Annotated in this window: 60 protein-coding genes, 3 tRNA genes and 1 other RNA gene (1 of these 64 running past the window's edge); 18 read left to right on the top strand and 46 right to left on the bottom strand. The window is 28.1% G+C overall.

The features are described 5' to 3' along the window. The 10 genes from I2E83_RS15690 to dnaX all read right to left on the bottom strand — a co-directional run. On the bottom strand, positions 1-171 hold the beginning of the coding sequence (locus I2E83_RS15690; protein WP_195266715.1) for a D-2-hydroxyacid dehydrogenase. 735 nt of this gene lie to the left of the window's left edge; the window shows 171 of its 906 coding nt (coding positions 1-171); the start codon lies at positions 169-171; its stop codon lies off the left edge, out of view. Between the two features lie 188 nt (positions 172-359). Then, positions 360-1,436, bottom strand: a complete 1,077-nt coding sequence (locus I2E83_RS15685; RefSeq protein ID WP_195266713.1) for an alanine--glyoxylate aminotransferase family protein — start codon at positions 1,434-1,436, stop codon at positions 360-362. A gap of 288 nt (positions 1,437-1,724) precedes the next feature. Next, positions 1,725-2,171, bottom strand: a complete 447-nt coding sequence (mscL, locus tag I2E83_RS15680; RefSeq protein WP_195430791.1) for a large-conductance mechanosensitive channel protein MscL — start codon at positions 2,169-2,171, stop codon at positions 1,725-1,727. Beyond that, complete coding sequence (locus I2E83_RS15675; RefSeq protein ID WP_195266709.1) at positions 2,172-2,357, bottom strand: hypothetical protein; 186 nt, start codon at positions 2,355-2,357, stop codon at positions 2,172-2,174. A gap of 296 nt (positions 2,358-2,653) precedes the next feature. Continuing rightward, positions 2,654-2,902 carry a pro-sigmaK processing inhibitor BofA family protein gene (locus tag I2E83_RS15670; RefSeq protein WP_195266708.1) on the bottom strand — a complete coding sequence of 83 codons (249 nt, stop codon included), beginning with the start codon at positions 2,900-2,902 and terminating at the stop codon, positions 2,654-2,656. A gap of 67 nt (positions 2,903-2,969) precedes the next feature. Further along, positions 2,970-3,227, bottom strand: a complete 258-nt coding sequence (locus I2E83_RS15665; protein ID WP_195266706.1) for a DUF2508 family protein — start codon at positions 3,225-3,227, stop codon at positions 2,970-2,972. 79 nt (positions 3,228-3,306) lie between these two features. Continuing rightward, complete coding sequence (cls, locus tag I2E83_RS15660) at positions 3,307-4,842, bottom strand: cardiolipin synthase (protein ID WP_195266704.1); 1,536 nt, start codon at positions 4,840-4,842, stop codon at positions 3,307-3,309. Positions 4,843-4,863: 21 nt separating this feature from the next. Then, positions 4,864-5,460, bottom strand: coding sequence for a recombination mediator RecR (gene recR, locus I2E83_RS15655; protein WP_195266702.1), 597 nt, complete (start codon positions 5,458-5,460; stop codon positions 4,864-4,866). A gap of 165 nt (positions 5,461-5,625) precedes the next feature. Further along, a complete protein-coding gene (locus tag I2E83_RS15650; protein ID WP_195266700.1) occupies positions 5,626-5,970 on the bottom strand; it encodes a YbaB/EbfC family nucleoid-associated protein in 345 nt (114 codons plus the stop codon). Between the two features lie 148 nt (positions 5,971-6,118). After that, positions 6,119-7,738 (bottom strand): DNA polymerase III subunit gamma/tau, encoded by a 1,620-nt coding sequence (gene dnaX / locus I2E83_RS15645; RefSeq protein WP_195266698.1) that lies wholly within the window; start codon positions 7,736-7,738, stop codon positions 6,119-6,121. A gap of 938 nt (positions 7,739-8,676) precedes the next feature. On the opposite strand from dnaX, the gene I2E83_RS15635 reads away from it, so the two are divergent. The 5 genes from I2E83_RS15635 to I2E83_RS15615 all read left to right on the top strand — a co-directional run bounded on the left by I2E83_RS15635 (position 8,677) and on the right by I2E83_RS15615 (position 11,391). Further along, a complete protein-coding gene (locus I2E83_RS15635; RefSeq protein ID WP_243242189.1) occupies positions 8,677-9,222 on the top strand; it encodes a thymidylate synthase in 546 nt (181 codons plus the stop codon). A gap of 115 nt (positions 9,223-9,337) precedes the next feature. Beyond that, positions 9,338-9,481, top strand: a complete 144-nt coding sequence (locus I2E83_RS15630) for a GIY-YIG nuclease family protein (RefSeq protein WP_195266089.1) — start codon at positions 9,338-9,340, stop codon at positions 9,479-9,481. Continuing rightward, positions 9,462-10,352, top strand: a complete 891-nt coding sequence (locus I2E83_RS15625; protein WP_195266087.1) for an NUMOD3 domain-containing DNA-binding protein — start codon at positions 9,462-9,464, stop codon at positions 10,350-10,352. The genes I2E83_RS15630 and I2E83_RS15625 overlap by 20 nt, the downstream gene beginning before the upstream one ends. A gap of 239 nt (positions 10,353-10,591) precedes the next feature. Then, positions 10,592-10,906, top strand: coding sequence for a thymidylate synthase (locus tag I2E83_RS15620; RefSeq protein ID WP_243242188.1), 315 nt, complete (start codon positions 10,592-10,594; stop codon positions 10,904-10,906). 2 nt (positions 10,907-10,908) lie between these two features. Next, positions 10,909-11,391 carry a dihydrofolate reductase gene (locus I2E83_RS15615; protein ID WP_195266085.1) on the top strand — a complete coding sequence of 161 codons (483 nt, stop codon included), beginning with the start codon at positions 10,909-10,911 and terminating at the stop codon, positions 11,389-11,391. Positions 11,392-11,652: 261 nt separating this feature from the next. On the opposite strand, the gene ffs is transcribed toward I2E83_RS15615, so the two are convergent. The 7 genes from ffs to I2E83_RS15580 form a co-directional block, all read right to left on the bottom strand. Further along, positions 11,653-11,914, bottom strand: an RNA gene (gene ffs / locus I2E83_RS15610) — signal recognition particle sRNA large type. Positions 11,915-11,917: 3 nt separating this feature from the next. Next, positions 11,918-12,007: transfer RNA gene (locus tag I2E83_RS15605), tRNA-Ser, on the bottom strand. Between the two features lie 98 nt (positions 12,008-12,105). Continuing rightward, positions 12,106-12,873: a prolipoprotein diacylglyceryl transferase gene (lgt, locus tag I2E83_RS15600; protein ID WP_195266083.1), complete on the bottom strand. Its 768-nt coding sequence runs from the start codon at positions 12,871-12,873 to the stop codon at positions 12,106-12,108. Positions 12,874-12,970: 97 nt separating this feature from the next. Next, the gene (locus I2E83_RS15595; protein ID WP_195266081.1) at positions 12,971-13,414 is read right to left on the bottom strand and encodes a nucleoside deaminase; all 444 of its coding nucleotides are present in this window, start codon (positions 13,412-13,414) and stop codon (positions 12,971-12,973) included. 85 nt (positions 13,415-13,499) lie between these two features. Continuing rightward, positions 13,500-14,744, bottom strand: a complete 1,245-nt coding sequence (locus tag I2E83_RS15590; protein ID WP_195430788.1) for a hemolysin family protein — start codon at positions 14,742-14,744, stop codon at positions 13,500-13,502. A gap of 457 nt (positions 14,745-15,201) precedes the next feature. Continuing rightward, positions 15,202-15,276: transfer RNA gene (locus tag I2E83_RS15585), tRNA-Arg, on the bottom strand. 82 nt (positions 15,277-15,358) lie between these two features. After that, the gene (locus tag I2E83_RS15580; protein ID WP_347707769.1) at positions 15,359-16,183 is read right to left on the bottom strand and encodes a staygreen family protein; all 825 of its coding nucleotides are present in this window, start codon (positions 16,181-16,183) and stop codon (positions 15,359-15,361) included. Between the two features lie 280 nt (positions 16,184-16,463). Between I2E83_RS15580 and I2E83_RS15575 the strand changes: the two genes are divergently transcribed. Continuing rightward, on the top strand, positions 16,464-17,189 hold the full coding sequence (locus I2E83_RS15575) for a lysophospholipid acyltransferase family protein (protein WP_195266075.1): 726 nt from the start codon (positions 16,464-16,466) through the stop codon (positions 17,187-17,189). 307 nt (positions 17,190-17,496) lie between these two features. On the opposite strand, the gene I2E83_RS15570 is transcribed toward I2E83_RS15575, so the two are convergent. The 3 genes from I2E83_RS15570 to I2E83_RS15560 all read right to left on the bottom strand — a co-directional run bounded on the left by I2E83_RS15570 (position 17,497) and on the right by I2E83_RS15560 (position 20,843). Continuing rightward, complete coding sequence (locus I2E83_RS15570; protein ID WP_195430785.1) at positions 17,497-18,867, bottom strand: MATE family efflux transporter; 1,371 nt, start codon at positions 18,865-18,867, stop codon at positions 17,497-17,499. 133 nt (positions 18,868-19,000) lie between these two features. Further along, on the bottom strand, positions 19,001-20,107 hold the full coding sequence (locus I2E83_RS15565; protein WP_195430781.1) for a Fic family protein: 1,107 nt from the start codon (positions 20,105-20,107) through the stop codon (positions 19,001-19,003). A gap of 229 nt (positions 20,108-20,336) precedes the next feature. Next, positions 20,337-20,843, bottom strand: a complete 507-nt coding sequence (locus I2E83_RS15560) for a methylated-DNA--[protein]-cysteine S-methyltransferase (protein WP_195430778.1) — start codon at positions 20,841-20,843, stop codon at positions 20,337-20,339. Positions 20,844-21,128: 285 nt separating this feature from the next. Here I2E83_RS15560 and I2E83_RS15555 point away from each other — a divergent pair, with 285 nt between their 5' ends. Continuing rightward, the gene (locus I2E83_RS15555) at positions 21,129-22,709 is read left to right on the top strand and encodes a DEAD/DEAH box helicase (protein ID WP_195430776.1); all 1,581 of its coding nucleotides are present in this window, start codon (positions 21,129-21,131) and stop codon (positions 22,707-22,709) included. A gap of 56 nt (positions 22,710-22,765) precedes the next feature. On the opposite strand, the gene I2E83_RS15550 is transcribed toward I2E83_RS15555, so the two are convergent. Beyond that, positions 22,766-23,068, bottom strand: a complete 303-nt coding sequence (locus tag I2E83_RS15550) for a hypothetical protein (protein WP_195266065.1) — start codon at positions 23,066-23,068, stop codon at positions 22,766-22,768. Between the two features lie 129 nt (positions 23,069-23,197). Between I2E83_RS15550 and rd the strand changes: the two genes are divergently transcribed. After that, positions 23,198-23,362 carry a rubredoxin gene (rd, locus tag I2E83_RS15545; protein WP_195266063.1) on the top strand — a complete coding sequence of 55 codons (165 nt, stop codon included), beginning with the start codon at positions 23,198-23,200 and terminating at the stop codon, positions 23,360-23,362. A gap of 33 nt (positions 23,363-23,395) precedes the next feature. On the opposite strand, the gene I2E83_RS15540 is transcribed toward rd, so the two are convergent. The 5 genes from I2E83_RS15540 to I2E83_RS15520 form a co-directional block, all read right to left on the bottom strand. After that, positions 23,396-24,874, bottom strand: coding sequence for an N-6 DNA methylase (locus I2E83_RS15540; protein ID WP_195430774.1), 1,479 nt, complete (start codon positions 24,872-24,874; stop codon positions 23,396-23,398). A gap of 127 nt (positions 24,875-25,001) precedes the next feature. Next, positions 25,002-26,420 carry a potassium/proton antiporter gene (locus I2E83_RS15535; RefSeq protein WP_195430773.1) on the bottom strand — a complete coding sequence of 473 codons (1,419 nt, stop codon included), beginning with the start codon at positions 26,418-26,420 and terminating at the stop codon, positions 25,002-25,004. 231 nt (positions 26,421-26,651) lie between these two features. Beyond that, on the bottom strand, positions 26,652-27,776 hold the full coding sequence (locus I2E83_RS15530) for a LysM peptidoglycan-binding domain-containing protein (RefSeq protein WP_195430771.1): 1,125 nt from the start codon (positions 27,774-27,776) through the stop codon (positions 26,652-26,654). A 174-nt stretch (positions 27,777-27,950) separates the two neighbouring features. Further along, entirely contained in the window at positions 27,951-29,507 is a 1,557-nt protein-coding gene (locus I2E83_RS15525) for a peptidoglycan-binding protein (RefSeq protein ID WP_195430769.1), read from the bottom strand. 96 nt (positions 29,508-29,603) lie between these two features. Continuing rightward, on the bottom strand, positions 29,604-30,290 hold the full coding sequence (locus I2E83_RS15520) for a PHP domain-containing protein (protein WP_195430767.1): 687 nt from the start codon (positions 30,288-30,290) through the stop codon (positions 29,604-29,606). Positions 30,291-30,440: 150 nt separating this feature from the next. Between I2E83_RS15520 and I2E83_RS15515 the strand changes: the two genes are divergently transcribed. Continuing rightward, on the top strand, positions 30,441-31,199 hold the full coding sequence (locus I2E83_RS15515) for a 3'-5' exonuclease (RefSeq protein ID WP_195430765.1): 759 nt from the start codon (positions 30,441-30,443) through the stop codon (positions 31,197-31,199). Between the two features lie 56 nt (positions 31,200-31,255). Here the strand turns inward: I2E83_RS15515 and I2E83_RS18255 are convergent, their stop codons facing one another. From I2E83_RS18255 to chbG, 4 genes are all read right to left on the bottom strand, one after another. Continuing rightward, positions 31,256-32,056, bottom strand: coding sequence for a MurR/RpiR family transcriptional regulator (locus tag I2E83_RS18255; RefSeq protein WP_195266040.1), 801 nt, complete (start codon positions 32,054-32,056; stop codon positions 31,256-31,258). A 113-nt stretch (positions 32,057-32,169) separates the two neighbouring features. Next, entirely contained in the window at positions 32,170-32,823 is a 654-nt protein-coding gene (locus I2E83_RS15505; protein ID WP_283158576.1) for an N-acetylmannosamine-6-phosphate 2-epimerase, read from the bottom strand. A gap of 5 nt (positions 32,824-32,828) precedes the next feature. Further along, complete coding sequence (locus I2E83_RS15500; protein ID WP_195266038.1) at positions 32,829-34,319, bottom strand: PTS transporter subunit EIIC; 1,491 nt, start codon at positions 34,317-34,319, stop codon at positions 32,829-32,831. A gap of 238 nt (positions 34,320-34,557) precedes the next feature. After that, complete coding sequence (gene chbG / locus I2E83_RS15495; protein ID WP_195266036.1) at positions 34,558-35,295, bottom strand: chitin disaccharide deacetylase; 738 nt, start codon at positions 35,293-35,295, stop codon at positions 34,558-34,560. Positions 35,296-35,515: 220 nt separating this feature from the next. On the opposite strand from chbG, the gene I2E83_RS15490 reads away from it, so the two are divergent. Then, positions 35,516-37,906: a GxGYxYP domain-containing protein gene (locus I2E83_RS15490; protein WP_195266034.1), complete on the top strand. Its 2,391-nt coding sequence runs from the start codon at positions 35,516-35,518 to the stop codon at positions 37,904-37,906. Positions 37,907-38,158: 252 nt separating this feature from the next. On the opposite strand, the gene I2E83_RS15485 is transcribed toward I2E83_RS15490, so the two are convergent. Beyond that, positions 38,159-38,917 carry a MerR family transcriptional regulator gene (locus I2E83_RS15485; RefSeq protein WP_195266032.1) on the bottom strand — a complete coding sequence of 253 codons (759 nt, stop codon included), beginning with the start codon at positions 38,915-38,917 and terminating at the stop codon, positions 38,159-38,161. A gap of 256 nt (positions 38,918-39,173) precedes the next feature. Between I2E83_RS15485 and I2E83_RS15480 the strand changes: the two genes are divergently transcribed. Beyond that, the gene (locus tag I2E83_RS15480; RefSeq protein WP_195266030.1) at positions 39,174-39,611 is read left to right on the top strand and encodes a globin domain-containing protein; all 438 of its coding nucleotides are present in this window, start codon (positions 39,174-39,176) and stop codon (positions 39,609-39,611) included. A 108-nt stretch (positions 39,612-39,719) separates the two neighbouring features. Here I2E83_RS15480 and I2E83_RS15475 read toward each other — a convergent pair whose 3' ends face one another. After that, positions 39,720-40,424 (bottom strand): YjgB family protein, encoded by a 705-nt coding sequence (locus I2E83_RS15475; protein WP_195266028.1) that lies wholly within the window; start codon positions 40,422-40,424, stop codon positions 39,720-39,722. A gap of 433 nt (positions 40,425-40,857) precedes the next feature. Here I2E83_RS15475 and cdd point away from each other — a divergent pair, with 433 nt between their 5' ends. Next, a complete protein-coding gene (cdd, locus tag I2E83_RS15470; RefSeq protein ID WP_195266026.1) occupies positions 40,858-41,277 on the top strand; it encodes a cytidine deaminase in 420 nt (139 codons plus the stop codon). A gap of 267 nt (positions 41,278-41,544) precedes the next feature. Here cdd and I2E83_RS15465 read toward each other — a convergent pair whose 3' ends face one another. The 12 genes from I2E83_RS15465 to I2E83_RS15410 all read right to left on the bottom strand — a co-directional run bounded on the left by I2E83_RS15465 (position 41,545) and on the right by I2E83_RS15410 (position 50,894). Further along, positions 41,545-41,817, bottom strand: coding sequence for a CD3324 family protein (locus tag I2E83_RS15465; protein WP_195266025.1), 273 nt, complete (start codon positions 41,815-41,817; stop codon positions 41,545-41,547). Positions 41,818-41,972: 155 nt separating this feature from the next. Further along, on the bottom strand, positions 41,973-42,719 hold the full coding sequence (locus I2E83_RS15460; protein WP_195266023.1) for a hypothetical protein: 747 nt from the start codon (positions 42,717-42,719) through the stop codon (positions 41,973-41,975). Positions 42,720-43,062: 343 nt separating this feature from the next. Then, complete coding sequence (locus I2E83_RS15455; RefSeq protein ID WP_195266021.1) at positions 43,063-43,614, bottom strand: PepSY domain-containing protein; 552 nt, start codon at positions 43,612-43,614, stop codon at positions 43,063-43,065. A 502-nt stretch (positions 43,615-44,116) separates the two neighbouring features. After that, entirely contained in the window at positions 44,117-45,112 is a 996-nt protein-coding gene (locus I2E83_RS15450) for an inorganic phosphate transporter (protein ID WP_195266019.1), read from the bottom strand. 11 nt (positions 45,113-45,123) lie between these two features. Next, positions 45,124-45,741, bottom strand: coding sequence for a DUF47 family protein (locus tag I2E83_RS15445; protein ID WP_195266017.1), 618 nt, complete (start codon positions 45,739-45,741; stop codon positions 45,124-45,126). 213 nt (positions 45,742-45,954) lie between these two features. Beyond that, positions 45,955-46,434 (bottom strand): 23S rRNA (pseudouridine(1915)-N(3))-methyltransferase RlmH, encoded by a 480-nt coding sequence (gene rlmH / locus I2E83_RS15440; protein WP_195266015.1) that lies wholly within the window; start codon positions 46,432-46,434, stop codon positions 45,955-45,957. 30 nt (positions 46,435-46,464) lie between these two features. Continuing rightward, positions 46,465-47,124: an Hsp20 family protein gene (locus I2E83_RS15435; RefSeq protein WP_195266013.1), complete on the bottom strand. Its 660-nt coding sequence runs from the start codon at positions 47,122-47,124 to the stop codon at positions 46,465-46,467. 175 nt (positions 47,125-47,299) lie between these two features. Beyond that, positions 47,300-47,941 carry a lactate utilization protein gene (locus I2E83_RS15430; RefSeq protein ID WP_195430764.1) on the bottom strand — a complete coding sequence of 214 codons (642 nt, stop codon included), beginning with the start codon at positions 47,939-47,941 and terminating at the stop codon, positions 47,300-47,302. A gap of 151 nt (positions 47,942-48,092) precedes the next feature. Continuing rightward, positions 48,093-48,590, bottom strand: a complete 498-nt coding sequence (locus I2E83_RS15425) for an SEC-C metal-binding domain-containing protein (protein ID WP_195266009.1) — start codon at positions 48,588-48,590, stop codon at positions 48,093-48,095. A 44-nt stretch (positions 48,591-48,634) separates the two neighbouring features. After that, positions 48,635-48,796 carry a CxxH/CxxC protein gene (locus I2E83_RS15420; protein WP_195266007.1) on the bottom strand — a complete coding sequence of 54 codons (162 nt, stop codon included), beginning with the start codon at positions 48,794-48,796 and terminating at the stop codon, positions 48,635-48,637. Positions 48,797-48,820: 24 nt separating this feature from the next. Continuing rightward, on the bottom strand, positions 48,821-49,612 hold the full coding sequence (locus I2E83_RS15415) for an MBL fold metallo-hydrolase (protein WP_195266005.1): 792 nt from the start codon (positions 49,610-49,612) through the stop codon (positions 48,821-48,823). A gap of 22 nt (positions 49,613-49,634) precedes the next feature. Then, positions 49,635-50,894 (bottom strand): UDP-N-acetylglucosamine 1-carboxyvinyltransferase, encoded by a 1,260-nt coding sequence (locus tag I2E83_RS15410; RefSeq protein ID WP_195266003.1) that lies wholly within the window; start codon positions 50,892-50,894, stop codon positions 49,635-49,637. A gap of 318 nt (positions 50,895-51,212) precedes the next feature. On the opposite strand from I2E83_RS15410, the gene I2E83_RS15405 reads away from it, so the two are divergent. From I2E83_RS15405 to I2E83_RS15390, 4 genes are all read left to right on the top strand, one after another. After that, positions 51,213-51,755, top strand: a complete 543-nt coding sequence (locus tag I2E83_RS15405; RefSeq protein WP_195265994.1) for a hypothetical protein — start codon at positions 51,213-51,215, stop codon at positions 51,753-51,755. 159 nt (positions 51,756-51,914) lie between these two features. Then, the gene (locus I2E83_RS15400; protein WP_195265992.1) at positions 51,915-52,364 is read left to right on the top strand and encodes a dUTP diphosphatase; all 450 of its coding nucleotides are present in this window, start codon (positions 51,915-51,917) and stop codon (positions 52,362-52,364) included. An 89-nt stretch (positions 52,365-52,453) separates the two neighbouring features. Beyond that, positions 52,454-52,885 (top strand): DMT family transporter, encoded by a 432-nt coding sequence (locus I2E83_RS15395; protein WP_195265990.1) that lies wholly within the window; start codon positions 52,454-52,456, stop codon positions 52,883-52,885. 92 nt (positions 52,886-52,977) lie between these two features. After that, on the top strand, positions 52,978-54,171 hold the full coding sequence (locus I2E83_RS15390) for a S8 family serine peptidase (RefSeq protein WP_195265988.1): 1,194 nt from the start codon (positions 52,978-52,980) through the stop codon (positions 54,169-54,171). A gap of 54 nt (positions 54,172-54,225) precedes the next feature. On the opposite strand, the gene I2E83_RS15385 is transcribed toward I2E83_RS15390, so the two are convergent. Beyond that, on the bottom strand, positions 54,226-55,329 hold the full coding sequence (locus I2E83_RS15385; protein WP_195265986.1) for a peptidoglycan DD-metalloendopeptidase family protein: 1,104 nt from the start codon (positions 55,327-55,329) through the stop codon (positions 54,226-54,228). A gap of 164 nt (positions 55,330-55,493) precedes the next feature. On the opposite strand from I2E83_RS15385, the gene I2E83_RS15380 reads away from it, so the two are divergent. Beyond that, positions 55,494-56,498 (top strand): DnaD domain protein, encoded by a 1,005-nt coding sequence (locus I2E83_RS15380; RefSeq protein ID WP_195265984.1) that lies wholly within the window; start codon positions 55,494-55,496, stop codon positions 56,496-56,498. Continuing rightward, positions 56,491-57,465 (top strand): ATP-binding protein, encoded by a 975-nt coding sequence (locus tag I2E83_RS15375; RefSeq protein WP_195266093.1) that lies wholly within the window; start codon positions 56,491-56,493, stop codon positions 57,463-57,465. Before I2E83_RS15380 ends, I2E83_RS15375 begins: the two co-directional genes overlap by 8 nt. Positions 57,466-57,595: 130 nt before the next feature. Here I2E83_RS15375 and I2E83_RS15370 read toward each other — a convergent pair. Next, positions 57,596-57,670 (bottom strand) — tRNA-Thr (locus I2E83_RS15370). Position 57,671 lies beyond the last annotated feature (1 nt).

Below are 57,671 nucleotides of genomic sequence, written 5' to 3'. Positions count from 1 at the left end.
TACATCCTTAGTTACTTTTGTTGCAGATCTTACTACTAAAGCATCAAACTCTTTAAGTTTCTCTCCTAAAAATTCTTTATCATAATGTTCATCCACAACCTGAAATCCTAATTCTAATAATTTATTAATTGCATTTTCTTGCAAACCATCACTTACTAATATTTTATACATTTCTACGCCCCCTATTTAATAGTGAAAAAGTGAAAAAATGAAAGAATGAACAAGTTAAGATAAAATCCTTTAAGGATTTTTGAATATAAAGTGATTCGCCCCTATATCCCTTAAGCTTTGCATAGCAAAGCAACCCCAATTCTTTCACTTTTCAATTTTTCATTAGTAAATTGCTCTGCAATTTATTATTACTCTAAACCTAAAATATCATTTATATTACTTAAAAGCTCATTTACATCTTCCATTTGGCAATCCGCCATGTGAGCTATTCTAAATGTCTTATCTTTTAGGCTTCCATATCCATTTGATATTTGGAATCCTCTCTTTCCTAGTTCCTTATTTAATGCAGACACATCTATTCCCCTATTATTTTTAACTGTTGTTAAAGTATTAGACAAATAGTTTTCATCTGGGAAAATCTCAAAATATTTTCTTGCCCATGCTCTAACAACTTTAGCCATTTCTATATGTCTTGCAAATCTATTTTCTAGACCTTCTTTGTTTAGTATATAGTCTAGTTGATAATCTAGCGCATACATATGAGATATTGATGGTGTTGAAGGATATTGATAATCCTTCTTTTGAATATATTTATATAAAGATAATAAATCTAGATAAAATCCCCTATTAGGTACCTTTTCTGCTCTTTCCTTTGCTTTATTTGAAAAAGTACATATTGCCATGCCTGGTGGCAATCCTATTGCTTTTTGTGTTGAAGTTAAACAAATGTCTATTCCCCATTTATCAACCTCTATCTTTGTTCCTGCAGCAGAACTTACTGTATCTACTATAAAAACAACATCTGGATATCTTTTTATAACTTCTCCAATCTTTTCAATTGGATTCATTACTCCAGTAGATGTCTCATTATGAGTAACTGCTACTAAATCATACTTACCTGTTGCCAATGCTTCATCAACCATTTCAGGCTTAATAGCATTTCCCATTTCTACTTCAAATAAGTCAGCAGGAACGTTATTTGAAATTGCCATCTCATACCATCTCTTTCCGAATGCCCCAACGGAAAATACAGCAGCTCTTTTTGCTGTACAGGATCTTATAGCACCTTCCATAAGTCCACTACCTGATGTAGTTGAAAGTAATATTTCACTTTCTGTAAAAAATAACTTTCTTAAGTTGTTGCTAATCCTTCTTTGAAGTTCTGAAGCCTCTTTGCTTCTATGCCCAATCATAGGATTTGCCATCTGTTCTAAAACATCTGGTCTTACCTCAACTGGTCCAGGAATAAATAGTTTTTTATGCATCGTACCTCTCCCCCATATAATCTTCATTTTTATTGCTTATTTAATTATTGTTAATTTTACTACTTTTTTACACATTTAACAACCTTTTTTCGATTCTTTCAATATAATATTATTAAAAGTATCGTTTTATTACTAAAATAATAATTTCTATTATCATCTTATGCTCTTGTACTATGTTTGAATACTAATTTAAATATAAAATAAAGCTACAGCTCCTTTTATATTATAAAAAAGCTGTAGCCTTTAATCCTAAATATATTTATATCTATTATTTATACTATGTACTAACTATTCTTCAGAAGCCTCTAGCTGATTCTTTAATAAATTTCTTATTTCTGTTAACAGTTCTTGTTCTACTGTTAACTTTTTCTTTTCTTCTTCCTTTTTGGCTTCCTCTTCTTTTTTACCATTTAATTTATTAACTATTTTTATAAATATAAATATAGACAGTGCTATGATTAAAAAATCAACTATGTTTTGAATAAATAACCCATAATTTAATGTGACTGCATCACTTACACCTTCTACTGCTGGTTTTAATACATATGAAAGATCCGAGAAATTAACTCCACCTGTTAAAACTCCTATTGGTGGCATTATAATGTCCTTAACTAAGGATGAAACTATTTTATTAAAAGCTCCCCCTATAATTACCCCAATTGCTAGATCTAACACATTTCCTTTCATTGCAAAGTCTTTAAATTCACTTATAAACTTCTTTCCTTTTTCCTTCATCTAATCAATCCTTTCATAATGTTCATCAAACGTTAGAATAGACTCTGTTTCTCTGCAATACTTTACACACATACATTGTCCCAAATGCCTAGGACACTTATAACATAGACACCCTTTATCATCACCATTACAACTTTTTTTATACTCTGGACAATAGTTGCAATTTATTCCATTACCTGCTGGCATAATAATGTTCCCCCTTAAATTTAATTTATATTTATTTTATCACATGAGTCAATATATAAACTTAGTAATGTTTTGTAAATTAAAATAATGAAAAATGATACTCTTTCATTTATAAATTATAGTAACCATTTTTTACAATCTACATATACTGATCTCATAAGAGGCTTTTCACTCATAATAGACTGAAAAAACTTCTAACTCCCATCTATATAAACTTTTGGGAACTATAAGTTCCCTCTCTCATTAAAATAAAAGAGATTCAATTAAAACTGAATCTCTTTCATTTTTATAAAGATTTATAAAAACAGTTGAAATATTACTAAAAATATAACACCAGGAACTCCTAAGAATCCTGCTATTAATGCTGTTATTGCATTTATTCCTATTGAAAACCCGAAGTAAGAACCTAAAATATTTGTTAGGTATAATAAAACTATTCCTATAATACCATTTATTAAAATTTTTAATGGCCATTTTAAAAATTTTATTAATAAATACAATAGAACTAGTCCTATTAATCCATATAAAATCATATTTAAATCCATATAAATCCCCTCCGATTAATATTATGTATTATTTAACAATAATATTAATATATTGCATACCTATATATTAGTTTATTTTTCTTAATTCTCTTCTTTTAGCCATAGATATTAAATAATCATATCTAGTTTTAGCTACATCTTCTGCATGAATTGCTAGTTCAATTAATTGAGGATCGCTTACTGAATTAAATAATGATCTTGCTACTTCCATTTCTGTTATAGCATCTTTTATTGCACTCAATAACTCTAAGTCATCCTCACTGTATTGTATCTTATTTTTCTCCGCATTTTGCATCAATAAATCTAGAATGGTTTTCTTATCCATTTTCTATCCTCCCAAATAATTTATATATTAAAATATTATCCAATTTTTAACAAAATTATTCGAGATTTATTAACTTTTCTTACATTAACGGTGCAAAAACTCTTAATATTGCTGTTATAAATTTATTTGACCATTTGATTCTATGGCAATCCTCTATTGTTATCAACTGGCAAACCTTCAAAGTTTCTAGGAAGTCATTCTTAATTTCCATTAATGATTTTGTCTTATAAAGTAAAACTCCACATTCAAAATGTAAATAAAGGCTTCTGTAATCCATATTTATAGTTCCTATAACACCTATTTCATCATCAGATACAAATGTCTTAGAATGTATAAATCCAGGAGTATACTCATATATCTTTACTCCTGCTTCTATAAGCTGAGCATAATATGCTCTTGTTACCATATGAACATACCACTTATCTTCTATATGTGGAGTAACTATTATAACTTCTACACCACTTTTGGCTGCCAAAGTTAAAGCAGTTACTAATTCATTATCTACTATTAAATATGGCGTATTTATATAAACATATTCTTTTGCTTTATTTATAATATTTAAGTATACATTTTCCCCTACAGTTTCATCATCAAGAGGACTATCACCATAAGGTTGAACATATCCATCCCCTTCGAACTCTTTATCATAATTCACATATGGCTTATATTTTTCATAGTCTTCTTTTTGACCACAATTAAATTGCCATGATTGAAGGAACATCATAGTTAAATTCCAGACAGCTTCTCCTCTTATCATAATTGAAGAATCCTTCCAATGGCCAAATCTAACTATTTCGTTTATATATTCATCAGCTAAGTTAATGCCTCCTGTAAATGCAGTATGACCATCAATTATTGTAATTTTTCTGTGATCTCTGTTATTCATTATAACTGATAGAAATGGCACAAATGGATTAAATACTAAACACTTTATTCCCTTTTGCCTTAACCTCTCGTCATACTTATAAGGAAGTGTTCTTAGGCATCCCATATCATCATATATTAACCTTACATCTACGCCTTCTTTTACCTTATCTTCTAGTATTTCCAAAATACTATCCCACATCACACCTTCTTGGATTATAAAATATTCCATAAAGATATAATGCTTTGCTTTTTTTAATTCTTCTTTTAGCTTTTCAAAAAACTCTTCTCCAGGTGATAAATATTTTGTAGTAGTATTTTTATAAATAGGACTTGCTGCATACTTATTTAAATATTTTACTTGGTTTGCAATTCCCTTATCTTCTTTTTCAATTTCACTGAGTATATCCTTATCTTGAATCAATAATTTAGCTGTTTCGTTGTGTATATTAGTTATTCTGGCTCTAAATTTCTTAGTAGTTTTTCTTAATCCAAAAAGCAAATAAAATAGCCCACCAAAAACAGGAACTAAAAGTACAGGTATAGTCCACGCTAGTTTGTAAGAGGGATTATCCTTAGTACTAACAATATAAATAACTGCAAATATACTTATTAGAAATAATAATACATATAGATATACGAAGGATTCAGAAAGCTTCCATATAGCAAAAATAAGAATTGATAATTGCACAATAATAAGTAGCCCAACAATTGCCATTCTACTAAATAAAAATTTTAATATCTTACTCATACATCCACCTTTCAATTATATTTATATCTCTTTTCTACCTTCTAATGCCTTTGAAAGAGTTACTTCATCAGCATATTCCAAGTCTCCTCCTACAGGTATTCCTGAAGCAATTCTAGTTACTTTTATATCTAATGGTTTTAAAATTCTAGATATATACATTGCTGTTGCTTCACCTTCAATATTAGGGTTAGTTGCTATTATGACCTCTTTAACATCAGCGCTCATTCTTGCAACTAATTCTCTTATCCTTATATCTTGTGGTCCTCTTCCTTGCATAGGTGATAAATTTCCATGTAATACATGATATGATCCATTATATTCCTTAACCTTTTCCATAGTCATTATATCTTTAGGTTGCTCTACAACACAAATTACATCTTTATCTCTATTTGGATTAGAACATATTGCACAAGGGTCCTTGTCTGTAAAGTTACCGCATATTGAACAATACTTTATTGTTCCCCTTGCTTTAACCAAGGCATCTGCAAACTCTTTAACTTCATCTTCTGGAAGATTCAATACATGTAACGCTAATCTTTGAGCTGTCTTTTGGCCAACACTTGGTAGCTTGGCAAATTCTTCAATAAGTTTTTCTATAGCAACTGGATAAAAATCCATAAAATCATCCTTTCCGTAATTTAAATACATAAAAAGGCGAAATAAATTCGCCTTTTTATGTTTTAATTTTATTTATAAATCATTCATAAATAATTAAACATTATTTATGAATTTCTAATTATTAATTGCAAACTACGAACAATGCAAATTATTAATTATTAATTATTAAAAAAGTCCTGGTATATTCATTCCACCAGTTAATTTACCCATTTTATTTGCGCTTTCTTCATCAGCTTTTCTTAATGCTTCATTTACTGCACTAAGAACTAAATCTTCTAGCATTTCAACATCATCTGCATCAACTACTTCTGGTTTTATGTTAATTGAAACTACTTCCTTTTTACCATTTGCTTTTACAACTACAGCACCACCGCCAACTGAAGCTTCAAACTCTTTAGTTTCAAGATCCTTTTGCATTTGCTCCATATCCTTTTGAAGTTTTTGCGCTTGCTTCATTAGGTTATTCATGTTTCCTCCACCAAATCCGCCTGGAAATCCTCCTCTTGCCATAAAAACATCCTCCTTATTATAAAAATCTATTCTTTATTATATAGTATTTTTCTTTATTTTACTACATTTAAGATACTATTTGCATTAATTTTCATTCTTATTATTCTTATTTTTCATTTTGTTTATGTGCATATATTATAACTTAATTTTATTCATCTAATATATCTACCATATCAGATCCTAAGGTTTCTAAAAGCATATCTGCAGTTGACTTTTCACTACTTGATGTTTCTTCAACCTCAAAAACAATTTTTATATCTTCTCTAAAAATTTCTGCTAATACTTCTTGTATTATTGCCTTATACTCTGGCTTTTCTAATCTATCCTTATTAAACTTAAATTGATCCTCATATTCAATAGTTAAAACACCATTTTTACATTCCACTGGCTTTCCAGTAAGCATTGATGCATATACTATCATAGCTCTTCTTGCCTTAAATCTCTCTAGAATATCCTTCCATGATCTTTGAATATCATTTATAGTTACCTTAGAGTTTTCATTTGCTACAATATCATTATTTCTAGGCTTTGGCTGTTCTCTATTAGGCTTATTAGTAACAGCTTCTTTTTTGGCATCACTTTTATTAGGAGATGCTGCACTGACCACTTTAAGGCTACCATTTTTTAATCCTTCTTCAAGCTTATTAATTCTAGTTAAAATAACTTCATTAGATGTGTCATATTCTATTTTACACATTTTAATAACAGCTAATTCTAAATATAACCTAGCTTGCTTGCTTATCTTTGCATTAGATTCGGTTTCTTGAAGAATTCTTATATATCTCATTACTTCTTCTGCTCTAATTTTACTTGCTTGATCTTTTATTAATGCTATATTTTCTTCTGACATATCTAATACTTCTTCGGGATTATTAGTAACCTTAGCCATTAATATATTTCTATAGTGAGCTATCAAATCCTTAATAAATAGATAAATATCTTTTCCAGCATAAACAACTTCATCTATTATATTGATAGATTTTTCTACATTTCTTTGTATTACAGAATTAGTAAGATTGAACAAATGATCATTAGTAACAAGTCCAAGCATGTTTATAAGAACATCATACTCTACTGCTCCATTTCCCATTGATATAGCTTGATCTAATATACTTAAAGCATCTCTCATTGCTCCATCTGATACTCTTGCAATTAAATTTAGGCTTTTATCATCTGCGAGGGCATTTTGCTCATTGACTATTTTTCTAAGACGTTCTGTGATTTCATTATTATTTATTCTCTTGAAATCAAACCTTTGACATCTTGAAAGAATAGTAATTGGAAGCTTTTGCGGATCTGTTGTTGCTAAAATAAATATAACGTTCTTTGGAGGTTCTTCTAAAGTTTTTAAAAATGCATTAACAGCACCAGTAGATAACATATGAACCTCATCCATTATGTAAACTTTAAATCTAGCCTCTTGAGGAGGATACTTTACGTCATCTATAATATCTCTAATTTTATCAACACCATTATTAGAAGCTGCATCTAATTCAGTAACATCAATTGCTAAACCTTCATTTATTTTTCTACACATTTCACATTCATTACATGGCTCTCCATCTTTTAAATCTAAGCAATTTAAAGCTTTAGCAAATACTTTAGCTGTTGTTGTTTTTCCTGTTCCTCTTGTTCCACAAAAAAGATATGCATGAGCAATTCTGTCATTTAATATTTGGTTTTTAACTGTTGTTGTTATATGTTCTTGACCAACAATATCATAAAAATTTTGTGGTCTCCATTCTCTATATAAAGCTGTATATCCCATAAAATCATTCCTTAAATTTAATTATTTACTTATATTATAAACTAAAGCTGAGAATTAATGAAGGATTGAAAGTTTTAATTTTGAATCCTTCATATTTATTTTTTCAACATGCAAGTCACGCAACAAAAACTTGCATCTTATTTTGTTAATATTACCTTCACATTTTAATTTACAAATGCTGTAATTATTTTTCGTTAAATTTTAGACAATCATTCGTCTTTTGTTATTATATTCAAATTATACATAATATTTACTTATAAAAACCAATAAGTATTTATAATATATTTTTACCTTTAACCTTTAATTATATATACAATCTTATTTTATAATTATTATAATATTAATTCCTTTATTAGTAAAATTTAAAATTTATTTACTTTATAGTGTATTTATCTCTATATCTTTAAATTGCAAAAAGAACCCAAGATAAACTTGAGTTCCTAAATAATTTCTATATTATTTTTTATATAAATTTATTTTCATTACACAGAATCTATTTCTCACATAAATTATCACTATATTCTTTTGATTCCTTAAGTCCTAATCCAGTATGTTCTCTATATCTTTTAATAGCTTTTATTTTTCCTCTTCTTTCTAAAATAATATCCTTAGTTCATCATCAATATTAGAATAATTTTCTATTCCTTAATGCTTAATTACTTTATCTAACTTTTTATTTATTTGTATTACTTCTTCTCTCAATTGTGAAACATAAGTCATTAACGATGCAATAATTACTAATAAAATACAAGTCATAATATCCCCCATATTTATCACCTCTCTTTAAATTTTCACATTTAAAATACCCATATATAATTATACGCCTATTTCCATATTGTGTAATTTAAATGCTGTAATTTATTTTTTATATAACTTTCCTTATGATATAATATACCTGTTCATCCCATGGGGTGAAATTAAGATATAGAGGTGAACCTATGACAACAAATTTTATATCAAAGGCAGATAAGTTATTTAAAGAGACATTAAATGATATTCTTACAAATGGAGTAAGCACAGAAGGTCATAAAGTAAGGCCTAAATATAAAGATGGCACTCCAGCACACACAATATATATAAATCAAGTTGTAGAAAAGTACGATATATCTAAAGGTGAATTCCCTGTTACTACACTAAGACCAGTTGCATGGAAATCAGCAATAAAGGAAATTCTATGGATATATCAAAAAGCTTCAAATGAACTATCAGTGCTAGAAGAAATGGGCATCACTTGGTGGGGCGATTGGGAAGTTAATGGTACAGGAACAATTGGTCAAAGATATGGTGCTACTGTAAAAAAATATGATTTGATGAACAAATTGTTAAATGGCTTAAAAAATGAGCCATATACTAGAAGACATATTATAGATTTATATCAATATGCAGACTTCGAAGAAACACCAGGTTTAAATCCTTGCGCCTTTCTTACTGTTTGGTCTGTTAGAGATGAATATCTAGATATGACCCTTACTCAGCGTTATTAGAGCGCCTGTATATAGTAATACATACAGCAAACCTATCTAAACAGGGAAACTCTTAATATTAAGACAATCCTGTGCTAAAATGCCTATTCTTCTTTAAAAAGGAGATTAATAAAAAATGAATTACATTTATGAAATCAGAAATATAATAACTAATAAAAGATATATAGGAAGAACTAATAATCCTAGGAAAAGAAAGACATTTTCAAGATTTAAGAAAAGGCATTCATCATTGTTATTATTTGCAAAGAAGTTATCATAAGTATAATGAAGAAAATTTTATATTTACAATATTACATGAGATAAAAGATTTCAAGGAAGTATGTGAATTAGAGCTATCTTATCTAAATTCAGATGAAGCGCTATATAACATAAGCAAAGAATCGTCAGGTGGAGATCTTATTTCTTATCATCCGAATAGAGATAAAATAGTAGAGAAAATGAGGAATTCAAGCAAAAATATTTGGGCGAACCTATCAGAAAAAGAAAGATTAGAGCGTATAGAAAAAGTAAAGGGAGAGAATAATCCCAACTTTAAAAATAGGGGCAAAAATAGTCCTCTATATGGAATTCCTCTTTCCGAAGAACATAGCAAAAAAATAAGTGAAGCTAATAAAGGTAAGAAATTATCAGAGGAAACAAGAAATAAGATTAGTGAGATAAATAGAGGTAGGACTCCATGGAATAAGGGAATTCAACTTGGCCCATTATCTCCAGAAACAAAAGCTAGACTTAGTAAGGTATTAACAGGAAGAGAATGTTTAGAAGAACAGAAGCCTATAGTATGTGAAGGATATTATTTTAGAAGTATAAGACTAGCTGCAAAAACTTATAACGTAACATCTACTGCAATAATAACAAGAATTAAATCCAAAACTAATAAATTCAGTGAATTTTATTATTTCGATAAGACTCATGATAATATTAATAATTATACTATATATGAAAATGAATGTAACTTTAATTCAAATCTTATAGGCATTACAAAAGAAAAAAAAGTATATTGTGAAGGGGTAATACTTACTGTGCAAGAAGCTTTAAGTAAATATAATATGAAAAGTTCAAATGCACTAAAATATAGATGTGATTCAAAAAAAGAAAAATGGAAAGATTTTTATTATATAAATCAATAAGAATATGCATAAATGCCAAACGACTATCGAAAACATTTGAATTAAGAAATATAATTCAAAGAAGTGAGTAGAGTAGAGCCTAATGTTATGAGGTAAGGCAATGAGTGAATAAGACCTTTTAAATCGAAACGATAGGGTTCTTAAAAACGGTAAAAGTTTTTAAGAATATGATATAGTCTAAACTATATAGCGATATATAGAAGTTCATAAGAGAACTGTATAAGTAGAAGCGAGCTTATATGAATATTTTGTCAAGCGATTATTGCGTTGCAGGCCATGTTAATAAAATTCAATATGTTTCATTAATGATGATGGTAGCAAGGCATGTTGGTTTAAAACCTGGAGTGTTTATGCACGTTGTTGATAATCTACATATTTATGATAGGCATGTAGAACAAGCAAAAGAATTAATAGCAAGAACTCCTAGTAATAAACAACCTAAATTAATTCTTAAAGACGGTAAAACAAATTTCTATGATTTTACTATTGATGACTTTGAAATGGTAGATTATGAACCTGTTAAACCACAATTAAAATTCGAATTGGGGATATAATTATGATTAGTTTAATAGTAGCTATGGATAAAAATAGAGGAATAGGTAATGGAAATAAACTCCTTGCTCATATTTCTGAAGACTTAAGATATTTTAAAAAAGTAACTGATGGTCATACAATTGTAATGGGCTATAACACATATATGTCATTACCTAAAAGACCATTACCTAATAGAAGAAATATTGTTCTTACTACAAAAGACATAAAATTAGAAGATGCTATAGTAGTTAATTCTATTGAAGAATTATTAAAATTATTAAATTCTAAAGAAGAAACTTTTATATGTGGTGGTGCTAGCATATATAATCAACTGCTTCCATATGCAGATAAACTTTATATTACTCATATTTTTGATGAATTTGAAGCTGATACATATTTCCCGGAAATTACAGATGAATGGGAAATATCAGAAAGTATTTGCCACAAAGAAAATATAAACCATAAGCATCCTCATATATTTACGATTTATACAAAAAAAGATTAATAAAGTAAATCATGGTTTATTAAGTCAGTAATTTGTAATATATATTTGTTTAGTTAGCACATAGATAACATCTTTAAATAATAAAGAAAACGAGGGTATTCCATAAGGAATGCCCTCGCTTTCTTTGTCCTATTGTATGTTAATCCTATTGAAGAGTAACCTTTAATTAAATAAATATTCTATGTAATAATTAAACATTTATTTTCTGCGCTTTACATTAAAAAAACCCTTCTTTTGGTTAGAAAGGCCTAAAAATTAAAACCGTGCACCTAGCTTCGACAGTAATCTATAGGCGTTACTATGTAGTTAGCTCTGACAAGATTGATCCATATCACACGCAGTAATCGCTTATCGCTGCTTCCTTCCGGACCTGACGAGGTTCACGCACTTACGTCGTATGGGACCTTGCCATCAACACCACTTGCATAGGCAGACCCTACAGATTAAAGCCTAGGCTAGGAATTCAACCCCGCTATAGCGGATTGCGGGTTACAGGGCACCGCTGACTCCCCATCTAGCACGGCTATGGCGGAGAGAAGGGGATTTGAACCCCTGATAGAGTTTCCCCTATACACGCTTTCCAGGCGTGCTCCTTCGACCACTCGGACATCTCTCCATAAAATAATATATAGCTATTTAATTTTAACTACTGCTATATATTATCACATACTAATTCATATTGCAACATTTAAAACTTCTATGTAACTATAATACCTAAACAGCCTTATTTTTCTTATTTATCCAAACAATTAAAACTATACCTAGTAGTACTCCAAGTAAGCTTATCATTTGAGCTGTTCTTAGTCCCATAAACATTAAACTATCAGTTCTTAATCCTTCTATAAAGAATCTTCCTATTGAATATAAAATCATATATCCACCAAGAACTATACCGTCTTTTGCTTCCTTTTTCTTATAAACAATATAAACTAAAATTGCACAAACTAAAAGGTTCCATATTGATTCATATAAAAATGTTGGATGATAATAAACTCCATTAATATACATACCCTTTTGAATAAATTCCGGGAACTTACTTATAAATTCTTTAGATACTGGACCTCCATGCGCTTCTTGATTCATGAAGTTACCCCATCTCCCAATTGCTTGAGCTAGTATAACTCCTGGCATTATAACATCTACATATCTTAAGAAGTTTATTTTTCTATATCTTGCAAATATGAAACCTGCTAATAACGCAGCTATAACTCCTCCATGTATTGCCATTCCACCATTTCTTATGTTAATTACATCCATAAATGAATGGTAATTTTTATATTCAAAAGCTACATAATATAATCTTGCTCCAATAATTGATATTGGAAAAGTTATTAAAAATGCATCTATTATTGTATCATAATCTAATTTTTTCTTCTTAGCCAACATATATATTAATAACATAGCAGCTAATACTCCAAGTGATATTATTATTCCATACCACCTTATTTCTAAACCAAATAATTCAAAAGCTACTGGATTCATTTTATTTCCTCCTCTTATAGTTATTACTTTAATTATATAACTTTATAGATAATTATACCAAATAAATATGTACTATTTATAAAGGAATACATAATTCCTAATTTTTATTCCTTTGTTTTAAGAAAAATGAAGTTAATAAATAACTACATTCCTGATTGTAGCACCACCTAACATCTACATGCCAATTAAATATATTATAGTCTATTAAATTTATAGTAGAGCCACAGGCACCCATATCTTTATTAAAAGTGCCTATAAATAACTTTGAAATTCTGCTTTGTGCTATTGCTGCTGCACACATCGGACAAGGCTCCAAAGTTACATACATCTCGCAACCTGATAACCTCCAATTATTTAACTTTTTGCAAGCATCTTCTATTGCTAATATTTCTGCATGTGCTGTTGGTAACTTTAAACTTTCCTTCAAGTTATGTTGACTTGCTATAACTTCTCCATCTTTAACTATAACTACACCTACTGGAACTTCTCCTTTGTTATATGCACTTTTAGCTTCTTCTATTGCTAAATTCATATAATCCATAAAATACAACCTCTTATTAAGAATCTATCATTTTAAATAAAAATGGAGAACTTAATTTTATATAGTTCTCCATTTTATTTTTAAATTAAGTGTATATTCTAACTTTCTTAATTCTATTTTTATCTACTTCTTCAACTACAAACCTAATATTATTAAGCTTAACTTCCTCTGATTTCTCAGGAAATCTTCCTAATTCACCAATTACTAGTCCTCCTACAGAATCAAACTCCTCTGATTCCATTGTAACCCCTATTAAATCACCTATATGATCTAATCTTGCACTTCCATCAACTATATATTCATCTTCTTTAACAACTACTATATCGTTATCTTCTTCGTCATCATACTCGTCTTCAATTTCTCCAACCACTTCTTCAATTAAGTCTTCTATAGTAACTATACCAACATTTCCGCCATATTCATCTAATACAACAGCCATGTGGTTTCTAGTTTTTTTCATTTCATTAAACAGCTCTGTAATTTTCTTAAATTCAAAAGTATAGTAAGCATCTCTCATATAATCAGAGATTTTAAAATTCTCCTTACTTTGAGAAGCTATTATTAAGTCTTTTACATTTAATATTCCTATAACATCATCTATATTCTGATTATAAACTGGTATTCTTGAGAATTGTTCAGTTTTAATAATATTTATAACTTCATCATAGGTAGCATTTATATCTACTGCTACTACATCAACTCTTTGAACCATAACATCCTTAACTTGAGAATCTGCAAATTCGAAAACATTAAATATCATTTCTTTTTCTACATCCTCAAGTACTCCTTCTTCTTCACTAACACCTACCATAGTCTTTAGTTCTTCTTCTGTTATAAATGGTTCTGTTGCCTTTGGATCACCACCTAAAAGTCTTATAAATAAGCTAGATATAGCTGTAAATATAGCTATAAATGGCCTAAATATTTTAACTGCAATATTTATAGGCTTACTAACCTTTAAAGCAACACTTTCTGATTTTTGTTTTGCTATAGATTTTGGAGTTATTTCACCAAATATAAGAACTAATATAGTCATCACTATAGTTACAACTCCTACTGCCCCTTCTCCAAAAGCTTTAACAGCAACAGATGTTGCAAGTGCAGATGCTCCTATATTAACTATATTATTACCTATTAGTATTGCTCCTAATAGCCTACTTGGATCTTCAGCAAGCTTCTCAACTAGCTTTGCTCCCTTAACTCCCTCTTCTACCATATGTCTTATTCTAATTTTACTTAGTGCCATTAAGGCTGTTTCTGACATAGAGAAAAATCCTGACATCAACAATAATATTATTAATAATACTATCTGCCACGTATAACTCTCCAAATTTATTCACACTCCTAAATTAAATATTTTTTATTTTATATTATATCATATCTTAAAATTAATATATTAATTTTAAGATAAAATTTAAGTAATAATTCTATAATATATAATATTTACCACAACACATTTATATAATTAAATTTTATAAATTATCTAGTTATCATTTTTCATATATAGGTAAAACATTATCGCTAAGTTATTTTCAAATTTACTTAGTTATGTATCTCTATTGTAGTTACCTTATCTTTTTCTTGGTAACTACATCTTTTGTGGTTACTTTATTATATTTCTTAGTAACTACATAACTTGTAGTTACTCTAATTCATTTATCGGTAACTACACTATATCAATAAACTCTATAAAATATATAATTCCTTAATCTTTTTAATTATATTTTAGTACTTAAAAAAACATAAAACCCTCAAGCCTAATAAAATTAAAGCTTGAGGGTTTTATGTGGTATCCCCAACAGGGATCGAACCTGTATCTGTCCCTTAGGAGGGGACTGTTCTATCCATTGAACTATGGAGACATAAACATCAAGTAAATTGTATAATAATATTAAACACATGTCAATATTATCCTACTTCTATAATATCATCCATAGCAATTATTTATTCTTCCATTCTTTTAATTATTACATTGTTTGGCTTTATGATAAAATCCATAGAAACCTCTCTAAGCTTAGATTTTATCTTCATTTTAACTGATAAAGACACTTCATATATTTTCCCACATCCATCTAATGATTTTATTTCATCAATATCAATTATCTCACATTTATCAATACAGTACCTTATATTATTCCCATATGCAACGCACAATTGATTTTCTATATATGGATTTAAAAGATTAAGTATAATACCTTCTTCCATTCTAATTTTAAAATTTTTTTTCCTAAGTAATTGAGACCTTGTTTTTCCCATTAGCCTACTTTCTTCTGGAGATTTAAGGTCACATTCATCGTAATCATCTTCTATATACTTATAATTTTTTAATTTTCCCCAATGCTCAACTTTATAAAATTCATCAAATCTTGAATTAAACTTTATAAATATATCTGATTCATCTAATTTATTATGTTTTTTTATTAATCCTAAATCTCCCTGTCTTATAGCAGTAATTACTAATGGTAGAACATCTCTAAATATTCTATTTCTTTGTAATACCTTATTTTTATCTCTTTCATTCCCATCTACACTTAACTCGATACACAAAATATACTTATTACCATTTTCGCACCACTTACCATATATTTCATCTCTTTTATCAGTTACACAACTTTTATCATACGTTTTAGCAACTATTACCAATATATTGCCTGCCTCATCTGAATGAGTAACTGTATAATTACGTGGAATTATTGGGCCCTCCTTAGATATCCCATCTTTAAAATCAAATATAAGTTTACTCGGTTCTAGTTTATCCAAACCTCTCACCTCTAAAATACTTTTTATTACTTACTATATGTTTGATATAATTATATAGTTACTTAGATTATAAATTATACTTTTTATACACATATTTAGTGATATATTTTTCAAAAATTTCATCACAACTAGTATTAATACCTATTAAGGTCCTACCGTTTCGTTAGACCCTTAAATATCAAGAAATACCACTTTAAAAGTTATCTATTTATTTACTTTTATATGTAGTAACTTTGTTATATACTTTATTTATGGAATTTTTAATAAATTATTGAAAGGATTTGATTGCATGCTTAGATCTATTGCTTGGTATATAGTTTTCTTCATAGGTTTACTGCTTAGTATACCTAGTATGATAAGAACTAAAAGGCTTGATAAAAAAGGTCTTGAAGATAAAAAGGACCAACTTGTTTATAAGGCGACTACAGCTTGGGCTAATAGTCTTTTAAAAGTTGCTGGAGTTAAAGTTACAGTTCATGGACTAGAAAATCTTCCTGAAGATCAAAATGTATTATTTATAGGAAATCACCAAGGAAATTTTGATATACCAATATATATTACTAAAATTCCTGGAGTAAAAGGATTTGTATCCAAAATAGAAGTAAAGAAAATCCCCGGAGTAAGTACATGGATGGAGTACATGCATTGTATCTTTATGGATAGAAGTAACCTAAGAAAAGCTGGAGAAGCTATAATTCAAGGTGTTAAGGTATTAAAAAACGGTCATTCCCTAGTTATATTTCCAGAAGGAACAAGAAGTAAAGGTGATAAGATGGGTGAATTTAAAGCAGGTAGTTTTAAGTTAGCTACAAAATCTAAAGTACCTATAATACCTGTTACAATGAGCGGATCTTATAAAATAATGGAATCTAGCAAGAAAAAATGGATTGTACAACCTGCTCACGTAGATTTATATATCCACCCAGCTATAGAAACAGCTAATTTAACTAAAGAAGAACAGGATGCTTTGCCTAAAAAAGTTTATGAAATAATACAAAGTAAATTACCTCATTAAAAATGAAGGAATTAAAAAATAGAAAAATATAAAGATAATTCAACTTTTCTGAATTATGAATATATAAAAATTAATAAAAAAGATAGCAGATAGATTATGGAAAACAAATCTATCTGCTATCTTTCTTGCTAAAGGTACAAAACACTTTTTATTTAAAAATCATCTGCAAATTTTTTTCTTAACTGCCTCACTTTTCCCTTTTTACTATTAATTTAAGCGATAAATATAAGTTGTCAAAGATAAATAGAATATTTGGAATGAGCATATAGTTAGCCACGGAATATATCTATTTCTCTTTTCGATTATATTACACTACTAATTCATTTTCTGCTATTACATTTTTAATCCATTTTCCAGATCTCAACCTACTTCTTTCAAAGCAAACTTTAATAAATTCCTCTATACATATTAAGAAATATACAAAAGTTATTGGCAATTTAAAAATTATAGTTGCTAAAAATGCCATTGGAACGGCATAAAACCAAACTGTTCCTAATTGAACTAATGTAGAATAAAGTGTATCTCCACCACCTCTAAATATTCCTACAATCATAACTACATTATAAGATCTTATAGGACATATTAAAGCCATTATTCTTAAAACTTCTACTGTATCCTTAAATGTCCCTGCTTCTACATTAAAAGGCCTAACTATTTGAGGAGCTAAATTCCATACTAAAACACCTATTATTAATCCAAGCATTGGTGCGACTTTTCCTATTTTATGTGAGTAATCGACTGCTATATCTTCTTCGTTTGCACCTATCTTGTTACCAACCATAATTGCAGCAGCAGAGGCTAATCCTATACACAATACCATAAACATATTATTTAATGTAGTTGCAATTTGCATTGTAGCTACAGCACTTGTACCTATTTGTGCATAAGCAATTGAATATGCAGTCATCCCTAATGACCACAACAATTCATTTGCTATAACAGCTGTTGATGTATTAAAATACACTTTTACAAAATCTATATCAAAAGCAAATAACTCTTTAATATTTGCTGATATAATATTCTTTTTGCCATATATCATAATAATTATATAAATCATTTCTATAGTACGCGCTATGGTTGTAGCTAACGCAGCTCCTGCTACTCCCATAGGTTTTACCCCTAAGTTTCCAAAAATAAATACCCAGTTTAAAAATGCATTGCTTAACACTCCAATTAAGCTTGCATACATTGGTACCTTTGGTTGCTCTGAACTCCTAAGAGCTGAAGAAAGTGCTTGTGTAAAATTAGTAAATATAAAGCTTATTGCAATAATTCTTAAATATTGAACTCCCAATTCTATAACTTGAAAATCTCTTGATAAAACCTTCATTATTGGCTCTGCCATAATAAATGCAGCTCCTCCAAATATTAATGAAGCTAAAAATCCAATAGTAATATCTAATCCTAGTACCTTTCTAATATTAACTACATCTTTTCTTCCCCAATATTGAGACATAAATACACTTGCTCCTGCATTTATACCTGAAATACATAACATAAAAATAAAGAAGTATTGATTTGCAAGCCCTACAGCGGCAATAGCTTCTTCTCCTAGTCTACCGACCATCAAATTATCCACAAGATTTAATGATGAAGTAACAAAATTTTGCAGTGTTATCGGTAATGCTAGTGTAAGCATTGTACTTATAAACATCTTATCTTTTAGTATCTTTTTCATCTAACTCCTCCCACTTTAGTTAATTTAATTATTTGCATAAAAAAAAGCACATGGGTAGTCTGCCGCCCATCTGCTCTTTTAACACTTAAATTTTCTCTAGTTATTTTCTAATAATTATTAAAATTTGTCAACATTATTCTTCAAAGTTATCCACAATTGTAGATATATCATTCTTATAATATTCATATCTCTTTCCTGACTTTGCTATCTTGAAAAAACCTAATGTTACTAAATAATTCAAATCACTTCTAGCAGTTTCATATGAAATATCCAGTTTATTTTTATAGTTTTCTATTGTTACAGTATTAATTTTAGATGATAAAATACTGTTAATAAATTTAATTTGTCTTTCTTCTAATTTTATATTATTTCTTTCAATTAACTCTTTCAATATTTTCTTACCAAATTTATAATTTAACTCACTATTTAAAGCTTCAATTGCATCTCTTAATATACCTATGTAAAATCTTATAAAGTAAGTTATATCACCATTTGAAGCTATACTATTTTCAATTGCCGCATTATATTTTTTTAATTTTGAATTTATTAACGTTGATACTGAACAATATTTTATAACTTCATATCCATTAACTAATAGATATTTATATGATAAAAGTTCTGAAAATATAGAATTATATCTTTTAAATGGCTTATTAACTATTATGTATAAATATATTGTTGCAGCTACTATTAATACACTTTTCTCACCATTTTCATTTATTAAGGAAATTAATGTTTTTATGTTATCTGCATTTAATTCATCTCTACTAATGCCTTGTATATTATTCTTATTATCCTTTTTGCCTTTTCCATCAATAATACTATACAAATTCAATATAAACTCTTCGTCAATTTTACAGTCATTATTAATAGCTAATTTCAAATTCTTTAATATTTCATCCGAAATAACTATACTATCTAAATTATCTAACCCTAGTAATTCCAACTCTTCCGCTGAATTATTTAACTTCTCCCTTATCTTTTGAGATATATAATTAAATACCCCCAAATTATTTGCTTCATCTATAAACTCAGTATTACAAATAATATCTTCCGTATTGTTAAACCAGTAATTTACAAGCGGTTCAAAATTAGAACGACTCTCCATAGACATTTTTATTCTATCTTCTTCGACCATTTTCCATATTTCTTCCAGTTCTTCTTTGTCGAATATTCTTCTTGAAATTTGCTTTTTGCTAAAATATAAATTTTTAAAATCTTGAATAAGTTGCGTATCCATATTTATCTCCTTACATATTTACTAAATATATACTATTTAATTCCTAAATTAATTTATATTTATAAACAATTTATATACTATGTTTTACACTATTATTTTACTTCGCAATTATATATTAAAATACTTATTCTTATATTACAAGAATATTATTTATAAATAAAAAAAGGGAGAGACAAATTCACTCCCATAATATGTAAATATAAATTTCCTATATATTCCTTTCGGCTTTCTATCGGATTATATTATTTTCTTCAAATTTAATAAGCTTTTCTTGAATATCTGTATGGTTTCCTGCATATCCTAACAACCTCCCACTTTTACCAGCTACTCTATGACATGGAATTACTATAGGAATAGGATTTGCTCTATTAGCTTGACCTATTGCCCTTACAGCTTTTTCATTTCCAATAGAACTAGCTATATAGCTATAGCTTTTCACTTCTCCATATGGAATTTTTATTAATTCCTTCCATACTAGTTTTCTAAATTCAGTTCCTTCTATATCAAGCTTTAAGTCAAAGTTTCTTCTTTTTCCAGTAAAATACTCATTTAATTGAGTAATTACATCTAAGCATATATTTTTATCTTCTATTAAGTTATTTTTTTTCTTAAATTTGATCCACTCTTCTTCTATTAATTCAATCATTCTTAATCCTTTTACACTCTTCACAATATATATAGGTCCTATTATGCTATCTATTTCATAAAAATATAATTTTTCTCTATTATTTTCCATATTACACCTTCTCTCAAACGTTTACTTATCGCTTTTTCAATATTTATTACAAAATAACTTATTTTACTAGTAAATAATACGAGCATATTTTTGAATTATAGTGTATACTGAGTTAGTTAAGAAAAAATACTATATAGTTATAGTAAAATTTAACAATACTAAAAATCATATTATATTTTTTTATGATTTAAGGAATGTTAAATCATATAACTAATATAAAATCAAAAAATATATATTATATTTAATTATAAATTATTTTAAATACTAAAAGAAAGAGGATTTTGAATGAACGAAATAAAATTTAGTAACTTAGGGCTTAAGGATACCCTTTTGAAATCTATTAATGATTTAGGTTTTGAAAAACCATCACAAATACAAGCTGAGGCAATACCTGTAGCTATACAAGGATACGATCTTATAGGTCAAGCTCAAACTGGTACTGGTAAAACTGCTGCTTTTGGATGTGGAATTATTAATCATATTTCTAAGAAAAGTGGACTTAGCGCTATAATTTTAGCTCCAACAAGAGAACTAGCTATACAAGTTAATGATGAGCTAAAAAGATTATCAAAATATGATGAGTTAACAATACTACCTGTTTACGGTGGAGATCCAATAACAAACCAAATAAGAGCATTAAAAAGAAATGTTAATATTGTAGTTGGTACTCCTGGTAGAGTTTTAGATCATATAAAAAGAGGAACTATAAAGCTGGATGCAATTAAATTCTTAGTTTTAGATGAAGCTGATGAAATGTTAAACATGGGCTTTATAGATGACTTGGAAGATATAATAAAGCAATTACCAAGTGAAAGACAAACTTTATTATTCTCAGCAACTATGCCTGAACAAATAAGAAAATTAGCTAAGAGATATATGAAGCCTGATGCAAAACATATATCTATAAAGAAAACTTCTATGACCGTGTCTAAGATAACTCAAAACTTCTTTGAAGTATCTCATAAGACAAGATTTGAAGCACTTTGTAGAGTTTTAGATTTCGATACTCCATCATCTGCAATTATATTCTGTAGAACTAAGAAGGGTGTAGATGAATTAGTTGAAGGTATGCAATCAAGAGGATATGTTGTTGAAGGTATGCACGGAGATATGTCCCAAGCACATAGATTAAGAACATTAAAGAAATTTAAAGAAGGTTCTTTAAATTACTTAGTTGCAACAGATGTAGCTGCAAGAGGTATAGATGTTGAAGGGATAACACACGTTATAAACTATGATTTACCTCAAGACGTTGAAAGCTATGTTCATAGAATAGGTAGAACTGGAAGAGCAAATAGAGAAGGTATCGCTTACTCATTAGTTTCTCCAAAAGAATATTCAATGTTAAAACAAATAAAATCAGTAACTAAGAGTGATATAACTAGAAAAAATATCCCAACAGTTAATGATATATTTAACAGTAAATCAAAATCAATATTAGAAGATGTAACTAATACTATTAATGATTCTGATTACTCAAAGTTTATTCCAGTAGCAACAGAATTAACTCAAAAGTATGATTCTGTAGAGATTATTGCTGCTTTAATAAAAAATAAATTCAATGATGATTTATTAGAAACTTATACATCTGATGTTTTAGAAGCTCCTAAATCAGAAGATATACGCTTATTCTTATCAATAGGAAGAAGAGATGGAATAAATCCTAAAACTCTAGTTAACTTTATTAAAGATACAGCTAGAATAAAGGCTTCTTCAATAGGTGATATAGATATATTAGAAAACTTCTCATTTGTTAATATAGCTCCAGATGTTAAGGATAAGGTTCTTGATAAATGTATAGGTGTTAGGCTTAATAAGAGAAAAGTAAACATCGAAGTCGCAAATAAAAATAGAAAAAGAAAATAATTAAATAAAAATAAGGCTATTTTAAGCTTGAGGTAAGCGTTAAATAGCCTTTTGTGTTATTTACATTTCTTTTTTATTCCTTCATAAAGATATTTTATATATTCTATATCCTTACCTTCTTTTTCAAGAATACTTATTCTATCCTCTACTCTCTTAATAGTTTCCTTAGCTTCATCAAAATCTTTTTGATTTATACATGCACTTGTATATTCTAATAAATAATCTATCTTTAATACTAATTCTGCTAAATCCTCTCTATCTTCATTTACTAAATCTACTAATAAGGAATATATTTTAGGAGATGTGTCCTTTCTTACACTACTTAGTAAATCATTATTTTTACTAGTTTTTCTTTTCATATCATCACCTCTATCTATAAATGTATAACTCTTTTATATTTTTTTATTATTTATAATAATTTATATCATATTTTAATAATATACCCAATACATTTTTAAATATAAAGGAATTTTAGGAGGTTTATATTAATGCAAAAATACATTTGTGTACCTTGTACTTATGTTTATGATCCAGAATATGGCGACCCAGAAAACGGAATAGATCCAGATACAGCCTTTGAAGATTTACCTGATGATTGGGTTTGCCCAGTTTGTGGTGCTTCCAAAGATGAGTTTGAGCCTTTAGATGAATAAATCATAATAAAAAACAGTCTTAAAGACTGTTTTTTATGTTCTCTTAACCAAATCAAATTTAAACCTATCTATATATAATACTGTATCAGTAGATAAATTAGCAGTATTATTAACTATCTTATCTATTTCTTTTAATGTATCACTAATATCTTTTTCATTTTTAACATTTTCATATGCTAGACTTCCTAAATGAGCTAACTTATTCTTTACTTTATTGTCAAAGTTTAAAAGTGGTATTCTTGATACATATCCTGATGTTATCATATTACTTCTATTTAAAACACCTCTAACTAAATAAGTAACTAAAGTAGAGTTTAAATACGCTAGTAACCAAAATATATCTTTATCTTCGCATATAATGCAAGTATTTACACCAAAAGTGCTTTCCTTAGGTAGCTTGCAAGCTGTAAATTGTACTCCCATTGAAGAGCAAATTATTCCCGTTTTATATAAAAGCTCTTTATTTCTTACTATAAAATTAGGAATACTTTTAGATATATTCATAAAATCTTTATTTATATACATGATTTTATTTGTATAGTATCTATCTCTACCTGGATTCTTATAAAACGGAACTATATATGGCTCCTTCTTTTCTTTTGAAAGATACAATCTATCATTTCCTGTTGATATTCCAGTTATACACTTAAATTGTTCTCCTAGCCTATAAAGCTTAAATAAATCTTTAATCTCATTTGGACATTCTAAGATAAATTCACTGTTATCTATGATATTATTTAACACTATATCCTTTAATTTATATAAATGATTTTCATCTGCTTTTAAAATACTAACTAACTCTTCTCGACTTCTGCATCTATTATTTATGATTATATTTCCTTGATAATTTAATCCCTTTTGTAATATAACTATACTAGTTCTTACTTCCGCTCCTTGCTCTAAAAACAAGTCAGTTGGACACATAGTTATTTCATGTATAGAGCACGTATTCAATATTTTCTTTCTTAGCCCCTCATAGCTTTTAGACGTTAAAAATGAATCATGTGTTATTATTCCTATTACAGCTCCATCCTTAGCCATATCCATTATAGCTGAAATAAAAATTCCATACATATTATGAACACCTACATCATTGAAATATTTCTTTAATTCTTTTTTATTATCTCTTATATATTGAACTTCATGACAATTATAAGGTGGATTTAAAACATAATAATCATAATTTAAATTTTTTATTTGATTATTTGAATTAATAAATTCATAATAATATTTTATAAAATCTGTATTTTCAAAATTACAGTTATATTCTTCTTTATATTTAATGATATCTATACCATAAGTTTCTATGTTAAACTTATTGAAAGGATTAAGCATTTCTTCTCTTCCACAACATGGATCGAAAACACTCTTACCATTATTTTTTACATCTATTACTCGCCTTGTAATATAATCACATATAAAACTTGGAGTTGAATAATAACCTATTTGTCTTTTATCTATAGATAAATCATCTATTATTTTTTCCTTTAATACTTTTTCTTTTCTTCCCATAAACGCTTTCTCCAAATTTAATTTTAGATACTATATTACAAAACAAAACTTTTAATTTATATAGTCCCATAACTTATAATAGTATTATAACAATCCAAATAGCATATTTGAATTTAAATAATATATTTTACTTATTTAATAAACTATCAAAATTATTAGCACTTAAAACTAAAATATCACCCTTATTTATGACGGTAGATCCCTTCGGAACTATAACATCATCTCCACGCTTTATCATTACTATTAATACATCTTCGGGGATATCAGAATCCATGATACTCTTATCAACCCACTTGCTATCCTCATATATATTAACTTCTAAAAGCTTTGTACTTTTATCTTCTTTATAATCATTGAATGTTTTTAATACTGGTACACTGTCATCAACTAAATCTAGCTTTTGCGCTACTTTTGGTATTAATGTCCCTTGTATAGCTACTGAGAATAATGCTATAAAGAACATTATATGGAATATATCATTTTGTATATTAACTCCATAAGTCATAGAGAATATAGCAAAAACTATTGATGCAGCTCCTCTAAGTCCAACCCATGATATGAATATCTTTTCCTTAACAGAATAATTGAACTTACTTAAAATTATAAATGTGGCTAATGGTCTTGCTATTAATATCATAAATAATGATATTGCTATAGATATACCAACTACTTGTGGTAATTTAGATGGGAATGATAAAAGCCCTAAAATAAAGAATAAAGCAATTTGCATTATCCATGACACTCCATCAAAGAAATGGAATAAACTCTTCTTATGAGGTATCTTACTATTACCAATTATAATCCCTGCCATATATACGCTTAGATATCCATTTCCTCCAAGCCATTCACTTACTGCATATGATAATATAGCAATAGCAGTTATAAATATTGTATAGAAACCTTCTATTTCAAAATTAGCACGCCTAATTATATAGACAGCTCCTTTAGCTAATATACTTCCTATTAATATTCCAAATAATATTTGCTTTATTACCATTGGAACAATAGAACCTACCGCTGTGCTAGACATAAATGTTAAAACTATAAGCGTTAACATATATGCAATAGGGTCATTACTGCCACTTTCTATCTCTAATAAGGGTGCAAGTGATCCCTTTAAATTAAGCTTCTGAGAACGTAGTATTGAGAATACTGATGCTGCATCAGTTGATCCAACAACAGATCCTATAAGTAACCCTTCTAATAAACTTGTACCTAATATATAATAACAAAATAACCCTGTAAGCCCTGCTGTAATTATAACGCCTAAGGTCGACATTAATATAGATGGAACAGCTGATTCTTTAGCCATTTTCCAATTGGTACCGAATCCCCCATAAAACATTATAAACACTAATCCTAACGAACATAGTTTACTAGTTAATTCATAATCATCAAAATATATTCCTACAATTCCATCAGATCCAAATAGCATCCCTAACACTATAAAAATTAAAAGCATTGGAACTCCAAATTTGTATAAAATCTTACTGGATGTTATGCAAATTAATAATATTAACCCGCATATAATCATTAATTCAACCATATTACCTCCTTTAAGATATTTATTTTACTCTTTAATTATACACTAAAATTTATAACTATTCTAATTGACTAGCTTTTGTTCATCTTTATAAAAAATTTTAATGGATAATTATATATTACTAAATATTATATGAATTCATTTTTCCAATTGTATAAACTCAATTCATAAAAAATGAACTTACTAATAATTTATATTAAAAGTAAGTCCATTATATTTAATTATTTTTTATTCCTAATTTATTCTAATTGTTTCTCCTGGATATATTAAATTTGGATCGCTTATATTGTTTATTTTTGCTAAGTGTTCCCATGTTGTTCCGTATCTTTGTGCTATTTCTGATAAAGTGTCTCCCTCTTTTACTATATAACTTTTTACTGAATTATTTGATGATCCATTGCTTATTACTATTGTTTCTCCTGGGTATATTAAATTTGGGTCACTTATATTATTTATCTGTGCTAGCCTCTCAGCTGTTGTTCCATACATTTGTGCTATTCCTGATAGAGTATCTCCATCCTTTACTATATAAGTTATCCTTGTCCCTCCTGATGTGCTTCCTGCTGAACTACCTGAACCAATCTTTAGAACTTGTCCTGGATATATCAAATTTGGATCGCTTATATTATTTATTTGTGCTAAATGTTCCCATGTTGTTCCGTATCTTTGTGCTATTCCTGATAGAGTATCTCCAGATTGAACTGTATAAGTTGTAGTTGTTCCCCCTTGATTTGTACCTGGAACATTAGGTGTAACTCCTGATAATAATATCCCATCTGTGAATACATCTAAAGGACAGTACCCACTTATCCCTGGTACAGTTCCTGTTTCAGAATATTGGAATCCTACCCACCTATTCCATATAGGGTTATCACCAGGTGTAGTAACATCATAATTTGCTATCCATAATGGGTATTTTGCTAAGCTACTTGTAAGATTTGTCCTTGCGAAGTGAGTATATGTGTACACTACCACATCTCTTCCTGTAAGTCTTTTAACCTCTTCTAAAAATGTCACACACATGCTAGATAACTCAGATGCTCCATACCCATCTGCTACTTCAATATCTAAAGCCAATCTGCAATTGAAACTCTTTCCTTTTACATAGCTTGAAAAATAATTAGCTTGAGTCTTTGCATCTACTCTTGGTCTAAAGAAATGGTAAAATCCTATTAACATATTGTTACTTCTAGCCCCTGAATAATACTCATCTGCTCTAGGATTTAAATAATAGTCTCCTTCTGTTGCCTTTATATATACAACTTGAACTCCACTATTACTTACTTGATTAAAATTAACCTCACCTTGCCAACTTGATATATCTATTCCTTTGTATTTTCCAGCGCTTATTGATTGCATATCATCCTCTCCTCTAATGTTAGAATTTAAAATATTTTAAGTTATAATATAATATGCAATTATTCTTATAAATGTAATTGATATACTTCCTGTATCTTTATAATAATCATAAATATTCAGCAATTACGCCATATACCTCTCTGTATTTAGTCATCATTACTTTATTTATAGCTATTACATACTTCTCTTTGAAAGTGAATTATATATTTTCAATATTTTATTCCATGTATTTGGTCCAACTATTCCATCCTGTGATAGCTCAAATAACCTTTGAAATGCTACAACAGCCGCTCTTGTTCCATCACCAAATATTCCATCAATTGCTATACTAGGTATATTATATTTATTCGAAATATTCCATAAATAATGCTGTAATTCCTTTACCTTATCTCCTTTTAACCCATACTTCAATAAATAGCCTGGATACTTACCATCTAATCCTATATCGCCTGTGTCTCCTGGGGCTCCTGCATTTCCTGGGTCTTCTTCTGGTTCTTGACCTAATTCTGCTAATCTCTTTACTCCAACATAAATACTAGATATTTTATACCAAGTAGCTCTACCTACAACTCCATCTGAAGTCAAATTAAATACTTTTTGAAATACTTTAACAGCATTTTCTGTTTCCTTACCAAATTTTCCGTCTTCAGGATATATCTTAGGAATAGCAGGGAAATTCTTTGATATCCTATTTAATCTTTTTTGTATTGTTTTAATATTCTCATTTATATCATTAAGTCTCATTACATAACCAGGATATGATTCAGGAACTCCTTCAACAAGCTCAGCTCTTACAAGCTCCTTATCCTGTCCAAAATAATACTTTATTATCTCCAATGCAGACATACCCGAATTAGCCAAGTCTACAGTCCCCCATTGTGATAATCCCTCACATTTTACAGTTGTCCCATTACAATACTGAGCAAAAAATGGTGTCTTATTCCCTATTGTTCTAATATACTGATTAAAAATTTCATCTACTATCTTGCTTATATTCTCAAATATATTTCTATTTTTTACAAAAAATTGATCATATGCAGTTGAATTTGTTATTTGAAATGAATATCCCATATTTCTGTACCATTCTGTATATACCCTATTCAATGCAAAAGAAATCTGGCAATATACATTAGCCCTTATTGCCTCTTCAGGCCAGGTAGGATATATCTCAGAAGAAGCCACATTTTTAATATAGTCTATAAACCTTACTGTAACATTTTCTGCATTTACATTAGGTGCTCCTAAATGAACAGTTATAAATTCAGGTATAAATACATTTGAGAAAGTAAAAGGTGTACTTACTAAACTTCTCTGCATATCCCTAGTTGACTTCTCATCCGGTTGTTGCTCCCGCTTAACTGTTTCTCTATAAGATCTCATCATCCCTAGTTCAACACTTTTCTCTTCCATTTCTATATTTTGTATAGAAGTTATTCCTTCAAATACACTAACTCCTTCTACTATAACGTCCTTATATCCATCAGAAGTAACCCTTATATTGTATATTGAATATATATTTTTACTTTCGCCTTCTTCATAAGGTTCCCTTAACATTCCACTATAAGGTGTATCTACTGATATTAACTCACTTCGCCCACTTATATCAAAAGCATCTTCTTTTTCATAAGCTATGTCTCCAGTTTCTGAATTACTAATAACAATATTTCCTTTTGATATTGGTAATAAATCTTTTACTCTAAACAATCTTACTAATATATTTCCTTTTGACAATCTAACACCTTCTAAAATTATTATTATAGTATTTTATTCTCATAAATTTAAAATGTGCTATAAACAAGAACTAATTTTAAAAATCACAGAATACTATTAATTTAAATTTAATATCTTTAAAAAGTTATCTATCTCTTCCTCTTCTAGATATATTTGTCCTAAAGTTCCATGCTTTAAATCAACTTTTTTTAATGAATGAAAATCAGAACCAGCTGTGTATATTATATTCTTTTCCTTTGTGATATTTATAAAATACTCTGTTTCATTTTCCCTGTTTCTATAATACTTTGCTTCTATCCCATCGAAATTCAAATTTATTATTTGTTCAAAAATCCTTCTATCAAGTAATGTAGGATGAGCCAAAACTACCTTTGCATTATAATGATGTAAAAAATCTATCCCAGCTGAAGTTGATATCTTTCCTCCCTCCGATTTAAAGCTTAGCTTTCCTTTAAAATAAATTTGACATGCCTTGAATTTTCTAGTATTTAAATTATTTAAAATCATTTTAAATTCATCACTTTGATATACTTCATCAGTAAAATAACCTAATATATGAACCTTACTACCCTTAAATCTAGTAGATAACTCTATTCCTGGTATTACTCTTACACCATGTATTTGACCAACCTTAACAGCTTGTTTATTCCCATTTACAGTATTATGGTCTGTTAATGCAATCATATCTACTCTTCTTTCCTTTGCTAACAATACTATTTCTCCAGGTTTTAGCTCACCATCTGATTCCGTTGAGTGAATATGAAAATCTCCTTTCTTGTACATTCCCTAATCCCTTTTGATTACTTATACTTCATAATATTTAAATATATTAGTTTTTGATATACTCTTTATAGAAATTAATATAATTTACATAATAAAATGGCTACAATATAAATATGTGATAAATACTTATAGATTAAGAAAGGATTTTTAATGAATTATATAGTATATGATTTAGAATTTAATCAAAAATACATATCGAGTAATACTAGTGATAGAAATAATGATAAATCCATCGATGCCACTATGAAGCAACTTCCATTTGAGATAATCCAGATTGGAGCTGTAAAACTTAATGAAAACCTAGAAATAATATCAAAGTTCAACGAGCTAGTAAGACCTATAGTTTATACTGATATTAATCCCTACGTGGAAAACATAACTAAAATTAATAAAGATATGCTATCAAACTGCGAAACATTTTCTAGTGTTTATAAAAGATTTTTAAGCTTTATAGGAAATGAGGAGTCAATTTTATGTGTATGGGGAAAATCAGATATAAAAGAATTTATAAGAAATATAAAGTTTAATAATTTACAAGCTTCATTATTTCCTAGTAGATATATTGATGTTCAAAAATATACCTCTAAGTTCTTCACTCTTCAGAAGGGAACACAAATTGGATTGAAAACTGCTGTTGAACTTTTAAACATAGATTTTGAAGATAACTTTCATGATGCTTTTTATGATGCCTTTTATACATATGAAGTTTATAAAAAAATTTATAACCCTTCAATAACTCCTAAAGTATATAATGATAATAATAGAGTAAATAAATCTAAGGTTAAGCTTGATACTAATGCTTTATTTAATCAATTTAGTAAGATGTATAATAAAGAGCTAACTGTCGAAGAAAAATCTATGATAAAAACTGCATATAACATGGGGAGAACTGGACAGTTTATAAAATAACTTTATGTTAGTATTTATGATAAAAAGCTGCTATTAAATTTGATAGCAGCTTTTTATTAGTTATTAATAATTGCATTAATAGTTGTTTGCATTTTATTACTTAAATTAATATCCTTTAACAATACCATAGATATTAAATCAAGAAGATACATTGCAGAAAACTGAGTATTGATAAATTTACTTCTGTCTACAAAATTAGGATTATACACTATACATTTTATATCTGAATATTTACTTATTGTGCTTCCTTCAAAGCCTGTAATTGAAACTATTTTCGCCCCATTTTCCTTTGATTTTCTTAAAGAGTGTATTACTTCTTGTGTTTCTCCAGATATAGAAATTCCTATAACTAAATCATTTTCCGATACTATAGAGCTATTTATAATCATCATATGAGAATCTGAAATACAATGTACATTAAATCCCATTCTTAAAAGCCTTTGCATCATTTCTTCCCCTGTTAATCCTGAGCTACCAACACCGTAAATATATATATTCTTAGCTTTCTTTATTTCATTTACAATCTTGAATATTTCTTCTTTATCAATTAACATCTTAGTTCTTTGTATAACTTCATTATAATACTGATATGTATATGCAAATATGCCATCTTCATCATTTATAGGCACTTCTACCTTATTGGATCCAAGCTTTATTTTCATATCTACAAAGCTATCACATCCGATTTTCTTAGCAAATCTTGTTATTGTGGCACCTGATGTTCCTATTTCCTTCGCTAAATCAGTAATATTTATATTTTTAATTTTATCGGCATGTTGCATAATATAGTCTGCTATGTCTTTTTCCTTACCAGAAAATTCATTATACTTTCTTTGTACCTCACATAAAATATCCACTTAATATCCTCCATAATCTGATATACGTATTAATTTATAATTTATATATTTAGAATAACATTAAAATAGACTAAATAAAAGAGGTAGAGATCTATGCCTCTACCTCATAAGTATTATAATGCTTTTAAAATTTCATCATTGAATTTCTTTGTTATTAATTGTGGTCTTGTTATTGCACTACCAACTACAACAGCACAAGCTCCTTTTTCTAAAGCAAGTCTTGCCTTTTCAGGAGTATCAAAGTTTCCTTCTGCTATTACTTCTGATTTACAATCTTTTATTAAAGCTTCTAACACTTCAAAATTATTCATTCCCTTAGAATGCTCTGTATATCCAACCAAAGTAGTTCCAACATAATGGAATCCTAATTCCCCAGCTCTTAAGCCTTCTTCTATAGTTGATATATCTGCCATAAATTTTTGTTCAGGGTACTTTTTAAAGATTTCCTTTAAAAATTCCTCATCTTGATTTATTGTAGCATCTAAAGCTATAACATCAACTCCAGTTTCTACAAGTTCATCAACTTCCTTCATTGTTGGAGTTATATATGGCTTCATATTTTCATAATCTATTTTTATTATACCTATTACAGGTAAATCAACTTCTTTCTTTATAGCAACAATATCTTGAACACTATTGGCTCTTATACCTATAGCTCCACCTTCCTTAGCTGCTACAGCCATTCTACTCATTATATAAGAGCTGTGTAGTGGTTCATTTGCTAGTGCTTGACATGATACGATTAATCCTCTATCTATTACTTTCACTCTTATTACTCTCTCCCTATAATTTCATTTATTTTTTGCTTTAATGGATCTGCTTTTGCTCCAAATATTGCTTGAATTCCGCCTTTAACTTCTAAAACAGCAGTTGCTCCTAAAGCTTTAATCCTATCCTTATCTACTTTACTTACATCTTTTACAGCTACTCTTAATCTTGTTATACATGCATCGACATCATCTAAATTTTCTTCTCCGCCTAATGCTTCTAAAATTTGAGCTGCTGTTTCATTCATACTATCTTTTGTAACAACTTTAACTTCTTCACTATCTTCTTCTCTACCTGGAGTCATAACATTAAACTTAGTTATTAAGAATCTAAATGTGAAGTAGTATAATGCAAACCAAATTACTCCTACTATTAATACATATATCCAGTTTGTTTTATCATTGCCTTGAAGAACTCCAAATAATGTAAAGTCTATTAATCCACCTGAGAATGTATTACCAATTGATATATTTAGTATATCTGCTATAAAGAATGATAATCCATCAAAGAATGCGTGAACTACATATAACCATGGTGCAACGAATAAGAACATGAACTCGATTGGCTCAGTTATACCAGTAACAAATGATGTTATTGCCGCACCTAAGAATAATCCACCAACTAACTTTCTCTTTGCTTTAGGTACACAATGATACATAGCTAAACATGCTCCTGGTAATCCAAACATCATTGTAGCAAAACGTCCTGCAAAGAATCTTGTTCCTTCTGTAAACAATCCAGTATGGTTTGGATCTGCTAATTGTGCAAAGAATATATTTTGCGCTCCTGTAACTGTTTGACCTGCAACTGTTGCAATTCCACCTAATTCTGTGTACCAGAATAGTGGGTAAATCATATGGTGTAATCCGATTGCTCCTGTTAATCTTAACAAGAACCCATATAAGAATGTTCCTATTGGTCCTAATCCAGATATTGCATTACCTGCTGAAACTAACCATCCTTGGAATGTTGGCCATATTAAAAAGAATATAGCGCCAATAAAAATTGCTGAGAATGAAGAAACTATTGGTACAAATCTTGATCCTCCAAAGAATCCTAAAACAGCTGGTAATTGAATATTTCCATATTTATTATGAAGATATGATACCGTTAATCCAATTACTATAGCTCCAACAACACCTGTATCTATTGATTCAACCGCTGGGTTAAAAGCTGTAATCATTCCTTTAATTGATGCATTCATAACTAAGAATGAAACTGCACCTGCAAGTCCTGCAGTACCCTTATCCCTTTTAGCAAGACCTACTGAAAGACCTATACACATAATAAGTGCTAAATTTGAAAATACTACATCTCCTGCAGATGACATAATTGAGAAAATTCCTTGTAACCAAGAAATATTTAAAAATGGATAAGCTTGTACAGTATTAGGGTTTGATAATGCTCCCCCTATACCAAGTAATAAACCAGCTGCTGGTAATATAGCAATTGGTAACATAAAGGCTTTCCCAATTTTTTGTAATTGCTTGAACATTTATATGCCTCCTCTATTATTGAAAAAATTTTTTATTTCTTTTGTTTCTTTAAAATCATTTTCTTCTGAATACATTTACATATTACCATGAAAACAATTTTAATTCAAGTATTTTTTTAAAAATTATTTTCACAACAAATTTATATTCTGTAAACTTCCTTAATTATTATTTGATGTTATACATTGTATTATTCTAAAAAATAAAACCGCATCGAAATTAATGATGCGGTTTTAAGTTCTATTTTAAACTATTCTTATAATTACAAAGCTCTATTCCCATAGACTCAATAAGCTCTTTAAGTTCTTTAGATGTAAGTATTTTTAATTCTTCTGCTCTTTTTATGTTATAAGAGCTTGTTTCCATAATAAAGCTATCAACATACGCTGGATGGCTCATAGTTTCTAAAATTTCATATTTCTCCAGTTTGCTTTTCAATTGCTTAAAGGCATCTATATTAACAGTCTCATTATAAAAAAGTCCATCATAAGGAATTATTTTATCATAATCTAATTCATAACATAGTCCCCCTCTTATAGGAAGATTGTATTTTTCTAATAACTTTTCCATAACAGGCTTCAAAAACTCAAATGTATGAACATGATGATGTGAATCTAAATGAGTTATTTCAATTCCCCTACTTTTAACTTTTTCAATTTGAGCGCAAAACTCTTTGTATATTTCCTCTAGATCAAACCCCTCTACATCCTCATCTGGATTTATCCTCTTATAGAAAAATCCATTTTCATCTACTATTGTTTTATGCGAATCCAATACAGGTTTATATGCAGATAAAGTTAGATGAACCCCACATCCTAGATTGGGACATTCCTCTAATAATTCAACTGCATGATCAAACCCTGGCATTCCTGCCATTATTGAAGTGCTTCTTACAACTCCATTTCTATATGCATCAATTATTCCATAGTTAACTCCCCTACTAAATCCAAAATCATCAGCATTTATAATTAGCTTCATAATATATTCCCCTCTTCATCTATCTTTCCCCTTTTTTCTAGTTTATTTAGCATTTAAAAATAATCGTATATTATACCTTATAAATTATAACATTTTGCACAAATACTTCCAAGGTTGTATTTATCTTTTTTATCCCATCTTACTAATATCGTGAATAAACTAATCTACTCCTACTAATCATAATACATATCAAATAATATTGTATGTGAGGTGCTTACCTATGAAAAAGACTCTTAAGTTTTGTTCCATAATACTCTTAACCATACTCTACTCATTTGTACATATTAGCTATTATCCTAAAGCAGCTTCAGATGTAAATCTAGTAGAAGACTCTGCAAATAATAATTCTTTACCTAATCACTTTCGAAAGATCCCTGATGAAATAACTCTCAAAGAAAATCAGGATATTAATTTAAAAGGTTTAGATAAATTAAATATGTCTGGAAGCGCTCAATTCTCCGAATCTGCTCTTTCTTTAATAAAAGCTTCCATACCTGATAACTTTTCTATAATTTCTGTTGATTTAAGGCAGGAATCTCATGGTTTTATAAATGGAATAGCTGTAAGTTGGAAAAACTCAGATAATAGTGCTAATAAAGGATTAAGCTTACCTGAAGTATTATCTACTGAAAATAAACTTTTAAAATCCATCAAGCTTGATACTCCTATTACCTTTCATAATAATAAAGAAACTGTAGTTCCTAAATCTGTTCAAAGTGAACTTGAGCTTACTAAATCAAAGGAAATCGGATATGTTCGCATTCCTGTAACAGATGGGCAAGTACCTACTGATGATATGGTAGATTATTTCATTGACTTTGTTAATAAATTACCTGATAACGCTTGGCTCCATTTTCATTGCAAAGCAGGAATAGGAAGAACTACTACTTTTATGATAATGTACGATATTATGAAAAATTATAAAGACGTAAGTTTGAATGATATTATTAAACGCCAAGTAGTATTATCAAAAATGAGTGATAAAAATGCTCAAGACTTTTATAGTGGCAATCATTTTAAGTTTTTAAATAATTTTTATAATAATTATGTATCTAAAAATACTCATTCTAGCAATTATCAAAACTTTACAGATAATCTAGATGATTATTACATTAAAAAATCTATTATACCTGAACATTTATATGTAATTTCTGAAACTAATATGAGTAAAGAAGAGCAGACTATGATTTCTGCTCTTCAAGGCATTATATCAAGCAAATCTGAATTTCAAATTTATATTCTTCCTACTAATGAACCTGACTACAAATTATGGTTAGATAATCTAAATAAAAATTATAATATTAGTTATGAAAATATTTTAGACCCCTGGAGGCTATTAAATATATTTAAATCTAATATCACTGGTTACATATTATATAATAATTCAAATCCCTACTCCATTAACAATGCCTGTTCTCTTGCATCATTAAAAAACTCATTACCTATTGATGAATCTCTAGAATCTAAAGTTAAAACTTATGGGATAGATAATCTAATTGAAGATTGCAGGAATACAGATAAATACTGGGCTTATAAAAACCTATGGAATTCAGGACTAAATCATACTACAGTTATAGAACTATCTCCTGAAAAGTCTATGGCTTTAAGAGATTATGCAATAATGTCAAAATCACTTATATTCTATGAAAATAACGTAAATGATTTTTCATTAAGAAAAGATATATTTAGCTCCATGGATAATATTGCTCGTTGCTTAGGATGGGGACCTGATGAATTTAATAACGTAAGTATAGCATCAAAATATGGGGTAGATACCATCGCTGCAGATTGGTCTTGTAATCTATCCGTATTGAGCTCATTTCCTATTACCACACAAACTCAAAAAACTCACAATGAATTTCCTGAAGAAAATAATGTTCATTATGTAACTTTTATTATGTCTGATGGAGATAACCAACAATGGCTATTAGGAAGCAATTATGGTTCAAAAAAATGGTATGGTTCAAAAAATAGAGGAAATTTTAATTTAGGTTGGTCACTAAGCCCTTCTCTTTATTATTTAGCACCAACAGTATTTAAAAAGTATTATGAAAGTGCAAGTTCATCAAAGTATTCAGATTATTATCTTGTTTCTCCTTCTGGGAATGGATATATATATCCTAGTAAATTTCCTGAATACAAATTAGATAATTATATCCAAAGGCTAAATAACTACATGAAACAAGTTGATCAAGAATATGTATTAGTAATCGATGATAACTCTTTATATAATGAACCTTTATGGGACAAATATACTACTTGTTCAAATATCGATGGTTTGTTCTATCTTGATTATAAAAAAAATAATAATTATGAAAGTAAAATAATTTGGTCTAATAATAAACCTGTAGTATCTTGTCGTGATTTACTTTGGGAAGGCTTAGAAGATGAGGAAGAACTAATTAATAAAATTAATTCTAGAGTTGAATTAGGTTATACAAATATTAAAGATCCAGAATCATATACATTTGTTTATGTTCATGTATGGAGTAAAACTATGGATAATGTTCAACATGTTGTTAATAAAATAAATAGTAATCCCAAGGTTAGAATTGTTACTCCAGATACTTTTATGAAATTAATTAAAAATAATTTGTCTGCCACTTATTAATAACTTTATTATTATTAAAGAAAATTTGATGAAAGCTATATAAATAATCCCACATTCAGTATTGTCTCACTTAAATTTAAAATAATATTTCTTCATATAAATTTCTGGAATTCTTAAGGGGCTCGCGAAACGCGAGCCCCTTTTAATCCATTGATTTTACTTGCTTATAGATTAAAATACGTAACTATTACCATTTCTACGTCCTCAATATTTCATTTATATATTGAAGTAAATTTACAATGCTAATACTAATTATCTTGCATACTTCACAATAATATCTCTTAGCGTAGTAACTACTTCCCTACCAGCTCTATCATTATAATATTTTGCAAACCTTTCATCGGCAACATACATTTCTGCTAATCCAATATGAGCTTCTTTTGAGTAACTAGACCAAGAAAAGCTTAACCAAGCTTTATGCTTTTCATAAACACTTTTAGCTTTTTCCGAATCTAAATCTCCTGTATTTAAAACTTCAAGCAAATCCTCAAACATTTCATTTTCTATACTTTGCATCTTTTTAAAATTTTCTTCAGTCATATTCATAAACTTTTTATTTGATTCTTCTACAATTTCAGAACCGTACTTTTCTCTAATTTCTTTTCCGTATTTACTTTCATTTTCTTGTAGTTTTTCCTTTTTAAAACCCTCAAATTTCTCTTTATTTGACATTTCTATCTCTCCCTTATTATATTCTAATGTTTTTTCTACAGTTAAAATCAATTGATCAAGTTGATTTCGTCTAGAAATAAGTCTTTGGTGATGTTCAATTAAAGATTGGCAAATATCAAAATCAGGATTAGTTATTATTTCTTGTATATCTTCTAATTTCATATCTAATGACCTATAAAGTAAAATCTGTTGTAATAAATCCACTTCTTTCTGTGCATAAATACGATATCCAGAAGAATTAACTCTACAAGGCTTTAATAATCCTATTTCATCATAATATCTAAGGGTTCTAGTACTTACCCCTGCCAATTCAGCTAGCTTTTTAATTGTATATTCCATATCATTACCTCCTGACAATTTAATAATAAAGGATTACGTAGCGTTAATGTCAATACAAAAATATAATACTTTTAATTTTATAATCTTAAGCATAAAAAAGCTTAATCCATATGTTTTAAAATTTTATAAAAATATTAAGTTAATTAAGCTTTTATGATATTTGAATATATTTTTTTATAGTGCTAAAATTTAGTTAAACAATAGATGTTATTTATTAATAATATCTATTAATATTTTTTATTGAAGGTGAATTAATATGTTAGATCAAAAAACAATTGATATAATTAAAAGTACAGTACCAGTATTAAAAACTCATGGAGTAGAAATAACTACAACATTTTATAAAAATATGTTTGAAAAAAATCCAGAAATTAAATCACTATTTAATATGGACAAACAAGAATCAGGTGAACAACCTAAGGCTCTAGCTATGGCAATATTAGCTTCTGCACAAAACATAGATAACTTACCAGCAATTATGCCTGTAGTAAATAGAATTTCAGAAATTCACTGTAATGCAGGCGTTAAAGAAGAACATTACCCAATAATAGGAAGTAACCTATTATTTGCAATCAAACAAGTTTTAGGTGATGCTGCAACAGATGAAATCATGGAAGCTTGGGAAAAAACATATGGAGTTCTAGCAGGTATCTTTATAGATGTAGAAAAGAAACTATATCTTTCAAGACAATAATTTATGTATTTACTAAGTTATGATATATTTATATGAGAATAAAAGGATTATGGTAGGCCATAATCCTTTTATTTTATTTAATATATTATATAATCCAAGATTGATGTACTACCACTCTCTTCCTGGATCATCGGCCATACTATTAACAGTTCCACGAGGATATAAAACTGAATAGTGATCTAAAACAGCCTTTTCATTTTTACTATCTGAAAAAACAAATAATAATTTGAAATCATCATTTACCTTATACCCAATTATTCTTTCGTTTAAATCTGTTATAACTTCATACTGTGGTTCTCCAAAATATGATATTATATCTTGTAAGTTTAAATCTTTTAATGATTTATCAAAAGATCTTACTTCAAATATTTGAGCTCCTTTATTGCATCCAAATGCTAAGTTTTTACTTTCAAAAGTATAATAAACCCCTTTAGCTTCAGCTATATAGTTTGAAGCATCTTCCTTACCATAAGCATTATTAACTTCATCGATAACACCATCTTTTGCTTTAAATTCACTGTTTATAACCATTCCACTTTGGGCCTTATTTTTTATATTATTTAATAAGTCACCTTTATAATTATCTACATTTTTAGTATTACTCTCACCTAAGTTTCCATTATCAGACTCTCTGTCCTTAGGCGAAGTATTCTTAGATGAGTCTTTACTTATATCTTTGCTCGTATCTTTGTCAATATCTATAGACTCACTGCCATTGCTTTTATTATCATTAGATGGCTTCTTATATCCACATGCTGTAAGTGAAATCACAAAAGTTGCTATGATAGTAATAATTAGTATTCTTTTCTTCATTCTACTTCCTCCTTAATAAAACTTTATATATTTATATTGTACTCATTTTTAATATATATTTTCATTTTCACGTAAAACTTCATATTAATATCACTATATATTTATTTGCCTCAAGTTCTTACTTGCAAAATTCACTATATTATCATTATAGTTATGACTTATCATTCTAAAATTAAATATACTTATATTATTTAAAAAAGCTCTATTGCACTCAATTTTATATTTTATAAACACCTTTAATCTCCCTATCACTAATATACTATACATATAAAATATGGTGAAAATATGACTTTTTATATAATAAAACCGTTCAATTTACAAAGTATTATATACATCCTAAATTTTAAATGCTATAATAATAATCCATTTATTGATACATACTATTTATAGGTACTGATAAATGAATTATTATGGAAAGTGTCAGGTGAAATTTATGATTGATGCAAAATTATTAGTTGAAAAGGCTTATGAAGCTCAAAAGTTTGCTTATACTCCTTACTCTAACTTTAATGTTGGTGCAGCATTACTTGGTACAAACGGTAAAATATATTTAGGTTGTAATATAGAAAATGCGGCTTTTACTCCGACAAACTGTGCTGAAAGAACTGCTTTTTTTAAAGCTGTATCTGAAGGACAACATGAATTCCAAGCAATTGCAATAGTAGGTAATATGGCAGATGCCGAAGAAACTGAATACTGTGCTCCTTGTGGAGTATGTAGACAAGTAATTGCAGAGTTTTGTGATCCAAAGACTTTTAAAATTTATCTTGCTAAAAATAAAGAAGAATTTAAAGAATATACATTAGAAGAACTTTTACCCCTAGGATTTACTGGGAAGGACTTGAATAAATAAATCATTTGATTAATTTCTTAATAATAAAAGGAATATAAGGGTAATCACCTCTATATTCCTTTTATTATTTGCTTTTTATCTAATTTCTTAATTTTATTTTAGATTATTTCAATCTTATTTTCACCCTTACAACTTACAAATCACTACTTTTCTTATTTTCGTTCTTTATTAATTTCTTGACTATTTCCTTTTATTTGTAACAATTTCACTTTCTCGCTAATTTTACTATTATATCTTACTTTTTAATAAGCATAATTTCCTAGGTAATTACTTAATATTTTCTTTTAAAATTATTCTATCAATACTCTTTTTTGATAAAAAGTACTTTTCAGCAAGGTCCTTCCTGCTTACCCCATTAGTATACTCCTTAAAAATATTAGAGTTTCTTGAATTAATTTCATCTCTACTAGTTGTATTGCTTCCCCATTGCTGTCTATTACATTCTTTCTTTGGAATATAAATATATTCTCCATCTATATATTTTTGAATTAACTCGATTATTTCTAGAGGTAATACCTCTTTTGCTTTTATATAGCACATAATGCCCTCCTAAATTTATATTTTATTTAGGTTTAAGCAAAGGCTATTCATTTATCTTATTATTTAATGCAATAGCCTTGCTATGCATTATTAGCAGGTGTTGTCATAAAATCCCCTCCTTTTTATTACATTATATCTATCATTTTACTTTTTAATTATCTAAAATGCAATTTATTAATAAATCCAATCATATTACTTTTATTATCTTTTAATTGCGTTATTCTATTTACGTTAGCACCTGAAGGATGAGGAAAGTCTTTCAGTATTTGTTCCTTATTTATAACCCCCTTGCTTTCTAATTCAAGTAAAACCTCTTCTACCGCTTTACCTAATGGTATTAATAAAATTTCTTCATGGTTATCCAAACTATTAAATTCATCAATAAAATTATCATAAACATATTTCATTAAAAAACCACTTTTTATTAATTTAGGTGTATGACCAGAATAATTTTGCTTTTTCACAAAAACAGGGTAAGGTATTAGTGATACTGTATGTAATAAATAATCCTTTTCATTAAATAACTCGCTACAACTTTCAATATTTAAGGCTTTATTTAATGTTATTTCATCTAGCATACTTATTATGTTTTTTCTTATTACTCCACTAAATCTTCCTGCTACCTTACACTTATATTGAATCTCTTTAATATCTCTCCCTAATTCAAACTCTTTCCTAGCAGTTGCAATAGCTGTACTCATTTGCTGAAAACCTGGAGTTATCCCAATGATAAATACTTTAGCCTTTGGATTTAAATATTCATTATGTGTTGCATAATATATTTCTATATTATTTTCCTTATCTACTAAAAAATCATCAATCAATAACTCCTCTTTAGTATATTTATCTTTTAATGGTAATTTCATTATTTTATCTTTATATTCGTATAAAGTCTTTTTCATATATTTTCTCCTAAAACAAAGCCTCTAGTAACACTCTTATATAAAACACTCATACTATTGACTAGAATTTATTATATATATATTTAAGCAAACTATATAATTAATAAGCAACATACATTCAGTATATAATCCTTTCCTTAAAAATATACTTATCTCTAATAACCTATAATAGTGAAGATTTTTATATTAAATTTGAACTATATAAAAAATCAAGTAGTTACTTGATATAAATCTCTAGTAACTACTTTAAGTTATTTCCTTATTTTATTCCTTATACTATTTTAATAAATGCTTCATAGCATAAAATTTTAATATTTATAAGTAAACTCTAAAATACCAAGCTTTAATCCTGCTCATATTTTAGTATATCTCCAGAATTAGCATCTACTTCATAATTATATTCCTTATTATTAAAGTAAAATTCTATATCATATTTTTTAATACCATCATCATAATCTAACTCTACTTTTTTAAATGAAACTTGATCACTTGTTAGATTTGAATGCTTCAATACTATTTCTTTCGCTTTATCTACAGTTATTTCACTTATGTTTGAATTCTGCTCTTGTTTTTGAGGTATATCATAATTTTCTACCTCATAGTCATATTCAATTATTTGCCCATCAGTTGCATTTATTTCATAATCATATTCCTTATTTTCATGATAAAATTCTATATCATATTTTTCTATTCCATTATCCGTATCTTTTTTAGATCTAATGAAGGAAACTTGATCACTTGTTAAATTTGCATGCTTTAAAGCTATTTCCTTAGCTTCTTCAATTGTTATTTTCTTATTGGTTTCGTCTACATTATTTAACTTTGCTGAATTATTACAACCTCCTAAACTTATACCAATGATAATTATAATTGTTGCTAATGCTACTTTTTTCATTTTATCCTCCGGTTTATAGTATTTTTTTATTTACATAAAAAGTTTTTGTAAAATAATTAACCTCTTAATATCTAGGTTGCTCATAAATGATTAAAAAATTACACCTATTAATGCATATTTATCTAACTCACTTTTTATATGAACCTCAGCATTATAATTATTTGAGTTGTCATAATCAAATTTAACTAATTGAAAATAAAAAAACATAGTTGATTATCTGTGTTATTATTTAATCCCTAAACAAAATTCAGCACTGATGATAATCACTATATAGTAAAATCTCATTAAACAAATCTGAACACATTAATTTTATATTCATTTACACACGTAATAATTCTCTAAAAAGCTTCAATATCTTATCAATATTTATCTATTTAAAACTTTAGTAAAACCCTAACTTATTTATGGCATGGTTCTCCTTATCAATTTTAAATGCGACTTTTTTATATAATAAAATAGCACAGTGTAGCTATATTCTACTATACTGTGCCATTTTAAAGAATTATAAAAATATTTTTATTATACTAAATACTATTGCTGAAATTGTAGCTGATATTGGAAGTGTAATAAACCAAGTAATTACCATTCTCTTACCTGTATCCCAATTTACTCCTTTAACTCTATGAGCAGAACCAACGCCCATTATTGAGGATGAAATAACATGAGTTGTACTTACAGGTAGTCCAATTTTTGATGCCCCGAATATAATTATTGCTGAAGATAAGTCCGCAGCAACACCATTAACAGGCCTTATTTTCATAATTTGTGTTCCGACAGTTTTTATTATTCTCCATCCTCCAATTGAAGTTCCAAGTGCCATAGCTGCGGCGCAGGAAACTTGAACCCAAAATGGAATACTTCCTGATTTAGCTAGTCCACAACTTACTAAAGCCATTGATATTATCCCCATTGATTTCTGTGCATCATTAGTTCCATGAGCAAAAGATTGAATTGCTGCTGTAACAACTTGAATTCTTCTAAAACCTCTATTTGCCTTTGAAAGATTTAAGTTTTTAAATAAATATTTAAAAATAGTAAACACTATATATCCTACAACAAGAGCAAGTATAGGTGATATAATCAATGATTTAATTATGTTTAAGAATCCTTTTAAATTTATGCATCCAAATCCTGCTGCTACTATTGCCGCTCCTGCTATTGAACCAATAAGTGCATGAGATGAACTACTAGGTATTCCAAAGTACCAAGTAATAAGATTCCAAGCTATTGCTGAAATAAGTGCAGCAATTATAACTACTGTTAAATCAGGTATATTTGCAACATCTACTATATCCTTAGCAATTGTTTTCGCAACACCTGTAAAAAGTATTGCACCAAGAAAATTCATACACGAAGCAGTGATTATTGCACGTTTTGGACTTAATGCTTTAGTTGAAACTGCAGTTGCAATTGCATTTGCAGTATCGTGAAATCCATTAATAAAATCAAAAAGTAATGCAAGAATAACAGTCAAACCAACTAATAAATATGATGTCATTTTAAATCTCCTTATGCATTTTTCATTATTACTGTTTCAAGAACTTTTCCAACCTTTTGACACTCATCAGCAATGTTCTCAAGAATTTCGTAAATCTCTTTATATTGAATAAGCGTAAAAAGATTTTTTTCGTTTTCAAAAAGTTCCTTTATTGCATTTCTTTCAATAACATCACATTTTTTCTCATATTCTTTAATTTTAATTGTGTGTTGTCTTATTTCTGTAAGCCTTTTTTGTGAAAGTAATTCTACAGCATTATATATTTCAATTACACACTTATTTAATAAATCACTAAATTCTAACATATAACTGTCTATTTTATATATTTTATATATGTAAAATCGAGATGCACATTCTTCAAATCCATTAAGAATTTGATCTATATGAGTTGCAAGTTCTAAAGCATCCTCACGTTCAATTGGAGTAATAAAAAGGTTAATTAATTCCTTAGTTAATTCATCAAGTAATTCATCACCTTTATCCTCAAATTCTTTCATTTTTAATCTAAACACATCAAGATCTTTCTCTTCATTAATTTTATAATCATAAAAATATTTTCCTCCATCTTTTAAGTTATTAGAAATATTTAAAAGCATTAAAAATAATTTATGCATTTTCTTATTACTCATTAGTATATCTCCCTTCAAATAGATATATATATTACACCTTAAATATTTTATCACAATTTATCTTAATGTTTTGTCTTCTATTATGTTAAATTTATGTTAAACACATAATGATTTTACTTCAACTGCATAAATATATTTAATACTGTAGATATTTCCCCCTATAAAAAATAGTCTTAACTAAGTAATTTCAATAGTTAAGACTAAAAACATCATTTACTTGTGATATGGTTCATTCTTCATTATCCTAAATGCTCTATAAATTTGCTCTAATAGCATAACTCTAAATAATTGATGAGGAAAAGTCATCTTAGAAAAACAAAGCTTATAGTTAGCTCTTTTTATAACTCTTTGTGATATCCCTAAGCTTCCACCTATTATAAAAGCAATATTAGAATTGCCCATAACGCCACAGTTTTCTATGTAGTTTGCAAATTGCTCTGAAGTTAAATTTTCTCCTTTTAAATCCATTGCAATTACAAACATATTATCTTTTATTTTAGATAGTATAAGTTCTCCCTCTTTATCTTTTATTTGTAACTCTTCCTTTTCAGATGCATTATCTGGAGTTTTTTCGTCTGGAAGCTCTATAATATCTAATTTACAATATCTGCTTAACCTCTTTGAGTATTCATCAATAGCTTGCTTTAGGTATTTTTCCTTTAATTTACCTACTGAAATTATTGTTATATTCATACTATTTTCTCCTCATATGTGTTTATTTTATTATTTTGAATCTATATAGGTATCTATTTCTATAATATCATCTGCATCAGTAAAATTTTCTACATCTATAATTGTTGTATCTTTATCTACAGGTGGTCTCTTCTTTAAATAAATTCTTAGAACATCTGCATTATAAACAGCTTGAATTTTATTTGCTTCAACATTTGGCACATAATAGCTCTTTTCTAGATTAGATCCTTCTTGAAAGATTGCAACCATTGAATTTCCATTATTGAAAACTTGATTTCTCTTAATCTTTATTCTTATGTGGTCATCTTCATAATCTATATCTATATCTTTCTTATCTAGTCCAACTAATTTTCCTTCTATTAAGTACCTATCACCATAATCAATAAAATCTAAATCTAGCTCATCATCCTCTATGCTCTCTAAAACAGAATTTACAACATCACTATTTAAAACTGTATCAACTATGTTATTTATTAAATCCTCATTTGTGATTAATGTTGTGAAAACTTGATTGAATACACTATTAAACGTTCCTCCCAAAATACCAATCATATCACTTCCGTTACTAAAACTAGTATATCCATAACCATTATTATAATTATTATTTATATTATTATTTCCACTACTTGTACTTCCATTAAACATGCCACCCATCATGTTATTAATCAAAAAAGGGAACATATTAAACATATATATCTCCTACCTTATAAATTCTTATAATATAATTTTATTTAATACAAGAATTTTTGACACAAAAATTAAGAAATGATGTGTTTTAAAACTAAATTTTAAATATACACTTTCACTTCTTAACTTCCAATTTCATTATAATTAATTGTTCCCTAGTTTTATAAATTACTGCTCTCTAATATCCTATGTTTTCATTCATAAATATTACATGCATTCTGTCCTTATTGCTTTGACTTGCTATAACAGTAAACTCTCTACATATCTTTTCATTACTTTTACAATCTATGCAATATCCAACCTTAGCACATGGAGTCTTTTTATTTAATCTCTTTGCATTAGATGGCGCACTTATTTCCCTATTTCTTTTAACAGCTTCATCAATATCTTTAACAATCTTATTTACACCAACTAAAAGAATAACTTTATCAGGCCCAAATAACATTGCTGCAACTCTATTTCCATTGCCATCAACATTATATAACTTTCCATCTTCAGTTACTGCATTACTACTTGCAAAGTATGCATCTGCTAAAAAGCTTTCTTTGAATATTCTAGTAATTTCTTCTGAAGTTAGTCCCTCTTTATATCTATCTAGAAACTCATATCTTCCGCTTCTTAAATGATCTATAACTCCATACTCAAAAAGAGACATAGATCCTCCACAAGACACTACTGCTCCCTTTTTAACAATCTCAGTTATCTTTTTTATTAATTCATCCTTTGTATTTACTAAATATCCGTTTATATTATTATTATTTAATGCTTCTATAGTTCTATTTATCTTTTGCTCATTAACCCATTTTAAATTATTGTCCATATATAGCTCCCCCAAATATTTATAATATAGATTAAATATTAATAGTTTAAATATCCTTTATAACTATTATAAACTTATTAAATAGATATTTAAATATACCTATTTGCAGCAAAAAAAGACCTATTTAAATATAGGCCTCTTTTATTTTAAACTATTTTCCACAGCACTTTTTATATTTCTTTCCACTTCCACATGTGCAAGGATCATTTCTTCCTATTTTATTTTCATTTCTTACCATAACAGATTCTCTATATTTCTTTTGAATTTCTTTTCTCTTTTCTGGTGAGAATATTCCTTCCCATTGAGGTAAAGAGTATAGATATTCTGCTTTTGCATCTAACATATTGTAATATAATTTCTCTAAATCTACATCTAATGTTATTTCATCTGTAGCTGTTAAAGCTTCTAAATCAAGGCCATTCTTTAAACTATCGTTTATTCCGTCAACGAATCCCATAATAAATTCTGGAGTTGTATTATGCTTATTAGCTAAATCATTAATTGTAAAAGTATAATTTTCCTTGTGCTTTGCTAATATATCTTTGTATATAGCCTTTTCAATTTCCATATACTCATTCCAAAAAGCTTGTTCTCCCTTTGTCTTAACATACTCAACTACCATATCTGTCCATTGTTTATATAAACTCATAAGTTCCTTCTCCTTTTTAATGGTTTTATATTAATTTATTATTTTTACTCATTCGCTTTAATTATGTACTCTGCATTTTCACTACAATAACTACATTTTCCATCTTTAACCTTTTCCATAATAGGAAAAGTTTCCTCATAGTTAATTAAATCATCCATTGCATCATCAATGTGAACCTTACATGCATATATTTCCTTACTATTCATAATAATTCATCTTCTTCCTTATAACTAAACTTCTATTAGATTACTTGGGCTATGTCTATTAGCCATAGTTAAGTCAATATCCTCTTTAGGTATTATACCATGCTCCTTCAATACAGAACTAACTGTTTCTAGAGCTAAATCTGGATGATTATTAGTTCCACTTAAATGTCCTAATATCAATTTTTTGTTTGGCTTATATCTAATTAAGTCTACTATTGCCTTACCACAATCCTCATTAGATAAATGCCCAACCTCACTTAGTATTCTTCTTTTTAAACTATAAGGATATGGTCCAAACTTTAGCATATTTACATCATGATTACTCTCTAATAATATGACTTCTGAATCCTTTATATTATCTCGTATTTCTTCTGTATATATTCCAAAGTCTGTAGTAACACTAACTTTTTTACCATTATGGTGCATAGTATATCCAACTGGAGCAACTGCATCATGAGGTATGTTAAATGATATTATATCTAAATCATTTATAGACAGTGTTGACCTTCTATCCATTATTCTTATATTATGCTCTTTTATTTTTCCTATATTTCCTTCCATAGCCATCCATGTATCTGCATTGCTATATATAGGAATATCGTATTTGCGAGATAATACCCCTATTCCCTTTATGTGATCAGAGTGTTCATGGGTTACAAATATTCCATCTATCTCGCTTGGATTTTCTCCAATACTCCTTAAGGCATCATCTATCTTCTTTCCTGGTAAACCCGCATCTATTAATATCTTTGCATGTTCTGAAGCAACAAATATACTGTTGCCGCTGCTCCCACTGTATAATGAGCAAAACTTCATTTTACTATCCCCCATGCAGATATTATTCCGCTACTCTCATTATGTCTGCGCCTAATGCAGTAAACTTATTTTCAATATGCGGATATCCTCTATCTATATGTTCTATTTCTAATATTTCAGTTACTCCTTCTGCAACTAAACCTGCTATTACCATAGCTGCTCCAGCTCTTAAGTCAGTAGCTATAACTTTAGCTCCTACTAGCTTTTCACAACCCTCTATTATAGCTGTTCTTTCTTCTACTTTTATAGTAGCTCCCATTTTCTTAAGCTCATCTATATGCTTATGTCTACTTTCCCATATACTTTCAGCTATTAAACTTTTACCAGGTACTATACTTAATAAAGCTGACATTGGTTGTTGAACATCTGTTGGGAATCCTGGATATGGAGCAGTCTTTACATTAACTCCTTTTAGATCTCCTTCAACATATACTCTAACACTATCATCACCTTCTTCAACCATAGCTCCCATTTCTATAAGCTTTGCTGCAATTGATTCTAAGTGCTTTGGTATAACATTCTTTATAGTTACATCCCCCTTAGTTGCTGCTGCTGCTATCATAAATGTACCAGCTTCTATTTGATCTGGTATAACGCTATAATTGCATCCTGTTAACTTTTCTACACCTCTTATTCTAATTACATCCGTTCCAGCACCTTTTATATCTGCTCCCATAGAGTTTAAGAAGTTAGCAACATCTACTACATGAGGTTCTTTTGCAACATTTTCAAGTACAGTTGTCCCGTCTGCTAAAGTTGCTGCTATCATAACATTTATAGTTGCTCCAACTGTAACAACATCGAAAAATATATTTGCTCCGTGAAGATGCTCTGCTTCAACGATAACTGCTCCATGCTCTATAGTAACATTTGCTCCTAATGCTTCAAATCCCTTTATATGTTGATCTATAGGTCTAACCCCTATAGGACATCCTCCTGGAAGTTCAACTCTTGCTCTCTTAAATCTTGATAATAAAGCCCCAATAAAGTAATATGACGCTCTCATTCTTCTTACATCATCAGTGCAAGCTTCTACACTTCTCACATCAGTAGCATCTATCTCTAAAGTATTATTATCTATCTTATTTACTGAACAACCAAGGCTGGTTAATATCCTTTCTAAACAATGTACATCTTCTATATCAGGCACGTTATCAATTATGCACTTTCCTTCGCTAGCCATTATAGCTGCTGGTAATATTGCTACAGCCGAATTTTTAGCACCATTTATATCAACTGATCCTTTTAAGACTTTGCCTCCATTTATAACTAATTTTTCCATCCATTTCACCCTTATCATAATTTATATATATATTAATCTTTCCTATTATTTCAACTATTATCCATTGTTAAATTTCATTCTTAATTTACATTCTTAAAAAACTTACAATACTCATTATAACATAAAAATAATTTTAGGAAATAGAGTTTTTTATTCCAATTACCATTTTCCCTAACCTTTATAATATTTGAACTTTTCTTTATATTATCTTTTTTAATTTATTTTAATATGTTATAATTTATAACAAAGTTTGTATTCATTTAAAATACATAAAATAAAATGAAAATATAAACTAATTTGATATGAGAGGCTAAAGCTATGAAATATTATTTAGTGGCATTATTTGATGAAGAATCTTATAAAAACTTGAATCCTATACAAAGAAATCTATCTAAAAAATTTAGAGCTAATAGGAATTCTCCAACACCTTACATTCCATTAGAGATAATAGAAAATCCTAATATAGATAAATTGGATGTTGTTGTAGACAAAATAGTTAAACCCTACAAAAATTTCAAGGTTCAACTCTCTACTGAAGTATCAGTTTCAGAGGCAAGCAAAACTTTAAATATGAAGATAGAAGATGTAGGATATATAAAGAGACTTACAAGATTAATGAGTGATACATTAAAATTACATGGATTTAATATACAGAATTTCAATAGCGAACCATCGATGCATATATCTTTAGCTAATCTTAATTACCTTCCAAAGGATATGAAAAAATTTGATGGTGGAGTTAATTTTAAATCTAATTGTGAAACTCTTAAAGTTGATAGAATAGAGCTATGGAAATTCTCTGCTAACAAAAGAGAAACATTAATAAAAAGTTATCCTTTAAAAAAGAACCTTTATTTATGATTATTAAATATCAGAAAGTGTTTAATTATTTTAAACACTTTTTTTATTTTCTTAATATATAAAAAATTTATTTTTTTGTATTCGTTTACCGCACTTTTCATTTGTAAAATATTTTTGTAAAATATATTATAGTAAATCCTTAAAAGCAGGAGGATATTTATGAATATTGTATCTTTTTTTGAATCGCAAAAAGAAAAAAATAAAAAAATCATTATTGATAATAACTTAAGCGAATATAAAATTTGGGCTAGAAAACACCTAGAATTACATACAAAATTAAGCTATCTAGCAGATGAAACTAAATGTTATAAGTATTGGATATCAGAAGATGAACCAATGAATAAATCAATATTATTTGAGAAATATTTAGATTGTTTTGCTCATATAATTAATCTTGGTATAGATAGACATTACGATCATATCGAAGAAGTCCTTATTAAACCAAATGATTATTGTTTGAGCGATCAATTTTTAAATCTATTTATAGATTTAAATGACTTAATAATATCACCTTCTGAAGATCATTATATAACACTTGTTGAAGATTTTATCAGCTTAGGAATTACTTTAGGTTATTCAGAATCTAAAATTAAAGAATCATTTATTTAGTATATAATTAAAAACCTTCTATAAATAATAGAAGGTTTTTTTAATATTTCTCTTCTTTAAGTGGCATACTATTCCTGAGGTGATTTAATATGCTAGCAATCATATATGCAATAATATCAGGGATATCTATGACACTACAAGGCGTATTCAATACTAAATTAGAAGAAAAAGTTGGCACTTGGGAAACAAACGTTATAGTTCAAGGCACTGCATTAGTTTTAACCTTAATTATAGTGATGTTCTTTGGAAAAGGTAGCTTTAAAGAAATAAAAGAAGTAAACAAACTCTATTTACTTGGTGGTGTCCTTGGAGTCATAATTACTTTTACTGTTATGAGGAGCATTGGCGCTATGGGTGCTACATGTGGGATTGGCATAATCCTAGTTGCTCAATTAGCTTCTGCAGGGCTTATAGATGCATTCGGATTATTCGGAGCTGAAAAAATATCATTCCATATTAAAGAGTTTATTGGAATATCTATAATGATATTAGGAATAGTTATATTTAAATGGAGAGGTTAGCACTTCTCCTTTTTTTATATAATAAATTATAATATTAACAAAATTGAAACTTTTAATATACTATATAATGTAATTAATTTTAGGAGTATATTATGTTCTCTTCTAATAAAAAGTTAGATACAAATTTAAAGAGTTGTATGTTATCAAAGCCCTATAATAATTATAGGATACTTATTAAATATAAAAGATTTCAGGATAGTATCATAAAGAAAATCGCATCTTATAAAGGGGAAGTTATGAGCAATATAAAACATTGCAAGATAATATCCGCTAGATTAAATTCCAGAGGTATTCAAAGATTATTAGAATATCCTGAGGTTGAATATATTTGCTTTGATGAATATCTATTTTTATGTGGCATGAGTGTTAGCACTGCTAATAAAGTAAGAATATCTAGTAAAACTAAAAGTAAGGGACAAGGAATAGGTGTTGCAATCATAGATACTGGAGTTTACCCTCATCCTGATTTAGTTACTCCATATAATAGAATATCTATGTTTGTTGATTTAATAAATGGGCTTAAATATCCGTATGATGATAATGGTCACGGTACTTGTACCGCTGGAATAATTGCAGGAAATGGTGAAAAATCAAATGGTATGTATCGTGGAGTTGCTCCTGGATGTAATATATATTGCTACAAAGCATTTGATAAGAGTGGTAAAGGATATATATCTGATATACTTTATTCAATGGAAATGGTTTCCGAAGAGTCTGAAAAACATAATATTAAGCTGTTATGTTTACCATTTGAGCTTCTACATTATAATATATTTCTACAAAAGTGTTTTGATATAATGGTTTCATTAGTAAATAGTAAAAACATAACTTGTATAGTTCCAAGTGGAAGCAATAAAAATTTAGATGGATCAATTACAGGAATTGCTTTATGTCCTGATTGCATAACAGTCTCAGGATATGATTCTACATCAAAGGTTAAGCCTTATACTTATTCATCTATAGGATCACTAAAAAAAGATTCAAAACCTAATTTATGTGCAGCATGTGTTGATATAGTTTCTTTAAACTCTAATACTAATTATATTTCCGAAAAAGATGGTATTAAACTTTATCCATCAAAACTTGATAGTTCATATAAAACATTTAGTGGTACCTCTCTAGCTGCTGCTTATGTAACTGGTATTTGTGCTTTAATTTATGAGAATAATGAAGATTTAACTCCAAAAGATATAATTTCACTTTTAAAAGTCTCTTGTGAACAACTTGATATGCCAAAGAATTGCCAAGGCGATGGAAAAATAAATATAAACTCTATATTAAAATGAAAGGTACTAATTTAAGCACCTTTCATTTTATAATTTTTTATATTAACTATTAAATTATTGTACAATATAGTTGGTAGGATCTACAGGATCATTATCTACTCTAAGTTCAAAATGTAAATGGGGACCAGTACTAAATCCAGTATTTCCAATAGCACCTATTATATCTCCTTTTTTAACCTTATCTCCTACCTTAACGTAAAAGTCACTTAAATGACCATAATATGTAACCATATTATCTTCATGCTTAACCATTATTAAATTTCCATAACCACCGTCATTATACTGTGCGTAAGTAATCTCTCCATCCATTGCAACTAATACATCATCTCCTATATTACCTGCAATATCTATTCCCTTATGGAAAGAGTTCCATCGCTCTCCATATCCAGAGGTCATGTATCCCCCCCTAGTTGGGCTACTTAAAAAAGCAACTCCATAATCATAAGGATTTTTTGTTCCTCTGTATATCTTTTTACTAATTTGCTCTTTTATTACTTCTTCACTGACAACCTTAGTTTCTATTAGTTTATTGTTTTCATAAGTAACTTCTTTAACTTGCTTCTTTAATCCAACTTCTCCATATTCAACCTTACTTTCTCCTAAATACATTGAATCACTTGGTATTATTATTGTATTAGGCTGAATTTTTACATTTTCCTCAGTAGTATATTTCACATTTAATTTAATCTTACTTGATTCTTCTTGTGATAATTTATATATATAATTAGCTAGTTCATCATTTGTCTGTAATAAACCTAAGTCAAATCTACTTTCTTGTAAATCTATATCTCCATTTATTTCAAATGATAATACTGAGTCTTCATTGATATTCATTTCGTCTATAACTTTCCTCAAAACTAAATCTTTTATATTAGTTAGATTATTTTCTATTGAAGTATATCCTATAACTTTATTATCCAATTTAACTTCATAGCCATTTATTTTACCCGTTAATGCAACAATTAAATTTTCAAATATATTATCATCAGATATTTTATCATATAAAGAATATCTTGAGTTATTTAAGTCAATATTATTTAATGCATCATTTGTATTAGCACTAACCTTAATACAATTAATATTTATAGTTAGAATAACACTAAATATTGATAATATAACATATTTAATTATTATTCCCGAGTCTCCTTTTGTATCCATAAAATCTCCTTTCATATTAATAATGTTAAGCAACACATCTATTAGTTTTGCCAAATTTAGAAATAATATTCTTTTTATATATTCAATAGTTTTGTTGAGCCTAATTCACCACTTTGTTATAATTATCTTACTATACAATTAATTTTAGAAAGGTAGATGTAAATATGAGCACTTTTATGCTTAAATCAAAGCCTTTAAAATTTACTCCTGTCAGTAATGCATTTATTGAAAAATATATGCCTAAAGCTAGAGGAGAATTTATTAAAGTATATCTTCTTATGCTTAAATATAATTTTACAGGCGAAATCGGTGTTAATGCATCAATCTTAGCTACATCATTGAACTTATTAGAGTCAGATATAATAAACGCCCTTAACTACTGGAATGAAGAAGGAGTAATTAAACTAGTTCCAATAGATAAAATGGGAAACTTTGATATAGAATTTATAGATCTTTCATCTGAAAATATTGTTAATAGAGAAGAAATCAATATATTAGCTGAACTTTCGGATGAATCTAACAATGGTATGCTAAAAGATATAGAAAAACTGTTAGGTAGACCACTATCCCCTAGTGAATTCACAACCTATATAAGTTGGAAAAAAGATTTTAAGTTTTCTTCAGAACTTATACTACTGCTTATAGAGTACTGTGTTTCTAAAGGAAAAACAAATCATAGATATATCGAAAAGGTTGCTTTAGCTTGGCATGAGATGAATATAAAAACAATTGATGACGCTCAAAATTATATAAGAAAAACTGAAGATAAATGGGGTACTTATAGAGAAATTTTAAAATTCTTAGGAATTAGAAATACTGATATAATGAAACCCCAAGAAGATATGTTAGAGAAATGGACTACATCGTACAACTTTTCATTAGATATAATAAAAAAAGCATGTGATATTTGTTTCCAAAGGTTAAATAGAGCTGATTTTAAGTATATAGATGGAATATTGTCCAGTTGGAATAAAGATAACTTAAGAACATTAAAACAAATTGAAGAAAAAGAAACCTCTTATAAAAATTCATCTTCTAAAAAGAATTTTAACACTCAAAAATCAAATTCATATGAAAAACCTAAATTAAGATTCAATAACTTTAAAGGCCGTGACTATGATTATGATGATTTAGAAAAGAAATTATTAGGATGGGATAATGATGATTAAAGGATATGAAAAAGAATTAACATTAATATATGAAAACATACGACTTGAAGAGGAAAAAAACTTAGAAAAAAGACGTAAAGAAATAAAGGAGAATCATCCAGATATCTTAGAATTAGATAACTTAATTCAGAAAAAATCACTTAATTTAGCTATGTCAATTTTAAAAGGCATAAATGAATTAGAACTTAAAAGTCTGAAAGAAGAAATAGTTGAACTTAGATTTAAAAAGTATGAAGCTCTCGTAGCCAATGGATATGATCCAGAATATTTAGCACTTCATCATAGATGTAGTAAATGTAAAGATCAGGGATACATTGGTAGTACAAAATGTATTTGCTATAAAAATAAATTAGTTAACCTTTACTATAAAGACTCTGATTTACAAGATTCACTAAGAGTAAATAACTTCAATAACTTTGATTTATCTTTATTTGCTAATTATAAAATAAGCGATGATAAGTACACCCCTAGGAAAAACATTGAAAATATTCTTGAGTATATAAATGGAGATTTTATTCCGAACTTTTCTAAAAATAATGATAATATGTTATTTTATGGTGATTCGGGGACTGGAAAAACCTTCCTAAGTTGTTGCGTAGCAAAAGAACTTCTTGATAAAGGCTATTTAGTCGTTTATAGAAGTATAGATGAACTTATTAAAAATTTAAGAGAAATAAGATTTGAAAATAATTATAATTTAGAAGACCTTTTAATAAATTGTGATCTACTAATAATAGATGACTTAGGCGCAGAACAACTTACAGAATTCTCTGCAACAGAATTTTTTAATTTTTTAAATAAAAAGTTATTAAAGAAGAAAAAAATGCTAATTTCTACAAACTTATCTTTACCTGATATAAGTAAAAATTATTCTGAAAGAATTTCTTCCAGACTCCTAGGGAATTTTAAGTTATATAAGTTTTATTCTGAAGACATAAGAATTCAATTAAATTTGAAGAAAAAATAAAAAGAAGTGTAATATTGAATGTTAAAAATTTAATGTTACACTTTTTTATTTATGTTCTATTTCTTTATTTATGTTCTATAAAGTATAATTTTATATACAAAAAAGACTTTAGATAAATCTAAAGTCTTTCTGGAGCTGGCAATAGGAATCGAACCTACAACCTGCTGATTACAAGTCAGCTGCTCTACCGTTGAGCCATGCCAGCA

The organism is Clostridium sp. D46t1_190503_E9, from assembly GCF_015555225.1.
Classification (GTDB): domain Bacteria; phylum Bacillota; class Clostridia; order Clostridiales; family Clostridiaceae; genus Clostridium.
This window is presented reverse-complemented; position numbering and strand designations above follow the sequence as displayed.

What these genes read in the sequence shown, in the direction of transcription:
- I2E83_RS15515 (WP_195430765.1), top strand. Translation starts at nt 30,441, where the DNA reads ATGAATTATATAGTATATGATTTAGAATTTAATCAAAAATACATATCG.
- I2E83_RS15475 (WP_195266028.1), bottom strand. Translation starts at nt 40,424, where the DNA reads ATGAAGAAAAGAATACTAATTATTACTATCATAGCAACTTTTGTGATT.
- I2E83_RS15550 (WP_195266065.1), bottom strand. Translation starts at nt 23,068, where the DNA reads ATGAAAAGAAAAACTAGTAAAAATAATGATTTACTAAGTAGTGTAAGA.
- rlmH (WP_195266015.1), bottom strand. Translation starts at nt 46,434, where the DNA reads ATGAATATAACAATAATTTCAGTAGGTAAATTAAAGGAAAAATACCTA.
- I2E83_RS15500 (WP_195266038.1), bottom strand. Translation starts at nt 34,319, where the DNA reads ATGTTCAAGCAATTACAAAAAATTGGGAAAGCCTTTATGTTACCAATT.
- I2E83_RS15670 (WP_195266708.1), bottom strand. Translation starts at nt 2,902, where the DNA reads ATGGATTTAAATATGATTTTATATGGATTAATAGGACTAGTTCTATTG.
- I2E83_RS15575 (WP_195266075.1), top strand. Translation starts at nt 16,464, where the DNA reads ATGCTTAGATCTATTGCTTGGTATATAGTTTTCTTCATAGGTTTACTG.
- I2E83_RS15480 (WP_195266030.1), top strand. Translation starts at nt 39,174, where the DNA reads ATGTTAGATCAAAAAACAATTGATATAATTAAAAGTACAGTACCAGTA.
- I2E83_RS15665 (WP_195266706.1), bottom strand. Translation starts at nt 3,227, where the DNA reads ATGGATAAGAAAACCATTCTAGATTTATTGATGCAAAATGCGGAGAAA.
- I2E83_RS15650 (WP_195266700.1), bottom strand. Translation starts at nt 5,970, where the DNA reads ATGGCAAGAGGAGGATTTCCAGGCGGATTTGGTGGAGGAAACATGAAT.
- I2E83_RS15630 (WP_195266089.1), top strand. Translation starts at nt 9,338, where the DNA reads ATGAATTACATTTATGAAATCAGAAATATAATAACTAATAAAAGATAT.
- cdd (WP_195266026.1), top strand. Translation starts at nt 40,858, where the DNA reads ATGATTGATGCAAAATTATTAGTTGAAAAGGCTTATGAAGCTCAAAAG.
- I2E83_RS15565 (WP_195430781.1), bottom strand. Translation starts at nt 20,107, where the DNA reads ATGGATACGCAACTTATTCAAGATTTTAAAAATTTATATTTTAGCAAA.
- I2E83_RS15380 (WP_195265984.1), top strand. Translation starts at nt 55,494, where the DNA reads ATGAGCACTTTTATGCTTAAATCAAAGCCTTTAAAATTTACTCCTGTC.
- I2E83_RS15520 (WP_195430767.1), bottom strand. Translation starts at nt 30,290, where the DNA reads ATGTACAAGAAAGGAGATTTTCATATTCACTCAACGGAATCAGATGGT.
- I2E83_RS15570 (WP_195430785.1), bottom strand. Translation starts at nt 18,867, where the DNA reads ATGAAAAAGATACTAAAAGATAAGATGTTTATAAGTACAATGCTTACA.
- I2E83_RS15450 (WP_195266019.1), bottom strand. Translation starts at nt 45,112, where the DNA reads ATGACATCATATTTATTAGTTGGTTTGACTGTTATTCTTGCATTACTT.
- I2E83_RS15615 (WP_195266085.1), top strand. Translation starts at nt 10,909, where the DNA reads ATGATTAGTTTAATAGTAGCTATGGATAAAAATAGAGGAATAGGTAAT.
- I2E83_RS15460 (WP_195266023.1), bottom strand. Translation starts at nt 42,719, where the DNA reads ATGAAAAAGACTTTATACGAATATAAAGATAAAATAATGAAATTACCA.
- I2E83_RS15490 (WP_195266034.1), top strand. Translation starts at nt 35,516, where the DNA reads ATGAAAAAGACTCTTAAGTTTTGTTCCATAATACTCTTAACCATACTC.
- I2E83_RS15390 (WP_195265988.1), top strand. Translation starts at nt 52,978, where the DNA reads ATGTTCTCTTCTAATAAAAAGTTAGATACAAATTTAAAGAGTTGTATG.
- mscL (WP_195430791.1), bottom strand. Translation starts at nt 2,171, where the DNA reads ATGAAGGAAAAAGGAAAGAAGTTTATAAGTGAATTTAAAGACTTTGCA.
- I2E83_RS15430 (WP_195430764.1), bottom strand. Translation starts at nt 47,941, where the DNA reads ATGGACAATAATTTAAAATGGGTTAATGAGCAAAAGATAAATAGAACT.
- I2E83_RS15445 (WP_195266017.1), bottom strand. Translation starts at nt 45,741, where the DNA reads ATGAGTAATAAGAAAATGCATAAATTATTTTTAATGCTTTTAAATATT.
- I2E83_RS15540 (WP_195430774.1), bottom strand. Translation starts at nt 24,874, where the DNA reads ATGGGAAGAAAAGAAAAAGTATTAAAGGAAAAAATAATAGATGATTTA.
- I2E83_RS15385 (WP_195265986.1), bottom strand. Translation starts at nt 55,329, where the DNA reads ATGGATACAAAAGGAGACTCGGGAATAATAATTAAATATGTTATATTA.
- I2E83_RS15635 (WP_243242189.1), top strand. Translation starts at nt 8,677, where the DNA reads ATGACAACAAATTTTATATCAAAGGCAGATAAGTTATTTAAAGAGACA.
- I2E83_RS15375 (WP_195266093.1), top strand. Translation starts at nt 56,491, where the DNA reads ATGATTAAAGGATATGAAAAAGAATTAACATTAATATATGAAAACATA.
- I2E83_RS15455 (WP_195266021.1), bottom strand. Translation starts at nt 43,614, where the DNA reads ATGAAAAAAGTAGCATTAGCAACAATTATAATTATCATTGGTATAAGT.
- rd (WP_195266063.1), top strand. Translation starts at nt 23,198, where the DNA reads ATGCAAAAATACATTTGTGTACCTTGTACTTATGTTTATGATCCAGAA.
- I2E83_RS15420 (WP_195266007.1), bottom strand. Translation starts at nt 48,796, where the DNA reads ATGAATAGTAAGGAAATATATGCATGTAAGGTTCACATTGATGATGCA.
- chbG (WP_195266036.1), bottom strand. Translation starts at nt 35,295, where the DNA reads ATGAAGCTAATTATAAATGCTGATGATTTTGGATTTAGTAGGGGAGTT.
- I2E83_RS15560 (WP_195430778.1), bottom strand. Translation starts at nt 20,843, where the DNA reads ATGGAAAATAATAGAGAAAAATTATATTTTTATGAAATAGATAGCATA.
- I2E83_RS15435 (WP_195266013.1), bottom strand. Translation starts at nt 47,124, where the DNA reads ATGTTTAATATGTTCCCTTTTTTGATTAATAACATGATGGGTGGCATG.
- I2E83_RS15555 (WP_195430776.1), top strand. Translation starts at nt 21,129, where the DNA reads ATGAACGAAATAAAATTTAGTAACTTAGGGCTTAAGGATACCCTTTTG.
- dnaX (WP_195266698.1), bottom strand. Translation starts at nt 7,738, where the DNA reads ATGGGATATACAGCTTTATATAGAGAATGGAGACCACAAAATTTTTAT.
- I2E83_RS15620 (WP_243242188.1), top strand. Translation starts at nt 10,592, where the DNA reads ATGAATATTTTGTCAAGCGATTATTGCGTTGCAGGCCATGTTAATAAA.
- I2E83_RS15395 (WP_195265990.1), top strand. Translation starts at nt 52,454, where the DNA reads ATGCTAGCAATCATATATGCAATAATATCAGGGATATCTATGACACTA.
- I2E83_RS15535 (WP_195430773.1), bottom strand. Translation starts at nt 26,420, where the DNA reads ATGGTTGAATTAATGATTATATGCGGGTTAATATTATTAATTTGCATA.
- I2E83_RS15595 (WP_195266081.1), bottom strand. Translation starts at nt 13,414, where the DNA reads ATGGATTATATGAATTTAGCAATAGAAGAAGCTAAAAGTGCATATAAC.
- I2E83_RS15685 (WP_195266713.1), bottom strand. Translation starts at nt 1,436, where the DNA reads ATGCATAAAAAACTATTTATTCCTGGACCAGTTGAGGTAAGACCAGAT.
- I2E83_RS15400 (WP_195265992.1), top strand. Translation starts at nt 51,915, where the DNA reads ATGAATATTGTATCTTTTTTTGAATCGCAAAAAGAAAAAAATAAAAAA.
- I2E83_RS15410 (WP_195266003.1), bottom strand. Translation starts at nt 50,894, where the DNA reads ATGGAAAAATTAGTTATAAATGGAGGCAAAGTCTTAAAAGGATCAGTT.
- recR (WP_195266702.1), bottom strand. Translation starts at nt 5,460, where the DNA reads ATGGATTTTTATCCAGTTGCTATAGAAAAACTTATTGAAGAATTTGCC.
- cls (WP_195266704.1), bottom strand. Translation starts at nt 4,842, where the DNA reads ATGAGTAAGATATTAAAATTTTTATTTAGTAGAATGGCAATTGTTGGG.
- I2E83_RS15425 (WP_195266009.1), bottom strand. Translation starts at nt 48,590, where the DNA reads ATGAGTTTATATAAACAATGGACAGATATGGTAGTTGAGTATGTTAAG.
- I2E83_RS15405 (WP_195265994.1), top strand. Translation starts at nt 51,213, where the DNA reads ATGAAATATTATTTAGTGGCATTATTTGATGAAGAATCTTATAAAAAC.
- I2E83_RS15485 (WP_195266032.1), bottom strand. Translation starts at nt 38,917, where the DNA reads ATGGAATATACAATTAAAAAGCTAGCTGAATTGGCAGGGGTAAGTACT.
- lgt (WP_195266083.1), bottom strand. Translation starts at nt 12,873, where the DNA reads ATGAATCCAGTAGCTTTTGAATTATTTGGTTTAGAAATAAGGTGGTAT.
- I2E83_RS15530 (WP_195430771.1), bottom strand. Translation starts at nt 27,776, where the DNA reads ATGCAATCAATAAGCGCTGGAAAATACAAAGGAATAGATATATCAAGT.
- I2E83_RS15415 (WP_195266005.1), bottom strand. Translation starts at nt 49,612, where the DNA reads ATGAAGTTTTGCTCATTATACAGTGGGAGCAGCGGCAACAGTATATTT.
- I2E83_RS15465 (WP_195266025.1), bottom strand. Translation starts at nt 41,817, where the DNA reads ATGTGCTATATAAAAGCAAAAGAGGTATTACCTCTAGAAATAATCGAG.
- I2E83_RS15675 (WP_195266709.1), bottom strand. Translation starts at nt 2,357, where the DNA reads ATGCCAGCAGGTAATGGAATAAATTGCAACTATTGTCCAGAGTATAAA.